Origin of the sequence: Nocardia alba NBRC 108234 (assembly GCF_001612665.1) — a bacterium.
In the GTDB taxonomy this organism is placed as follows: domain Bacteria; phylum Actinomycetota; class Actinomycetes; order Mycobacteriales; family Mycobacteriaceae; genus Nocardia; species Nocardia alba.
Genome location: NZ_BDAX01000009.1, coordinates 1 through 56,784, shown reverse-complemented (window position 1 = coordinate 56,784; position 56,784 = coordinate 1). Strand labels below are relative to the sequence as shown.

Here is a 56,784-nt window from a genome sequence, read left to right as displayed (position 1 = left end):
GGGGTAGGTAACGAAACCTCGGCACCCTGCGCCGTCTGTGGCACGGCCGTGCGGCGCCCGGCTACCGGTCGCCCGGCGCGCTACTGCTCCCCGGCCTGCCGTCAGAAGGCCCACCGTCTCCGCAGCGGGACGCGGCGCCTTACAACAGGTCGCTGACGTCGTCGGGAACGTCGACGGCGTATTTGCGCAGGATATCCACGGAGATGACCTCCAGTGCGTTCTCGTGGGTGGCGGCCAGCACCACGGGGGCGGCTACGCCGTCCTCGTGCGCGTGCAGCCAGCGGACGGCAACCACACACCAGCGGTCGCCCGGCTGCAGGCCGGGAAAATTGTTCTCTGGGCGAGGGGTGCTGAGGTCGTTGCCGATGGAGGCCTGATGCTCCAGGAATTCCGCTGTTACGACGGTGCACACGGTGTGGCTGCCGAGATCCTCCGGACCGGTGCTGCAGCAGCCGTCCCGGTAGAAGCCCGTGAGAGGATCGGCGCCGCACTCTTCCAGCGGCCCCCCAAGCACGTTTCGATCGGTCACTCCGCCGATCCTATGGGTCAACCGCCAGAAGTTCCGCAGGACAACGAATCTGTAGTGTTTCCGCCATCCGCGCGAAGGCCCGCGATCGGGCCGCCGACCCGCCGCGCAGACGCCGCCGACGTGCGGGGACTCCCCTCCCGAATAGACTCGCCGGGTGAGTTCGCAAGCGTGGATCCTGATCGCCGCGATCGCCGCCGTCCTGTTGGTGGCGCTCGTCGCGGGTTTCGTCCTGTACAAGCGACGCCAGATTTCACTGGCACCGCCCGAGCCGGACAAGGAGTTGACGGACCGCTCCGGTGGTTACACCGCGTCCGGTGGATTCAACTTCAGCCAGGGCGGCTCGACGGCGACCGAGCCGGAGCCTGTCGCTGAACGCACCGATACTGACGGTCAACCGCACGTCGGCGACGATGCCGCGATCCCGCGTGACGCCCCGCGCCGCGGCATCACCGATGTTCCGCTGCCCGAGGGCGATGTCGCCGTCGACGAGACCGTGGTCGTCCCCGACGACGCGTCGGCCCTCGACACCGTCATACCGGACACTGTCGCGCCCGAGACCGCGCCGGACATCGAGACCGCACCGCCCACGACCGAGACCACCCCGGCCGAGGTCGACGCCGCCCCCGCGATCGAAGAGATCGATCCCACCACCGGCCGCCTCGTGCGTCTGCGCGGTCGCCTAGCCCGCTCCCAGAACGCGGTCGGCAAGAGCCTGCTGGGCCTGCTCGGCGGCGGCGACCTCGACGAGGACTCCTGGGAGGAGATCGAAGACACTCTCGTACTGGCCGACATCGGCACCGCGAGTACCGCGAAGATCGTCGAACGCCTGCGCGAGGAGATGGCCTCGCGCAGCGTGCGCACTCCCGAACAGGCGCGCGCCGCCCTGCGTGACGTGCTCGTCGAGGCGCTGCGTCCCGAGCTCGACCGTTCCATCCACGCCCTGCCGCACGGCGACAAGCCCGCGATCCTGCTCGTCGTCGGGGTCAACGGCACCGGTAAGACCACCACCACCGGCAAACTGGCCCGGGTGCTCGTCGCCGACGGTCGTCGGGTGCTGCTCGGCGCCGCCGACACCTTCCGCGCCGCCGCCGCCGATCAGCTGCAGACCTGGGGCGAACGGGTGGGCGCCGAGACCGTGCGCGGCAAGGAAGCCGCCGACCCGGCCGCCGTCGCCTTCGACGCGGTCAGCGCGGGCATCGACCGGGGCGTCGACGCCGTCCTCATCGACACCGCGGGCCGCCTGCACACCAAGACCGGCCTGATGGACGAGCTGGGCAAGGTCAAGCGGGTCGTGGAGAAGAAGGGTGAGGTCGACGAGGTGCTGTTGGTCCTCGACGCGACCGTCGGCCAGAACGGTCTGATGCAGGCTCGGGTGTTCGCCGACGTCGTCGACATCAGCGGCGTGGTTCTCACCAAGCTCGACGGCACCGCCAAGGGCGGCATCGTGTTCCAGGTGCAGCACGAACTCGGGGTGCCCGTGAAACTCGTCGGTCTCGGCGAGGGCGCCGACGACTTGGCGCCGTTCGAGCCGGGCGCGTTCGTCGACGCGCTGCTCGGGGGCGCCGCGTAGCGGTTTCGTCGATGCCCGCCCGATCCAGCGATCGGGCGGGCATCGCTGTTTTTCCGGGCTGACATCGCTGTTCCCGAAGATCGGGGGTGCGGCGAATCGCCGTGCGAACTCGCGGCGAATCGCACATCCGCGCCGAGCTCACCGTGAGCTGACAGGCTCATGCCGACCACGCGAAACGTGGACGCAACACAACAGCGCTATCCGTTCACCCAGGTGAAACACCACAGCTCAACGGATGAAACACCGAGTGACGACCCTTCTGTACAGGTCCTTTTGCCGTCATCGGCGAGGCCCGAGATGAGGAGGAAGACAAGGTGGCATTTCCACTGATCGGTACACCGGATACCGGTGATACCGCTTGGATGCTGGCGTCGGCAGCGCTCGTGCTGTTGATGACGCCGGGTTTGGCGTTCTTCTACGGCGGCATGGTCCGTGGCAAGAACGTGCTGAACATGATCATGATGAGCATTTCCGCGATGGGTCTGGTCACCATCCTGTGGTGTCTATACGGCTTCTCGATGGCGTTCGGCGAGGACAAGGGCAACCTGGTCGGTGATCCGCTCCAGTACTTCGGTCTGAAGAGCATCTTCGGCGGCACCGCCGCCGATTCACCGGGCATCCCGCTGTTCACGGCGACCCCGGAGGACCCGACGGCCCCGATCACCGCGGGTATCCCGCTGACGGTCTTCGTCGCCTTCCAGCTCATGTTCGCGATCATCACGGTCGCTCTCATCTCGGGCGCGGTCGCCGACCGCCTGAAGTTCGGCTCGTGGCTCGTATTTGCCGGAATCTGGGCCACGGTCGTCTACTTCCCCGTCGCGCACTGGGTCTTCGCCTTCGACGGCTACACCGCCGAGTCGGGCGGCTGGATCGCCAACAACCTCAAGGCGATCGACTTCGCCGGTGGTACCGCGGTCCACATCAATGCCGGTGCGGCCGGTCTGGTCCTGTGCCTGATCCTCGGCAAGCGCAAGGGCTGGCCGAAGACGCCGTTCCGTCCGCACAACCTGCCCTTCGTGATGCTGGGCGCCGGTCTGCTGTGGTTCGGCTGGTACGGCTTCAACGCCGGTTCGGCGCTCGGCGCCAACGGCATCGCCGGCGCCACCTTCGTCACCACCACGCTCGCCACCGCGGCCGCGATGATGGCCTGGCTGCTCGTGGAGAAGATCCGCGACGGTCACCCGACCTCGCTCGGTGCCGCCTCGGGCATCGTCGCCGGTCTGGTCGCCATCACCCCGGCTTGTTCCTCGGTGAACGTGGTCGGTGCGCTGGCCATCGGCGTGGTCGCCGGCGCGCTGTGCGCCTTGGCGGTCGGCCTGAAGTTCCGCTTCGGTTTCGACGACTCGCTCGACGTGGTCGGCGTCCACCTGGTCGGTGGCCTGGTCGGCACGCTGATGGTCGGTCTGGTCGCTACGAGCGAAGCTCCGGCGGGCGTCACCGGCTTGTTCTACGGTGGTGGAGTTGAGCAGTTGAAGCTGCAGGCTGTCGGTGCTTTCGTCGTCTTGGCCTACTCGCTGGTCGCCACGGCCGTCATCGCGTACGCGATCAAGTTCACGATCGGCCTTCGCGCCAGTGAAGAGTCCGAGTCTGCGGGCCTGGACGAGTCCGAGCACGCGGAAACAGCTTACGATTTCGCTGCTGTGGGTGGCACGGCACGCACGCTCGTCAAGGAGGCATGACGAACATGAAACTGGTTACGGCAATCGTCAAACCGTTCACGCTCGAGGATGTGAAGTCCGGGCTGGAACAGGCAGGCGTGCTCGGCATGACCGTCAGCGAAGTCCAGGGCTACGGCAGGCAGAAGGGCCACACCGAGGTATACCGCGGTGCCGAGTACTCGGTGGACTTCGTTCCCAAGGTCCGGGTCGAGGTCGTCGTCGACGATGCGTCCGTCGAGAAGGTCGTCGAGGTGATCGTCGAGGCCTCGCGTACCGGCAAGATCGGTGACGGCAAGGTGTGGGTGACCCCCGTGGACACCATCATTCGCGTCCGTACCGGCGAACGTGGAAGCGACGCACTGTAATTCGTTAGGTACGCACGAGAATCGATCGAGCGCGGCCCCGCTCCCACCGGCGAGAGTTTCCGGTCGGGGCGGGGCCGCCCGCATGAAATGGTGGGTGGGCGATGGCACAGCGAAGCGGTGGTATTCAGAACAACGGAGCGGCGGATCTGGTCAAGGCCAGGGCGCAATTGCTCGACGGAGCCGGCACCCGCAATCCGCGGCTCGATCCGGAGTCGCTGCGCGAGGCCCTGGTCGACCTGTTCGAACTGTGGCTCACCAGCAAGGGCAATGAACTCGGCATCACCGCCGACAGCGGTCTCTCGGTCGTGGCGGTCGGTGGGCTCGGACGCCGTGAGATGCTGCCCTACTCCGATCTCGACCTCGTCCTGCTGCACGACGACGTCGACCCCGAAGTGGTCTCGAAGGTCGCCGATCAGCTCTGGTATCCGCTGTGGGACGCCCACATCAAGCTCGACCACAGCGTGCGCACGGTGCCGCAGGCGCTGCGGGTGGCCGCCGACGACATGATCGCGGCGCTCGGCCTGCTGGAGGCGCGCCACATCGTCGGCGACCGAGACCTCAGCAATCTGCTCATCGGCGGCGTGCGCCGGGAATGGCGCACCGGAATCCGGTCCCGCTTCGACGATCTGATCGCCCAGACCACCGCGCGCTGGCAGCGCAGCGGCGAGATCGCCCACCGCGCCGAACCCGATCTCAAGAACGGTCGTGGCGGGCTGCGCGATATCCAACTGCTCGACGCGCTCTCGATCGCCCAATTGACCGATGCCATGCCGGGACTGGGCCCCGAGGTCCCCGGCGGCGGCCTGAAACAGGCACACCGCAGGCTTCTCGACGTGCGTACCGAGCTGCACCGGGTCGCGGGCCGGGCCCGTGATCAACTGCGCGCGCAGGACGCCGACGAGATCGGCGCGGCGCTGCGCATCGGCGACCGCTTCGATCTCGCCCGGACATTGACCGATTCGGCGCGTACGGTGAGCTATTCGTGCGACGTCGGGTTGCGCACCGCCGCCAACGCGCTACCGCGGCGCGGCCTGGCCCGACTGCGCCGGATGCCGGTGCGCCGACCACTCGATGAGGGGGTGGTCGAGCACTCCGGTGAGGTAGTGCTCGCCCGAGACGCCCGCCCGCAACGCGATCCAGGGCTGATCCTGCGCGTCGCGGCGGCCTCGGCGCAGACCGGGCTGCCGATGTCGGCGACCACGCTCAACCGGCTGTCCGAGGATGCGCCCGAACTGCGCGAACCGTGGCCGAAGGACGCGCTCAACGATCTGCTCGTACTGCTCGGGGCGGGCCGCGGCAGCATCGACGCGGTCGAGGCCCTGGATCGAACCGGCTTGTGGGGCAGGCTCTTTCCCGAATGGGGCGCGGTGCGCGACCTGCCGCCGCGCGATGCGATGCACACCTGGACCGTCGATCGGCATCTGATGGAGACGGTCGCCTTCGCGAGCGGCCTGAGCACCAGGGTCGCCCGGCCCGACCTGCTCGCGCTCGGCGCGCTGCTGCACGACATCGGCAAAGGGCGCAACGGCGACCACAGCGTCGTCGGCGCGGAACTGGCCACCCATATCGGTCGCAGGCTCGGGATGTGGCCCTCGGACGTGCGCACCCTCAGTGCGATCGTGCGCCACCACCTGCTGCTGCCCGACACCGCGACCCGGCGCGATCTCGCCGACCCGGCGACCGTGCAGCACGTCGCCGACGCGCTCGGCGGTGACGTGGGCCTGCTCGAACTGTTGCACGCGCTGGCCGAGGCCGACTCGATGGCCACCGGCCCCGGCGTCTGGGGCGACTGGAAGGCCTCGCTGATCGGTGAGCTGGTGCGCCGCTGCCGACTGGTCATGGCGGGCGAGCCGCTGCCGCAGCCCGAGCCGATCGACCCGGAGCTGTTGGACAAGGCACGGGCGGGCGGCGTGCACGTCACCCTCGCGCCCGGCGACGGCAAGCACACCTTCGTGGTGACGGTGATCGCCCCCGACGAGCCCGGCCTGCTCTCCGACGCCGCGGGGGTGCTGGCGCTGCACGGGTTGCGCGTGCTCTCCGCCTCGCTGGGCAGTGCGGGAAATTCGGCGATCAACACCTTCGTGGTGATGCCGAAGTTCGGTGATCCGCCGGACGCGGGCCTGCTGCGGCAGGAACTCATCCGGGCCACCACCGGCGCGCTCGACCTGCCCGCGGTGCTGGCCAAACGCGAAGCCGACGCCGTCGGGACCGGTCCCGGTCGGTATGCCCGCGCGGCGCCGCGCCTGATCTGGTCGCCGATCAGTACTCCCGGACAGGTGATCCTCGAGTTGCGCGCCGACGATCGCGTCGGTTTGCTGAGCAGGCTGGCCGGTGCCTTCGCCGAGACGGGAGCCAATGTCCGGTGGGCCAAGGTGGTCACGATGGGCTCGGCCGTGGTCGACGCCTTCTGCCTCGAACTGGGCGACGCCGACAGCCCGGCCCTGCGCGATCGCATCGAGAAGGCCGTCCTCGACGTGGTTCCGCGGCCCGCGCCCGCCCCGCCGCCGACCGAAGCGACCGACACCGACTCGCCGCGCTAGGACACAGTTTACTCACTGATTGCTATCAGGTTGCTACACGGCGTCGTCGCGGCCCGATAAGTCGAGATAGGACCTATAGCATTCCCCTGGTCTGGCTGTCACTCGTGTGAGGGGAGCTGATCTGTGGCTATCGAAGTCGTTTCCGCGTCGATGATGACCAGCGACGCGACGGCGCATATCGCGCGTTGCGTCGGTGGTGACCTGTGGGTGGTTTCGTGGTTGCCGGGTCGCACTCTCAGCGGTGCGCAGGCGTTGGCGGCGATGACCATCGCCTCGACCCCCGCCCACCGCGCCGACAGCGCCGATTCCGAATGGCTTCGCATCGAGGCGCTGTCGCGGGAGCTCGGCCTCACCGGCAGAGAAGCGGTGTACCTGGTGGACATCGAATCCCACGAGTTGCGCCGCACGGCGCCACCGCACGTGCGGCATACCGAATAACCTCCATTACCCTGGGAGGGCAATAGACGTCCGACTTCGGTCAGACGATCTGAGACCCTTTCAGATCAGGAGCGCGATCGGTGTTCGAATCCCTGTCCGACCGGCTTACCGGTGCACTGCAGGATCTGCGCGGTAAGGGGCGTCTGTCACCGGCCGACATCGACGCCACCGCGCGCGAGATCCGCCTCGCCCTCCTCGAGGCCGACGTCGCGCTGCCCGTGGTGCGCGGCTTCATCGCCAACGTCAAGGAACGCGCCAAGGGCGCGGAGGTCTCCGGCGCGCTCAATCCCGCGCAGCAGGTCGTCAAGATCGTCAACGAGGAACTCGTCGCGATCCTGGGTGGGGAGACCCGCCGCCTCAACCTCGCCAAGAACCCGCCGACGGTCATCATGCTGGCCGGTCTGCAGGGTGCGGGTAAGACCACTCTCGCGGGCAAGCTGGCCAAATGGCTCAAGGGTCAGGGGCACCAGCCGTTGCTGGTGGCCTGTGACCTCCAGCGTCCCGGCGCGGTCACCCAGCTGCAGGTCGTCGGCGAGCGGGCCGGCGTGCCCGTGTTCGCCCCGCACGGTGGCACCTCCATCGGTGGCGGGGAGAACCCGCTCGGCATCACCGCGGCCGACCCGGTCGCCGTCGCCGCGGCCGGCATCGACGAGGCCAAGGCCAAGCAGTACGACGTGGTCATCGTCGATACCGCCGGTCGCCTCGGTATCGACGCCGAGCTGATGCGCCAGGCCGCGGGCATCCGCGATGCCGTGCAGCCCGACGAGACCCTGTTCGTGCTCGACGCGATGATCGGCCAGGACGCGGTCAGCACCGCCGAAGCCTTCCGCGACGGTGTCGGGTTCACCGGCGTCGTGCTCACCAAACTCGACGGTGACGCCCGCGGTGGTGCGGCGCTGTCGGTGCGCAACGTCACCGGCGCGCCGATCATGTTCGCCTCCACCGGCGAGAAGCTCGAGGACTTCGACGTCTTCCACCCCGACCGGATGGCCTCGCGCATCCTCGGCATGGGCGACGTGCTGACCCTCATCGAGCAGGCCGAACAGGTCTACGACGCGCAGCAGGCCGAGGAGACCGCTCGCAAGATCGGCAGCGGTGAACTCACCCTCGAGGACTTCCTCGAGCAGATGCTGGCCATCCGCAAGATGGGCCCGATCGGCAACTTGCTCGGCATGCTGCCGGGCGCGGGCCAGATGAAGGACGCGCTGGCCGCGGTCGACGACAAGCAGCTCGACCGGGTGCAGGCGATCATCCGTGGCATGACCCGCGCCGAGCGGGACAACCCGAAGATCATCAACGCCTCGCGCCGCCTGCGCATCGCCAACGGTTCCGGCGTGCAGGTGTCCGAGGTCAACCAGCTCGTCGACCGGTTCTTCGAAGCCAAGAAGATGATGGCGATGATGGGTCGGCAGATGGGGATGCCGGGCGCTCGTCGCGGCAACAACAAAAAGGGTGGCAAGAAGGGGAAGAAGGGTGGGCGTGGGCCTACTCCGCCGAAGGTGCGTGGTGGGTTCCCGGGGATGCCGGCTGGGATGCCGGGGCTACCGGCGGGGATGGATCTGTCGAATATGCCGCCTGGGCTCGATCAGTTGCCGCCGGGGTTGGAGGGGATCGATTTGTCCCAGCTGAAGTTCCCGAAGAATTGAGTTCGGCGCCCTGAAAAGCCGTGGCGGGTGGTCGATATCGACCACCCGCCACGGCTTTCTCGTGTTCGCTCAGATCACGCCGGGGATCAGTGCTTTGCGGGTGGTGGGGTAGTCGGCGAATTTCTCCTGGTACCAGCGGTGGGTGGCGAAGGCTCGGGGGACCAGGTTGCCCGCGGTGATCAGGAAGATGACTACGCCGGCCAGGGACCAGGTGAGCAGGGCGAAGCCTGCCCAGGCGATCAGCTCGCCGAGGTAGGCGGGGCTGCTGACGAAGCGGAAGCCTGCGCCGTGCGGGATGCGGTATTCGGTGGCGCCGGGGTTGTCCTTGTCGCGCAGATTGCGCACGATCGCCTCGGATCGCACTAGCAGTCCGAAGCCGCACAGGTACACGAGAAGTCCGATCAGGAAACGCGGATCGGTGAGCCAAGCGGTGCCGTACTGGTTCTTGTAGTCGTTGCTGAAGAACGCGCCGTTGAGATAGCCGTGCAGGGCCGTCACGAACACCCCCGCCGCGACCACCGAGACATTGAAACTGCTGGTCTTGCCGGGCACCTGCCGGATGGAGAGCGGGAAGAACCAGCCGCGATTGCCGTAGTGCAGCAGCCAGAGGGCGGCCAGCACCAGCGGCACCGGCTCGAATCGGTCGGGGCCGCTGAGATAGAACACCGCGAACACGACGGTCGCGGGCAGCTCCATCAGCCACCAGCCCAGCTTGGGATTGAGATTGAAACCGACCTTGTTCGACGCGAAGCGGCCGTAGGGGCTCTGCGCGAACAATCCGCCGACGATCACGAACGCGGCGAAGGCGAAGGCGATGGTCAGCACGGTGTCGTAGGTGGTGTTCCCGGTGTACCAGTCCATCGAGATCCTCTTGTCCAACAGGCGCCGGGCACGATCGCCGACGCAAAACTAGAACACGTTCTATCATGGATCGCACAGGGGAGCATGAGTATGGAGGACGTACATGCCGTTGGAGCGGACCGACGAAGACCTGTTGGCGGCGGTGCGTGCGTCGCCGCGTGCCGTGGCGGCGCACGACAAGGACGCCTGGGTCGGCCTGTTCGCCGAGCAGGCCGCGGTGCACGACCCGTACGGCTCGCGCGAGCACATCGGCCCGGACGCGATCGCGCGTTTCTACAACGTCTTCATCGCGCCGAACGCCATCGCCTTCCGCGTCGACCGCGATCTCGTCGCCGGTTACACCGTGGTGCGTGACCTGCACATCGAGACCACGATGTCGACCGGCGCCACCGTCACCGTGCCGATGCATCTGCGCTACGACCTGGTCGGCACCGATGGCGGCTGGCGAATCGCGCGGCTCGCCGCGCACTGGGAGCTGGGGGTGATGATCGCGCGACTACTGCGCACGGGGCCGTCGGGACTACTCGCGGGCGCGAAACTCGGGCCCCAACTCGTCGCCGAACTCGGCATCGGCGGTGCGCTGGGGATGATGCGGGCCCTGCGCGGGGTGGGCGGGTCGGGCAAGCGCCGCGTCCGCCGATTGTTCGCCGCGGCCGCGTCCGGCGACTCGGGTGGCGTGCGAGCACTGCTCGACGAGCGGACGGTGATCGAACTACCCGCCGGGCACACCGTCTCGGTGGCGGAGTTCGCCGATCGTGCGCGAGATATGAAGTGGGACAAGATGATCGCCGCAGGTCGCACCGTCAGTGTGAGCGTGCGGGTGGCGGCGTCGAACGGTGTGGCGTTCGTCGAGTTCGCCCCGGATCGGCCACGTATCACCGCGGTGCGGGTCTTTCTCGACGCTGAGCCTTCGGACGACTGACCACTCGTCCGAAGGGTGCCAGTCGGTGCCCGCACTCGGTGCCGCGCGCGGGTGCGTGCGCTGATCACGCGCGGTAGGTTCGGTTCAAGGCCGAGGACTGGAGGTTCGAGTGCATCTGCGTGGTGTGATTCTCCCCGACGACCGCGAGCGCGACCTCTGGGTCGTCGACGGCGTCGTGACCTTCGAACCGATGCGCGGCGCCGAAACCCTGTGCGGCACCGGCTGGATCGTGCCCGGCCTGGTCGACGCCCACTGCCATGTCGGCATCCGCTACGGCGGCGGGGACGAGACCCACGACGGCGCGATCGAGCAGGCCGAGACCGAACGCGACGCGGGTGCGCTGCTCCTGCGCGACGCGGGCTCGCCGATCGACACCCGCTTCATCGATGAGCACGCCGAGTTGCCGCGCATCATCCGCGCGGGCCGTCACATCGCCCGGCCCAAGCGCTATATCCGCGAACTCGGCATCGAACTCGACGACGAACGCGACCTGCCCGAGATCGTCGCCGAGCAGGCCCGCTTCGGCGACGGCTGGGTCAAGATCGTGGGGGATTGGATCGACCGCTCTGTGGGCGACCTACGGCCACTGTGGAGCGACGACATCCTGAAACAGGCCATCGACGCGGCCCACGCGAACGGAGCACGGGTCACCGCGCACGTGTTCGGTGAGGACGCGCTGCCCGGCCTGATCAACGCGGGAATCGACTGCCTCGAACACGGCACCGGCATCACCGACGACACCATCGAGTTGATGGTGGCCAACGGCACCGCCCTGGTCCCCACCCTGATCAATATCGACACCTTCCCCGGCATCGCCGACAGCGCCACGAAGTTCCCGGTCTACGCCGCCCACATGCGGGACCTGCACCGCCGCGTCCGCGATACCGTCGGCAAAGCCCACGAGGCGGGCATCGCGATCTACGCGGGCACCGACGCGGGCGGCTCCATCCGCCACGGCCGCATCGCCGACGAGATCACCGCCCTGTCCGGCGCGGGTCTGTCACCCCACGACGCCCTCGGCGCCGCCTCCTGGAACGCCCGCACCTGGCTCGGCCGCGAGAGCATCACCGAAGGTGCCCCCGCCGATTTCGTCGTCTACTCCGAAGACCCACGCACCGATCCCGCCACCCTCACCGATCCACAATGGGTGGTACTACGCGGCACGGTAGTCAAGACCCCGAATCCCGTCACCGGGCACCGCTGAAATCGGTGTGCGGAGATCGCAGTCGTAGCTTGGTTGCAGACTTCGCTTTTGGCGTTCCACCAGGTCTGCGGCGCATTCGGTTGTGTAATGTCAACTGAAGACAGGAATTCGGTTCGAGCTGTCCATTGCCGGTGAGACCAGGGGAGACCGGACGGAGATGACCATGAGCGCCGAGGTTTCGATGATTCACCCGCTGGGCCCGAAGACCGTGGAAGACTGGCTCGCCGAAGAGCAGCCGGTGGATGGATCTCGACTCGAACTCATCTGGGGGTACCTGCACATGACGCCGCCGCCGGGTGGTCCGCATCAGTTCGCCTCGCTCGAGCTGGCGATAGTGTTGCGCGACGCGCTACGCACGGCTGGTCGATCGGACCTCTGTGTTCTTCCCGCCGTAGGTGTCCGTATCAGTACTCCGTTCCGGATCGGTGTCATCCCGGATATCGCGGTGGTGACCGGGGGCATCAACCATAAGACTTTCGCCGCGGACGTGGTAGCGCTCGCGGTCGAGATATGGTCGCCGGGAAACACCAGGGCGGAACGGGACACCAAGATCGCGGCGTACGCGTCGGCGCGGGTGCCGTACCTGTGGGTTATCGAGCTCCCCGAAGGTAAGCCCGCTCGATTTTGGGGTTACACGCTGGGTGAGTCCGGCTACCGACAGGAAGTGTTCGCCACCGACGGTGAATCGGTGAAGGCGCCCGGCCCGGTGCCCGTGGTGGTCGACACAGCGCAGTTGCGGTGAGGACACAGCGCAGTTGCGGTGAGATAGCGCGCGAACGACGGAGGCGATTTCCGGCCGTCGTGGGTCGTCTGGCAGAATGAACCCTCGTCCTTCCTGGACAGTGTCAGCCCGTCTCCGGTTCCGTACCGCGCGGCGGTCACGCACACATGCGCGAAACCGGACCCGCAGACCATGCGGGTCGCTGAATCGCGTGGTGACCAAACTATCGAAAGAGGCAAGCCAGCATGGCTGTTCGCATCAAGCTCACCCGCCTGGGCAAGATCCGCAACCCGCAGTACCGCGTCGTCGTCGCCGACGCCCGCACCCGTCGTGACGGCCGGGCCATCGAGTCCATCGGCCTGTACCACCCGAAGGAAGAGCCTTCGCTGATCGAGATCGACGCCGACCGCGTCGCGTACTGGCTGTCCGTGGGCGCGCAGCCCACCGAGTCGGTGCAGCGTCTGCTGGAGATCACCGGCGACTGGCAGAAGTTCAAGGGCCTGCCGGGCACCGAGGGCACCCTGAAGGTGAAGGCCCCGAAGACCTCCAAGCTGGACCTGTTCAACGCCGCGCTGGCCGCCGCCGACAACGAGCCCGTCGCCGAGGCCGTCACCCCGAAGAAGAAGGCCGCCAAGAAGGACGAGGCTGCCGCTGAGGAAGCCGCCACCGAGGCTGCCGAGTAATGACTGCTGTTGTTGCCGATGCCGTCGAACATCTGGTTCGCGGCATCGTCGCCAACCCTGACGACGTCCGTGTCGAGCTGCTCACCGGACGTCGCGGACGCACCGTCGAGGTACACGTCCATCCTGAGGACCTGGGCAAGGTGATCGGGCGCGGTGGTCGTACCGCGACCGCGCTGCGCACCCTGGTCGCCGGCATCGGCGGCCGTGGGATCCGGGTCGACGTGGTCGATACCGACGCGTAGATGGAACTCGTCGTAGGTCGGGTCGCCAAGTCGCACGGCGTGCGCGGCGAACTCGTCGTCGATGTTCGCACCGACGAGCCGGACGTCCGGTTCGCGCCGGGTGCGACATTGCACGCCAGGATGCCGAAGTCCTCGGCGACCCGTGACTACACCGTGAAGTCGGCCCGGGAGCACTCGGGCCGACTTCTGGTGTTCGTCGACGGTATCGACGATCGCACCGCCGCCGACGCCCTGCGCGGCACGTTGTTCGTCGTCGACAGCGATTCGTTGCCGCCGTCGCAGGACGACGACGCCTTCTACGACCACGAACTCGAAGGCCTGCGGGTCGAGTTCACCGACGGCACCGTCGTGGGCACGGTCACCGAGGTGCTGCATTCGGCCGCGGGTGAACTGCTCTCGGTGCGTGCCGCCGACGATGGTCGCGAGCTTCTCATTCCCTTTGTCACCGCCATCGTGCCGACGGTTTCCCTCGCCGATGGACTGGTGGTCATCACCCCGCCCGAGGGCCTGCTCGATCCGGAGTAATTCGTGCAACTCGACGTCGTCACGATCTTCCCGGAATACCTGGAGCCGTTGCGTACCGCGCTGCTCGGCAAGGCCGTCGACAAGGGCCTGCTCTCGATCGGCGTGCACGATCTGCGCGACTGGACTCACGACGTGCACAAATCGGTCGACGACTCGCCCTACGGCGGTGGTCCCGGCATGGTCATGAAACCCACCGTCTGGGGTGATGCTCTGGACCAGGTGTGCCCCGACGACGCGCTGCTCGTCGTCCCCACTCCGGCGGGTGTGCCGTTCACCCAGGCCACCGCGCAGCGCTGGGCCACCGAGGAGCACCTGGTGTTCGCGTGTGGGCGCTACGAGGGCATCGATCAGCGCGTGTTCGACGACGCCGCCCGCCGCGTCCGTGTCGAGGAGGTGAGCATCGGCGACTACGTTCTCATCGGCGGGGAGGCCGCGGTGCTCGTGATGACCGAGGCCGTGGTGCGCCTGATCCCCGGCGTGCTCGGTAATCAGCAGTCCCACCAGGAGGATTCGTTCTCCGACGGTCTCCTCGAAGGTCCCAGCTACACCCGGCCGGTGTCGTGGCGTGGCCTCGAGGTGCCCGCGGTCCTGCTTTCGGGTGACCATGCCAAGGTCGCCGCGTGGCGCCACGAACAATCGCTGGAGCGAACGGCGCAACGCCGTCCCGATCTGCTGCCCTGAGCTATCCCGGGATCACCCGGGTGGTGATACAGAACGGATGCCCGGCCGGGTCGAGCAAGACACGCCAGCGCGGATCCGGTTGTACCGGTGCGGGTTTCGCGCCGATCGCGAGGGCGTGCTGCTCGCAGAGGTCGAGGTCGGCGTCGGCGGCGAGATCCAGGTGCACAGCGGCGGTTCCGGGCCACCGCGGCGGAGAATAGTCCTCCACCCGTTGCGCGGCGACCGTCAGTCCCGACGGGATGCGGATGCCCACGCTGTGCGCGTCGTTCCACAGGACACGGCCACCGAGCAGCCCGAGATAGAAGCGGGCGAGGGACTCGGGGTTGTCACAGTCCAGTGAGAGGCCGGCCAGTTGAAAAGGCTCCGTCATCGAAGCGACGCTACCGGGCCGGACGGGCACCGAGATTGTTTTGCGCTAAAGACATTTGGGTATCCATCTAGGTCATTCTTTGTGTGATCGTCCAGAGTGGGGGTTGCTGGTTCCATCCGGAACGGGTTCGGTTTCGGGGTCCGTCGCTGTGGTCGAGTCGGATGCGACGAGTCCGAACGGGCTGTGCGCCGATGTTCCCAGTACAGACGCTGCGTCACGGGGCGATCAGGCGCTGCCCGGGTACGCGCGCGGTGTGGTGGTTGCGCGTCGCGGCGGGAGACCTTGCCGGTCCACTCAACCGGCTCAGCGGTGGCGAGGCGGCTCCGTCAGTCGAATTGCCGTGATATATCCCACATTTGATGGAGGGGTTGTGGCAGTCAGGGCAGCAGGCCGTGTCGACGTGCCCGCGCCACCGCCTCGTATCTCGTCCCCGCATCGAGCTTGCTCATCGCCTGCCGCAGGTAACTCTTGACGGTCTCGGCACCGAGTGAGAGTCGCAGCGCCGCTTCCTGATTCGAGCAGCCGAGGGCGACCTGCGCGAGCACGTCGAGTTCACGCCGCGACAATCGTGGCGCCGCGCCGGCCGGTTCGCCGGTCAGGACCCCCGTCAGTCGTTCGCATACCCCGGAAAGCCGCTCGCGCAGTGCGGGATCGCCCGTGACCGTCGCCAAGGCGCGCAATTCGGCGTGGATCTCGCGCAACTCCTCGGTCGCCGCGGGTGCGGTCGTCGTCGGCGTCGCGAGTTCCAGCAGCCGGACCCGCCGGTCCACCTCGTCGCGAACGGCGATCTCCGTGGCCAGTCGCCTGCCTGCCTGCAGGATCACCTCGGCGGTGCGGTCACCGAGCGGGGCGGTGCCACGAGTGGCGGCGTAGAGGACGGCGCGCGGTCGGTCGGCGACCAGCACGGGCACGGCCAGCACCGACCGCAGGCCTTCGCCGACGACCGCGGCGTCGTAGTGGTGGGTGATGGTGGACGAACCCCGATAGTCGGCCACCGACGCGGGCCTGCGGTGCTCCATGGCCTGCCCACCCAGCCCGGAGGTGCGCAGCACCGACAGGCCGCGCAGACCCGTGGTGACGGTGCCGACGAACTCGGTGAGCAGCAGGGTGTCCTCATCCACCGCGCCGCCGAACACCACCGGGACGCTCGCCCGGCCCGCCACCCATCGGATCTCGGCGCGCAGCGCGTCACCGTCGCGCGGGCGCAACAGGGAAGTCATGGATCACCCCTTTTCGGGGGTAGTGGGTCACGTGAGCTATGCCACATTCTAGGACAGGCCCGGCGGACGACAGCCGGTGATGAGGAGAAGCTGCGATGACTACCGATCTGGACGTGCGGGTGCGCGACCTGCTCGAGCACTACGACCGACCAGCGGCCTGTGCGGCCGATCTGCTCTGCGACCGGCATCCGGCCGAGCAGATCGCGTTCACGGTGATCGAGTCCGACCTGCGCGCCTACGAGTTGACCTACGGCGAGTTGCGGGAGCGCTCGGCCCGATTCGCCGCCGCGCTGGCCGACCTGGGCGTGCAACCCGGCGACCGGGTGGCCACGTTGATGGGCAAGTCCGTCGAGCTCGTGGTGGCGCTGTTGGGTATCTGGCGCCGCGGCGCGGTGCACGTGCCGTTGTTCACCGCGTTCGCGCCACCGGCCATCGAGTTCAGGCTGACGGCGAGCCACGCGAAAGTCGTTGTCGCCGACGCGGACCAGGCGCCGAAACTCACGGCGACCGACTACCGAACGATCGTCGCGGGCGACGCCGGGACCCCCGGCGCCCTGCGTTTCGACGATCTCCTCGACGGATACCGATCCGACGACCCCCGCGCGCGATCGGTGGCGGTAGGTGGCGACGGCTTGCTGGTCCAGCTGTTCACCAGCGGCACCACCGGCACTCCCAAAGGCGTGCCGATCCCGGTCCGCGCGCTGGCGTCGTTTCACGCCTACCAGGAGTTCGCCCTGGACGTGCGTGCCGGGGATGTCTACTGGAACGCGGCCGACCCGGGCTGGGCGTACGGCCTCTACTACGCGATCCTCGCGCCGCTGGCCACCGGAGTGCGCAGCCTGCTGCTGCACGCGGGCTTCTCCGCGCCACTCACCTGGGAGGTGTTGCGGCGTTTCGGCGTCACCAACTTCGCCGCCGCGCCGACCGTTTACCGGGCGTTGCGCGCGGACACCGCCGCGATCGCGGACGGATTCGCGCTGCGGCGGGCGTCGTCGGCGGGTGAGCCGTTGACCCCGGATGTGGTGTCGTGGTCGCAGCGGGCACTCGGGGTGCCGGTGCGCGACCACTACGGTCAGACCGAACACGGCATGGTGATCTGCCACGCGTGGCACCCCGCCCTCGATGTGGCCGTTCCGCTCGGTTCGATGGGCAGGCAACTCCCGGGGTGGTCGTGTGTGGTGCTGGCCGAGGACGCCGACATCGAGGCGGCGCCCGGCGAGGTCGGCCGCGTGGCCATCGATACTCACCACAGCCCACTGCTCTGGTTTCTCGGTTACCTCGACGACCCCGAACGCACCGCGAGCCGATTCACCGCCGACGGACGCTGGTATCTGACCGGTGACGTGGGCTCTCGCGACGCCGACGGCAGTTTCCGCTTCAGCTCCCGCGACGACGACGTGATCATCATGGCGGGCTATCGGATCGGCCCTTTCGAGGTCGAGAGCGTGCTGGTCCTCCACGATCAGGTCGCCGAGGCCGCGGTGGTCGGAATGCCCGACGAACTGCGCGGCGAGGTGCTGGAGGCCTTCGTGGTGTTGCGCACCGGCATCGAGGGCAGTGCCGAGCTGGCCGCCGAACTGCAGCAGCTGGTCAAGGACAAGTTCGCTGCCCATGCCTATCCGAGAAGGGTCCATTTCGTGGCCGGTCTGCCCAAGACGCCGAGCGGCAAGGTGCAGCGATTCGTGCTGCGCGGCAAGGAGATCCGGTGATGTCCGAACTCAGCTACAGCTGCGGCCCCGCCGACGTCGCACTGCTCGGCGACACCATCGGCGCGAATCTGGACCGTGCCGTCGCGGCCTATCCGGCGCGCGACGCGCTCATCGACTGCCCGACGGGGCGCCGCTGGACCTACCGCGAACTGGGCGTCGCCGTCGACGCCGTCGCGACCGGGCTGGCGGCGCACGGCATCGAACCCGGTGACCGGGTGGGCATCTGGGCGCCCAACTGCGCGGAGTGGTTTCTCGTGCAGTACGCCACCGCGAAGATCGGCGCGATCCTGGTCACGATCAACCCCGCCTACCGCACCAGCGAACTCGAATACGTCCTCGTCCAAGCCGGGGTGCGCACGCTGATCGCCGCGCCGGAGTTCAAGTCCTCGGACTATGTCGCGATGATCGAGCAGGTCCGGCCGAACTGTCCCACGCTGGAGCACGTGCTCATCCTGGGCACCGAGCCGTGGCGGCAGGTGGCCGCGACCGTCGCGGACAGCGAAAGACTGAACGCGATCGCCGCGACACTGTCGGCCGACGACCCGATCAACATCCAATACACCTCGGGAACAACGGGTTTCCCGAAGGGTGCGACATTGAGCCACCACAACATCCTCAACAACGGGTTCTTCGTCGGCGAGTTGTGCGGATACACCGAGACCGACCGGGTCTGCATCCCGGTTCCGTACTACCACTGCTTCGGCATGGTGATGGGCAACCTCGCGGTCACCTCCCATGGCGCGGCCGCGGTGATTCCGGCGCCGTCGTTCGATCCGGCCGCGGCGCTGGCCGCCGTCGCCGCACAGCGCTGCACCTCGCTCTACGGCGTGCCGACGATGTTCATCGCGATGCTGGCCGAACTCGACTCCGGCGCCGAGTACGACCTGTCGAGCCTGCGCACCGGCATCATGGCGGGCTCGCCGTGTCCGGTCGAGGTGATGAAACGGGTGATCGATCGGCTGGGCATGGGTGAGGTCTCGATCTGTTACGGCATGACCGAGACCAGCCCCGTCTCCACCCAGACCCGTCGCGACGACAGCATCGATCGGCGCACCGCCACCGTCGGCCGGGTCGGCCCGCACCTCGAGGTGAAAGTGATCGATCCGGAGACCGGGCGCACCGTGGCGCGCGGCGAACCGGGCGAGCTGTGTACCCGCGGTTATTCGGTGATGCTCGGTTACTGGGATCAACCCGACAAGACCGCCGAGGCGATCGACGCCGCCCGCTGGATGCACACCGGCGATATCGGTGTCATGGACGCCGACGGTTACCTCGCGGTCACCGGCCGGATCAAGGACATGGTCATCCGCGGCGGCGAGAACATCTACCCCCGCGAGATCGAGGAGTTCCTCTACACCCACCCCGACATCGTCGACGCCCAGGTCATCGGCGTCCCCGACGACAAATACGGTGAGGAACTCATGGTCTGGCTCCGCCTGCGCGAGGGCGCGACACCATTGGACGCCGCCGCCGTCCGTACCTACTGCGCGGGCCGCCTGGCCCACTACAAGATCCCGCGCTATGTACACGTGGTCGAGGAGTTCCCGATGACGGTCACCGGCAAGGTCCGCAAGGCCGAGATGCGTGATCTCGCCCGGGGAATCCTCGGCTGACACTCGGGTGCCGCCTGACCTGGGCGCCAGCGAGGTGTCGGTCATGAGCTGTAGTCTCTGCGGCTGTGACGACAGCGCCCGAGATCGCCGACAGCTCGACCACCATCGCCAGCGTAGGCAGGCGGATCGCCGATGAACTGGGGGTACGCGAGGCCCAGGTCCGCGCCGCCGTCGAACTGCTCGACGGTGGTTCGACGGTTCCGTTCATCGCGCGCTACCGCAAAGAGGCCACCGACGGCCTCGACGATGCCCAGTTGCGTCAGCTCGAGGAACGACTCGGCTATCTGCGTGAGCTCGACGAGCGCCGCGGCGCGATCATCGAATCCATCCGCGGCCAGGGCAAACTCGATCCCGCCCTGCACACCCAGCTCATGCTCGCCGAGACCAAGGCGCGTCTGGAAGACATCTACCTGCCGTACAAGCCCAAGCGTCGCACCAAGGCGCAGATAGCGCGCGAGGCCGGACACGAGCCGGTGGCCGACGCGTTGATCGGCGACCCGAGCACGGATCCGGCCGCCTACACCGCCGAACAGCTCGACGGCGCCCGTTCGATCCTGGTCGAACGTTTCGCCGAAGACGCCGACCTGGTCGGTGAGCTGCGCGAGCTGATGTGGAACCGCGGCCAGGTCACCTCGACGGTGCGCGCGGGCAAAGAAGAGGCCGGGGCCAAGTTCGCCGACTACTTCGAGTTCAGCGAGCCCTTCCACAAACTGCCCTCGCACCGGATCCTCGCGCTGCTGCGCGGGGAGAAGGAGGAGATGCTCACGCTGCATCTGGAGGCCGACACCGAGGAACCCGCGCCCGGCGAACGCACGATCTACGAGGGCCGCATCGCGGTGGCCTTCGGTATCGCCGACAAGGGCCGTCCGGCCGATTCGTGGCTGCTCGACACCGTGCGCTGGGCCTGGCGCACCAAGTTGGCGGTGAGTCTGGGCATCGACACCAGGATGCGGTTGCGTCAGGCGGCGGAGAAGGACGCGGTCGATGTGTTCGCCGCGAACCTGCGCGATCTGCTGCTCGCCGCGCCCGCGGGCACCCGCACCACCATGGGCCTCGACCCCGGGTACCGCACCGGCGTGAAGGTCGCCGTCGTCGACGCCACCGGTAAGGCCGTCGCGACCGAGGTGATCTACCCGCACAAGCCACAGGGGCAGACCGAGAAGTCCCTCGCCGTGCTGGCCGCGCTCGTCGCCCGCTTCGGCGTCGAACTCATCGCCATCGGCAACGGCACTGCCTCGCGTGAGACCGATGCGCTTGCGGTGGAACTGATCTCGCGGATTCCGGAGAACAAGCCGACCAAGATCGTGGTGTCGGAGGCGGGCGCCTCGGTGTACTCCGCGTCGGCCTACGCGTCGGCCGAACTGCCCGACATGGACGTGTCGCTGCGCGGCGCTGTCTCCATCGCCCGGCGTCTGCAGGACCCGCTCGCCGAACTGGTGAAGATCGATCCCAAGTCGATCGGCGTCGGTCAGTACCAGCACGACATCTCCGAGACGCTGCTCGCGCGCTCGCTGGGCGCGGTCGTCGAGGACGCGGTGAACGCGGTCGGCGTCGACGTGAACACCGCTTCGGTGCCGCTGCTCTCGCGCGTGTCGGGTGTCTCGTCGTCGGTCGCGGAAAGCATTGTGGCCCACCGTGATCAGAACGGTCCCTTCAACAGTCGCAAGGCCCTGCTCGAGGTCGCGCGCCTGGGGCCGAAGGCTTTCGAACAGTGCGCGGGCTTCCTGCGCATCCGCGGCGGCGTCGACCCGCTCGACACCTCCGCTGTGCACCCCGAGGCCTACCCGGTGGTGCGCCGCATTCTCGAGCACACCGGCCGGGAGATGGCCGAGGTCATCGGCAACACCAGCACCCTGCGCGCGCTGAAGCCCGGCGACTTCACCGACGAGAAGTTCGGTGTGCCCACCGTCAGCGACATCATCGCCGAGTTGGAGAAGCCGGGCCGCGACCCCCGTCCGGAGTTCAAGACCGCCGAGTTCGCCGCGGGCATCGAGAAGGTCGCCGATCTGAAACCGGGGATGGTGCTCGAAGGCGTCGTCACGAATGTGGCCGCGTTCGGCGCGTTCGTCGATGTCGGCGTCCACCAGGACGGTCTGGTCCACGTGTCGGCGCTGTCGCACACCTTCGTCAAGGACCCGCGCGACGTGGTGAAGTCCGGTGATGTGGTGAAGGTGAAGGTTCTCGAGGTCGACGTCGCCCGCCAGCGGATCGGGCTCACTTTGCGCCTCGATGACGAGCCGGGCAAGCCCGCACCGGGGGACAATCGTGGAAGTGGTGCGCAACAGGGTCGAGGTCGTGGACAGCAAGGCGGTCGTGGCCAGGCACCGGCCCGTAATCAGGGACAGGGGCGTCAGGGCAACAGCGGCGGCAACCAGCGCAAACAGGCTGGGGCACCGAGCGGTTCGATGGCAGACGCCCTGCGCGCGGCTGGTTTCGGCAACAAGTAGGTAGCGACTCGACGACAGGGCGGGCGGCATGCGACGGTGGCTCGAGGAAGGGGTGATCGAGCACGGCCGCCTGCCGCTGCTCTGTTTCCTCCTGGGTTTCATTCTCGGCTTCGTGGTGATCCGGGTCAGCGTGCGGATGATCCGCGCCAACGTCCGCTGGTGGCCGGGCAATGTGAAAGCCGGCGACACGCACATCCACCACATGGTGTTCGGCGTGATCACGGTGCTGCTGTCGGGCATCGGGCTGATCGCCACCGCAGAGGACTCCACCCAGGTCACCTCGAGCGTGCTGGCCGCGGTCTTCGGGATCGGCGCTGCGCTGGTACTCGACGAATTCGCGCTGATCTTCTATCTGCGTGACGTCTATTGGTCCGAGCAGGGCCGCACATCAGTGGACGCTGTCTTCGTCGCCTTCGCGGTCACCGGCCTGCTTCTGCTCGGCGTGCAGCCCGCGACCTTTCTGGACTACGACGACTTCCGGGCATCGCGCGGCGTCGGGGTGCGGGTCGGGGTTGCGGTCACGATCGCGGTGAACCTCGTATTGGCGGCGATCGTGATCGCCAAGGGCAAGATCTGGACCGGACTGTTCGGCATGTTCTTCACGCCACTGCTGCTGGTCGGCGCGGTGCGATTGAGCAGGCCCGGAGCCCCGTGGGCGCGCTGGCGCTACGGTCACCGGCCCAAGACCATGAACCGGGCGGTCGCGCGGGAGCGGCGCTATCGTCGGCCGGTCATCCGCGCGAAGATCTTCATCCAGGACCTGATCGCGGGCAAGCCCGACGTCGAGCACGCGCGCACGGCCGCCGAGGCGGAGTTGGCCCGCACCGTTGTGCCCGCCCCCTCGGCACCGGCGCCGCATCCGCACCTGCTGCCGCGCCGGCGAGCCGACCAGACCGACGAGCAGTGACGGCCCGATTTCGATCAGGGCAACCCGGTCTGGCACAATGAACCGGTTGCCTTGGACGAGTCATGTCCGAGAGCACTCCTGTTCTGAGCATGAACCGGTCGAGCGCGCGAGTGCCGCCAGGTTCCTCTGTTCACGCAAAGAATCCGAAAAGGTGGAAAATGAACACCCTTGATTTCGTAGACGAGAAGTCGCTGCGTAGCGATGTCCCCAACTTCCGTCCGGGCGACACCCTGAACGTGCACGTGAAGGTCATCGAAGGCTCGAAGGAGCGCGTGCAGGTCTTCAAGGGCGTCGTGATCCGGCGCCACGGCGGCGGCATCGGCGAGACCTTCACGGTCCGCAAGGTGTCCTTCGGCGTCGGTGTCGAGCGCACCTTCCCCGTGCACAGCCCCAACATCGACCACATCGATGTCGTGACCCGTGGTGACGTGCGTCGCGCCAAGCTGTACTACCTGCGCGATCTGCGCGGCAAGGCTGCCAAGATCAAGGAAAAGCGCTGATCTCGCAGTAGCACTTCGCAGTACCAGATTTTTTCAGGTAGCCCGGCACCCGACTCAGGTCAGGGTGCCGGGCTACTCTGTTCGGCGTGGCAGACGAAAGTGAGTCGGTGTCCGATTCGGGTGACGAAGGTGGGCGGCGCAAAAAGAAGCGCGGCGACAGGAAGCAGCGCCCGTTCTGGCAGGAGCTGCCGATACTCATCGTGATCGCGGCCGTGATCGCCGCGCTGATGGTGACATTCGTCGGTCGGCCGTATGTGATCCCCTCGCAGTCGATGGAGAACACGCTGCTGATCGGTGATCGCATCTACGTCCAGAAGATCAGCTACTACGGCTCCGAACCAGGGCCGGGCGATGTCGTGGTCTTCGTCGGACCTCCGTCGTGGAACGGGCACTACAAGTCGGTGCGTTCGGACAACACCGTCGTGCGCGGTATGCAGAACTTCCTGTCCTACTTCGGGTTGGTCCCGCCGGATGAGAACGATCTGGTCAAGCGCGTCATCGCGGTCGGCGGACAGACCGTGCAGTGTTGCGATCCACAGGGCCGCGTGATGGTCGACGGCAAACCGCTGGACGAGCCGTACATCAAGAAGGACTACCCCTGGTACACCGATCGTCCCAATGCTGTGTACCCCGCGGGTCGGGTGTTCGGTCCGGTGAAGGTGCCGGAGGGCAATCTGTGGGTGATGGGCGACAACCGCAACGAGTCGGCCGATTCGCGCGCCCACGTCAGCGACGATCTGCAGGGCACGGTCCCGGTGGACAACGTTCGCGGTAAAACCGTCTTCAAGATCTGGCCGCCTAATCGAATGGGCCCGGTGAAGACCGAGAACGCGCAAGAGAACTGACGCGATGAGGACGAGTGTTCCCGGTCCGGTGAAGACCGAGAACGCGCAAGAGAGCTGACACGTTGAGGCGGGGCGGTCCGGGTGAGTGCGTACCCGGGACGCCCGGCGGAACTGACGCGACGGGACAATCGAACTGTGGGGCACGATCGGACCAGCTGGCCGCCGCGGATGGTGATGCGCCGGGCGGGGGGACTACGCACGCTCGAAGCCGCGCTCGTGCGCGGTGGCCTCGCGCCGGTGGCCGGTGTCGACGAGGCGGGACGCGGACCCTGCGCGGGACCGCTGGTGGTCGCCGCGTGCCTGCTGGCGCCCAAGGCCTACGACCGGCTCGCCGGGCTCGACGACTCCAAGAAACTCACGGAGGCGGCTCGTGAGGAGCTGTTCCCGGTGGTTCAGCGGTTGGCGCTGGCGTGGAGTGTCGTCGTGGTGCCCGCGTGGGAGATCGACTCGATCGGTATCCACGTCGCCAATATCGAGGGGATGCGCCGCGCCGTCGTCGGCCTCGAACGCACCCCCGGCTACATCCTGACCGACGGATTCAAGGTTCCCGGTCTGCCCGCGCCGTCACTGCCCGTCATCGGTGGCGACGGCACCGCGGCCTGTATCGCGGCCGCCAGCATCCTGGCCAAGGTGACCAGGGACAGAATGATGGTCGAGCTCGACGCGCAGCTACCCGGCTATGGTTTCGCCGCGCACAAGGGCTACAACACGCCCGAGCACACCGCCGCCCTGCGGCAGCTCGGACCGAGCACCGAACACCGCCGTTCCTGGCGGAATGTGCGGGAACTAGAGGTGCCCGGCGGTAGCCGAGTGGCTACCCGCGCGGCACATGCGCGATGATGTGATCAATGAACGCGGCGCTGCTAGCAGGAGGACGTCCCACCCGTGAGTGCTGAGGACCTCGAGAAGTACGAAACAGAGATGGAACTGTCGTTGTACCGCGAGTACAAGGACATCGTCGGCCAGTTCTCGTACGTGGTGGAGACCGAACGGCGCTTCTACCTGGCCAATTCTGTCGAACTGCGTCCGCAGAACGCCGACGGCGAGGTGTATTTCGAAGTGCGGATGAGCGATGCGTGGGTGTGGGATATGTACCGCCCGGCACGCTTCGTGAAGCATGTTCGGGTGATCACGTTCAAGGACGTGAACATCGAGGAGCTGGAGAAGCCGGACCTGCGCCTGCCGGAGTAGTTGTCCACAGGGCCACGGTTATCCACAGGTTTTCTGTGTGCCCAGGTCGCGGGGACAGTCGGGTCAGGGTCTGTGGCCATGCTTTCGCTCATGGCACACAAACAGGCGCTCGGGGCGTATGGGGAGAAGCTGGCCGCGCAGTATCTGTGCGAGTCGGGGATGGAGATCGTCGCCCGCAATTGGCGGTGTCGCTACGGTGAGCTGGACCTGATCGCTCAGGATCCGTCGATCACCGCGTTCGTCGAGGTGAAGACGCGGTCGGGGCTGGGGTTCGGCACTCCGGCCGAGTCGGTCACCTTCACCAAGCAGCAGCGGATCCGCCGGTTGGCGCTGCTGTGGCTGGCCGAACAGGACGGGCCATGGCGGCGCATCCGCTTCGATGTCGTGTCGGTGCTGGTGCCACGGGGACGCGGTCCGGTCATCGATCACCTGACCGGCGCGTTCTGATGGCGCTCGGGCGGGCGTTGTCGGTAGCGGTGACCGGGGTGGACGGTCAGCTGGTGGAGATCGAGGCCGATATCGGTCAGGGTCTGCCCTCGGTGAATCTGGTCGGGCTGCCCGACACCGCGCTGCAGGAATCGCGCAATCGGGTGCGATCGGCGGTGGCGAATACGGGGGAGCGATGGCCCGACGGTCGAGTGATCCTGGCACTCTCGCCCGCGACGTTGCCGAAGATAGGCAGCGTCTACGACCTCGCCCTGGCGGTTTCGGTGCTCGACGCCTCCGGGGCGGTGCCCGGTGAGCGGCTGGCGAAAACGGTGCTGCTGGGGGAGCTGGCGCTGGACGGTCGGGTGCGGCGGGTGCGCGGGGTGCTGCCCGCGGTGATCGCGGCCCGTCGAGCCGGGCTGCCCACGGTGGTCGTGCCCGCCGAGACGGTGGCCGAAGCGGGACTGGTCGAGGGGATCGAGGTGCTCGGGGCGACGAGCCTGCGGGCCGTGGTGGCATGGCTGCGCGGGGAGGGCGCGCTGCTCGAACCCGACGGTGTGGTGCCGGGAACACAGACGCCGTGCGGTGACCTCAGCGATGTCGTCGGACAGGACGAGGCGCGCTGGGCACTGGAGGTCGCTGCCGCCGGCGGGCACCACCTGCTGCTCACGGGGCCGCCCGGGATCGGCAAAACGATGTTGGCGCAACGCCTTCCGGGGCTGTTGCCACCGCTGTCGGAAGCCGAGTCCCTGGAGGTGACCGCGATCCATTCGATGGCGGGATCGCTGTCGGCCGAACAGCCGTTGCTCACGCTGGCGCCCTTTGTCGCGCCGCATCATTCGACATCGGTGACCGCCATGATCGGCGGTGGTTCCGGCATGGCCCGTCCGGGCGCGGTCAGCCGGGCCCATCGCGGGGTGCTGTTCCTCGACGAATGCGCCGAGATCGGCACCAAAGTGCTGGAGGCACTACGGACCCCGCTAGAAGAGGGGGAGGTGCGCATCGCCCGGCGCGACGGCGTTGCTCGCTACCCTGCCCGCTTCCAGCTCGTATTGGCGGCCAATCCCTGTCCGTGTGCGCCGGCCCGCGACGTGGACTGCATCTGCGCGCCCCTGGCGCGACGTCGGTACCTGGGAAAACTGTCCGGGCCGCTGCTGGACCGCATCGATATCTGGGTTCAGATGCACGGGCAGGCCGGTACGACGTTCGGCGACGATCAGGCCGAGGGCAGCAGCACGGTGGCCGAACGCGTCGCGCGGGCAAGAGCCCGCGCGGCGCAGCGGTGGAGCGAGGACGGGTGGGCTACCAATGCCGAAGTGCCGGGTCATGTTCTGCGCAAGCGATTCACCTTGCCGCGGGAATCGATCGCGCCGATCGAGACGGCCTTGCGGCTGGGACGCATGTCGGCCCGCGGCGCCGATCGCGCGATCCGGGTCGCGTGGACGGTCTGCGATCTGCGCGAAGGGGAACTGCCCACGGTGCGGGATGTGATGTCGGCGTTGAACTTCCGGCAGCGAGGTGCGCAATGAGCGAGGTGCGTGCGGTCGGCGCGGCGGTGGACCCCGACGGTGATCCGGACGAACGCAGACTCGCCTGGGTATATCTGTCGCGGGTGGTGCAGGGGCCGTGTGCGCCACTGTCGGCATTGATCGCGTCGGTCGGGGTGTGCGAGGCCGCGCGGGCGGTCCGTGAGCGCGAGCTGCCCACGGCATTGCGCGGTCCCACCGCCGCACGACGCGAGATGGACTCGGCGGCAGCGGATGTGGACGCCATCGAACGTCTGGGCGGGCGGGTGATCACGCCCGACGACGACGAATGGCCCAGCTGGCGGATGCTCGGACTCGATCAACTCGACACCGAGCGCGATCGCGAGGCGGCGGTCCCGCTGGTGCTGTGGGCGCGTGGTCCCCTCTCCCTGCACACCGCGTCCGAACGCGCCGTCGCGGTGGTCGGTTCGCGGTGTAGCAGCGGATACGGGTTGCAGGTGGCGAGCGAGATCGCGTGCGACCTGGCAGGCCGGGGCTGGACAATCGTCTCCGGTGCGGCTTTCGGCATCGACGCGGCGGCACACCGGGCGGCCCTCGCCGTCGGCGGAGCCACGGTCGCGGTCCTTGCCTGCGGTGTCGACCGCCCCTATCCGGCGCAGCACGACCGCCTTCTCGCCGCCATCGCCGACAGCGGTCTGGTCGTGAGCGAATACCCGCCGGGCATCTCGGCGCAGAAACACCAGTTCCTGGCCAGGAATCGATTGATCGCGACCCTCGGGGACGGCGTGCTGGTGGTCGAAGCGGGTCTGCGCAGCGGCGCTCGCAACACTGTGAAGTGGGCCCGCAGGCTGGGTCGGCCCGCCATGGCTGTGCCCGGGCCCGTGGGGTCGGCTTCCTCGGCGGGCTGTCATCGAATGATCAGAGACGGGGAGGCTGTGCTGGTCACCCGCGCCGACGACGTCGTCGACGAGGCAGGGCCACTGCGGCTCCCGGTCACCGACGGCAACCCGGCGGAGCCGGGTGCCGATCTGCGCGGGGCCGAAGCCGAGATCTATGCGGCGCTCCCCGTCATCGGTTCGCGCCTACCTCGCGAACTGTCTCAACAATCCGGACTGGACCTGGCGACCGTCCGGGCGGTCCTGCCGAGCCTGGAACTCGCCCAACTGGTCGGCTGCGACTCGGACGGATGGTTTCGGACATCGCGCCGACAGGCGAGCTGATGGCGGCGCGCTCGGCGGATGACGGACATCGACCTGGGGCGGTTCAGCTGCGTCATGTCCTTTCGCGCTAGGTCGCGACGGAGCAGTCCGCCGGATGCGCGCCACCCTGGCATCGCTGTTCGATGCCACTGTCTCCCGGACCCCGGACCCCGGACCCCGGACCCCGGACCCCGGACCCCGGACCCCGGACCCCGGACCCCGGACCCCGGATGCCTTCGTCCAGACCCCGATGGCAGGCGAGCCTGATGGTCGGCACGGCGGCGATGAAGGCGGAAACGAACAGACCCGCGCAATACGTGGGGTGCAGGGCTCGCCGTCGAACGGCGGCGTGGTGGGTTGCGCGGGGGGCGGGTAAGGGTGACGGTGGGGTTATGGATGTGCTTCCTGATGACCTGACCGCACTGCTCACCGAGTTCGGGCGGCATCTGCGGTTGGGGCGGAATCGGTCGGCGCATACCGTGCGGGCTTATCTCGGGGATGTGCGCTCGCTGCTCGAGCATCTGTACGCGCGGTCGGCGGATTCGGCGGTGCGAGAACTGGATCTGCCGTTGCTGAGGTCGTGGCTGGCGGAGCTCGCGGCGGCCGGGGTGGCGCGGACGACTTTGGCTCGGCGAGCTTCGGCGGCAAGGACTTTCACGGCGTGGTTGACCGAGACCGGGCGGCTCGGCGTCGACCCGGGGCTGCGCCTGCAGGCGCCGACAGCCCATCGTGTGCTGCCCGCGGTGCTCGGCCGCAAGCAAGCCGAGCAGGCGATGGACGCGGCGGAATCCGGGGCGGCACAGCAGGATCCGATGGCGCTGCGCGATCGTCTGGTTGTGGAGTTGTTGTACGCCACCGGAATTCGGGTCAGTGAGCTGTGCGGGCTCGATCTCGACGATATCGATCGGGAGCGTCGCCTGGTGCGGGTGCTCGGCAAGGGCAACAGGGAGCGCTCGGTGCCGTTCGGTGGTCCCGCCGACACCGCGCTGGACGCCTGGCTCAGGGCCGGTCGCCCCGCACTGGTCAACAGCGATTCGGGCCGCGCCTTGCTCATCGGCCAACGTGGCCGTCGCCTCGACCAGCGACAGGCCCGCGCCGTCGTTCACGAGGTCATCGCCGCGATCCCCGGCGCTCCCGATATGGGCCCGCACGGCCTACGCCACACCGCCGCCACCCATCTCCTCGAAGGGGGCGCCGACCTGCGCGTTGTCCAGGAACTCCTCGGTCACGCCAGCATGGCGACCACCCAGCTGTACACCCATGTCTCGGTAGAACGACTCAAACGAGTTCACGACCAGGCCCACCCCCGCGCCTGACCCGCCCGCAACCCTGCCGGTTCCCGCTGTCGCGGGCGAGCATCGTCGTCGATACCCCTGTCGAGAGCCTCCCGCCACGCGTGCTCGGCCGCGGTGCGATCCCGGCGCGTGAGCCGATCGAGGTAGCCGCGCAACGGTGCACCACGCAACGGTGCCTTCGCCACCGCACCTTTCCGCCAGTCGGTGGTGGTTGTGCGTGGGCGGAGAGCCGTGGCGTCGGGTACATGCGACGGCGATCGCCTGTACGTCGCTCGCACCACCGTCGACCGACAGGGTCGACGCCACGCTCGCGGTGATCCTGAGCGGGCGGATCGGGGTAGCGCATGATGGGGGCAGGAGGTGGTGGTTGTGACGTTGCCCGGGGTCGGGGCCGAGTCGGAGGACGGCGAGGAGGAGGTGGACTATCGGTTCACCCTGGCCAACGAGCGCACGTTTCTGGCGTGGATCAGGACCGCGATCGGCCTGCTCGCGGGCGGTGTCGCGGTACATACTCTCGTTCAGCCGACCCGGCTGGCCGGATTCGCGGGCGCCATCTCGATCATCTGCCTGATCATGGCGCTGGCCGTCGCGGTCGTCGCCTTCCGGCACTGGCGTCGGGTGGATCTCGCGATGCGGGCGGGCCGTTCGTTGCCGGGGACAGTTCTCGTCCCTGTGTTGTCGGCCGGTGTCGCGGTTGTCGCCGTGCTCGCCTGCGTGGCGGTCATGCTGTCGTGACCGCACCGACCTTGGCGATGGAGCGCACCGCCCTGGCCTGGCGGCGTACCGCACTCGGGGCGGCCGCCTGCGCGATGCTCCTGGCCCACGAGGCAACCGTCGACGGTCGGCCGAGGTGGTCGATTCCGCTCGCCGCCGCCACAGTCGCCCTGCTCCTGGCCGTAGTCGGCTGGGCGCGCGGGCGCGCACTCGATCGCGGACATGTGGGCGGCTCTGCCCGATTCGTCGCGACCACCACCCTCGCCGTCGCGACCGTCTCCGTCATCGCGGTGCTCACTGTGCTGCTCAACGGATAGCGCGGCCGCTCCGCGACACATCGCGGGACCGCACCGTCGCGCGGAGGCTGTTCAGCAAGCGACACCGCGACCCGCGCATCTCGGTACGCCGCGACCTATCACTTGTGCGCCGGATCGATCATTGGCGCGGTGGTGGCCCGATGGTCGGAGGAAATCGGTCGACGCCCGCCGGGCCGGAAAATAGTGTGGTGGACGTGACTTCCCTGCGTGAGCGGTTGCGTGCCGCATTGAAACCCGCGATGAAGGCCCGTGACGCCGGTGCGGTCTCGGCGTTACGTTCAGCGCTCGCCGCTATCGATAACGCGGAGGCGGTCGATGCCGGTGACGTGCGGGCCGGCGCCGTAGAGGAGAGCCCGGTCGGTCTCGGTGCGGCCGAGGCGGCTCGCCGCGACCTCACCGAGGTCGAGATCGAGGCGATCGTTCGCCGTGAGATCGATGAGAGACGTTCCGCGGCAACCGAGTACGACCGGCTCGGTGCGATCGACCGTCGCGATCGGTTGACTGCGGAAGCCGACGCGCTGGCCGTACTGTTCTGACATCCGCACCCCGTCCGGGCCCGGCGCTACGTCAGCTGTTGGTGGGCAGGGTATTCAGGTACCGGTGGGCGAACCAGCGCTGGATCAACCGGACCACAGGTCCGCCGAGGCGGACGTACCAGGCGCCCGGCCGGGAGAAGGCGGCGACCAGGCCGTAGACGGTGTCGTCGGCCGGGTCGTATTCGACGGCGAACAGCTCCTCGCCGACTTCTGGATGTCCCGGCAGCGTTCCGTAGGCGAAACCCCGGCGGTCGGGTTCGTCCAGGACGTAGACGACGCGGCACGGCGCGCTGATGTCGAGTGGCCAGATGCGCAGAACTACCGTCAATTCGGTTCCGGGCTGTGCGGTTTCGGTGTCGGCGCTTCGAAAAGCGCCAACGCCCTTCTGTATTCCGAAGTCGAGGATGTGGGTGGCCGCGCGCTCGAACAGATCGCGGCCGTGGCCGATCGGCCGCCGATTTCGGAACCGGTGGTACCCCTCGGGCATCACGGCGCGAGTGGCACCCACTTCGGGGTAGGTGAAAGGTGCTGATTTCTCGGACACGTCTCGATTCTCGTCCGCTGCGCGCCGCCGCGGTCTCGGGGTGGCGGAGCGTTTCGTCACATCACGGTTCCCACGGTTTCAAGCGGACCGGTACCTCGTGCAGGAGTCCGAGCGGGTCGAGGTATTCGCGCCGGCTGTGGGCACCGGACTCACGGCGGGCTCCCCAGTGCAGGCAGGCCGCGGCCGGACACCCCTCGTGCCCGGCCACCAGCTTGCCGACGGGTGTGCCCCTGGCCACCCGGCTTCCTACCGCGACCTGCGCCGTCACCGGTTCATAGGTGGTGCGCAAGCCGCCCGGATGATCGATGGACACCACCGGTTTGCCCGCCACTTCCCCCGCGAACACCACGATGCCCTCGCCTGCCGCCAGCACGGCCTGTCCGGCTATCCCCGCCAGATCCACCCCTCGGTGCCCCGGCAGCCAATTCCGCTCCGGCTTGTCGAATGGGCGCTCCACCGTCGGGCGCGGTCGCAAGGGCCAGCCGAACGGCCCCGCTTCGGCCGCATCGGCAGGCACCGCACCACCGAGCACGATCGCCACGGAGCAGGCGATCCCCAGTACTCGCGCGAGCACCGACCGCCTCCGTGTCACTGTCGGTCGCAGGTTTCCGAGGAGGAGAACGCGCTCGTGACGGTTCGCCACCGCCGACCACGCGCCGCGGTCGAGCTGCCAGCGATCGACTCGCCGAGGGCGCGGCGTCACCCGCAGCGCGCCGTCGTGGCTGCCGGACAACCGCGGTCTCAGCGGTGCGGTCGCGGTGTCGGTACACGGTGCTGCGGCGCCAACGATCGAAGCATCTCCCGCACGACCGCGGGCAACTCCGTCGCCGACCCGCTCCCGTCGCCGACCCGGACCAGGACCTCGATCTCCGACCGAGCCCCCGCGCTCTGGTCGATCCCCTGCGGCCGCGCCGGCGCGGAACCGAGATCGTGGATCGTCACCTGAACCGGAACCGGCGCGGGAACGAGTTCGCGTCGAGGCACGATCACGGGAACCACGGTCGGCTCCCGACCACAAGGGACGGTGATGGAGGGCTGCTGCGGCATTTGTCCCGGCACGCTGGCGCCGCGCATGCCGTTCGGCGAGGGCCTCGGCGGGAGTTCGACGGCTACCGCCGCTCCGAGGACGACCGCGACAGGAATGTCCCCCGCCGGTCGACCTGCCGCCGGAGTGCCCGGCGAGTTCGACGGCGGTTTCGACCCGTGCGGCGCGATCGGCACCGTGCCGGGCGCGCCCGCCTGCTGTGCCGGGCGAATCGCTTGGCCCACCCGCTCGGAGGGGTGGGTCGCGACGACGGCTGTCCACGTTCCTCCCTCAGCGCATTTCGGCGATGGGTCACGGTGGTGGGGGACCGACGGTGCAACCTCCGCGGTGGGCGGTCGACGTGCCGGTTGAGTGCCGCCGTCGGGGTGCGCCGCCGCCGGTGCGGCAGCGACTCCCGCCGCGCAGAGCAACGGAAAAGTGGTGATCAGGGTGCGTGTCAACATGTGCATGCCCCAACTCTGGGTGCAGGACAACCGCGCCGGGACGACGATTTCGGGATTGTGGACAACTTTCCTCCTTGTGGATATCGCGTGCTTCATTCGCGATCCGGGCGGTCGTCGCGCAGGGCCGATTTCGGACCTGGCCCGGCTCCGCGTAGACTGAACAAGCGGTTTGTGCTCAGCAGCCATTGCGTGTGCACAGCACGGACCGACTTCGCGCGCCACCCGTGCTCGTCCATCCGGTCGTCGCTCGCAATGCAGACGGTCCGCAAGGGCAGGTCAGCGCGAGTTCTCCAGCGGATGAACAGGAAATCGTCGGCTGGTCCCGGATTCTTCGAATCGGGTCCGGCGGTTTCGGTGGCGCCAGGGCAGTCGATCACCGATCGACAGCGACAACCGGCAACGAAAGAGAGATACGAGGGCTATGCCTGTCGTAACTATGAAGCAGCTGCTCGACAGCGGCGCGCACTTCGGCCACCAGACTCGTCGGTGGAACCCGAAGATGAAGCGGTTCATCTTCACCGACCGCAACGGCATCTACATCATCGACCTGCAGCAGACGCTGACCTTCATCGACAAGGCCTACGAGTTCGTCAAGGAGACTGTCGCCCACGGTGGCACCGTCCTCTTCGTCGGGACCAAGAAGCAGGCCCAGGAGTCGATCGCTTCCGAGGCGCTGCGCGTCGGAATGCCCTACGTCAACCAGCGTTGGCTGGGTGGCATGCTCACCAACTTCTCCACCGTGCACAAGCGCCTGCAGCGCCTCAAAGAACTCGAGGCGATGGAGCAGACCGGTGGCTTCGAGGGTCGCACCAAGAAGGAAATCCTCATGCTCACGCGTGAGATGACCAAGCTGGACCGCACCCTCGGCGGTATCCGTGACATGGCCAAGGTTCCCTCGGCCATCTGGATCGTCGATACCAACAAGGAGCACATCGCCGTCGGCGAGGCGCGCAAGCTGAACATCCCGGTCATCGCGATCCTGGATACCAACTGCGACCCCGACCTGGTCGATTACCCGATCCCGGGTAACGACGACGCGATCCGTTCCGCCGCACTGCTCACCAAGGTCGTCGCTTCCGCGGTGGCCGAGGGCGTGCAGGCCCGCGCGGGCCAGGCTTCCGGCGACGCGAAGCCCGAAGCCGGCGCAGGCGAGCCGCTGGCCGAGTGGGAGCAGGAGCTCCTGTCCTCGGCGACCCCGGCCGCTGAGGTAGCCGAAGCCGTCGAGACCCCGGCCGAGGCCGAGGCCGACCCGGCGCAGCACACCCCGGCTGACTTCTGAGCTGACCGGTAGCTTTACGTTCACCTTGCCGGCCCTTCTGAATTCAGAAGCGGTCGGCAAGGTGGTGTTAACACTCAAGCACCCCACACACGAGGAGGCTCGCCGCATATGGCGAACTACACCGCTGCTGATGTGAAGCGGCTCCGGGAGCTCACCGGCTCCGGCATGATGGACTGCAAGAACGCGCTGGCCGACTCCGACGGCGATTTCGACAAGGCCGTCGAGGTGCTGCGCATCAAGGGCGCCAAGGACGTCGGCAAGCGCGCCGAGCGCGCGACCGCCGAGGGTCTGGTCATCGCCAAGGACGGCGTCATGGTCGAGATCAACTGCGAGACCGACTTCGTCGCCAAGAACGCTGAGTTCCAGCAGCTGGCCGACGCCATCGTCACTGCGGCCGCCGCTGCCAAGCCCGCCGACCTGGACGGTCTGAAGGCGCTCAAGCTGACCGACGGCACCGTTGACGACGCCGTGCAGGCGCTGTCGGCCAAGATCGGCGAGAAGCTGGAACTGCGTCGCGTCGTGTCCTTCGACGGCACCGTCGCCACCTACCTGCACAAGCGTGCTTCGGACCTGCCGCCCGCCGTCGGCGTGCTGGTGGAGTACGAGGGCACCGGCGACGGCGCCGCCGATGCCGCGCGTGCCGCCGGCATGCAGGTGGCCGCGCTCAAGGCCAAGTACCTGACCCGCGAGGAGGTGCCCGCCGATATCGTCGACGCCGAGCGTCGCATCGCCGAGGAGACCGCGCGCGAAGAGGGCAAGCCCGAGGCCGCGCTGGCGAAGATCACCGAAGGCCGCGTCAACGGCTTCTTCAAGGACGTCGTGCTGCTCGAGCAGTCCGCCGTCACCGACTCCAAGAAGACCGTCAAGGCGCTTCTGGAAGACGCGGGCGTGAACGTGAAGCGTTTCGCTCGTTTCGAGGTCGGCCAGGCCTGATCCGCCTGAACTCCACGAAAAGCCTCTTCGGCGCGGTGTGATGCCGCGTCGGAGGGGCTTTCCTCATGGATCGACCGACCCCACTTCCGGGTGGCCGCAACCTGATAGGGCAGGATGGATGCCGCCTGCTCGCCCCGCTCTCGACCTCGCCGAAGGAGACGAACACCCATGACCGACCCGGGTAACGACCGCCCTGGATACCACCGGGTGCTGCTCAAGCTGGGTGGGGAGATGTTCGGTGGTGGCGGGGTAGGCCTCGATCCCGACGTCGTGCAGACCGTGGCCGAGCAGATCGCCGAGATCGTCGAGACCGGCGTGCAGGTGGCCGTGGTGATCGGCGGCGGCAACTTCTTCCGCGGCGCCGAGTTGGAGGAGCGCGGTATGGAGCGGGCCCGTTCCGACTATATGGGCATGCTCGGCACCGTGATGAACAGCCTCGCCCTCCAGGATTTCCTCCAGCAGCAGGGCGTGGACACCCGCGTGCAGACCGCCATCACGATGGGCCAGGTCGCCGAGCCCTACCTGCCGCTACGCGCCAAGCGCCACCTCGAGAAGGGGCGCGTCGTGATCTTCGGCGCGGGAATGGGCATGCCCTACTTCTCCACCGATACCACCGCCGCCCAGCGCGCGCTGGAAATCGGCGCCGAGGTGGTGCTGATGGCCAAAGCGGTCGACGGTGTCTTCGACGCCGACCCGCGCGTCGAGCCGAACGCGAGCATGTTCACCGAGATCACTCACAAGGAAGTGATCGAGAAGGGTCTGAAGGTGGCCGATGCCACTGCCTTCAGTCTCTGCATGGACAACCAGATGCCGATGCTGGTGTTCAATTTGTTGATCGAGGGCAATATTGCCCGCGCAGTCGCCGGTGAACCCATCGGCACCCTGGTTCGGTCGTGACCCCGCACCCGCGGACGATGACGATGACGACGCTGTGGAGGATTCGGTCGTGATTGATGAAGCGCTCTTCGATGCCGAAGAGAAGATGGAAAAAGCCGTAACGGTGGCCAAGGACGACCTGGGCAGCATCCGTACCGGTCGCGCCAACCCGGGCATGTTCACCCGCGTGCTGATCGAGTACTACGGCTCGCTCACCCCGATCACCCAGGTTTCGAGCATCACCGTGCCCGAGCCGCGCATGGTCGTGATCAAGCCCTACGAGCAGAGCTCGCTCGGCCTGATCGAGAACGCCATTCGCAACTCCGACCTGGGCGTTAACCCGACCAACAACGGCGACATCCTGCGCATCTCGGTGCCACAGCTCACCGAGGAACGTCGCCGCGAGATGGTCAAGATGGCCAAGAGCAAGGGCGAGGACGCCAAGGTCTCGATTCGCAACGTGCGTCGCAAGGCGATGGACGAACTGGGTCGCATCCAGAAGGATGGCGAAGCGGGTGAGGATGAGGTCGGGCGCGCCGAGAAGGAGCTCGACAAGACCACCGCCAAGTACGTGGCGCAGGTCGACGAGCTGGTCAAGCACAAGGAAGCCGAACTGCTCGAGGTCTGAGCGCCAGATCTCGCCAGTCCCGCTCGTGCGGGGGATGAACGGAACGACGAGTTGAGCGACGGGACAATCGTGGCCGAAGACGCCGCCGCCACCGGGGCGGCACCGGATCCCATGCCGGACAGGGTCGAGCAGACCGCTGCCGCGCCGCAGGACGAGCAGCCGCCCGCGCCGACCTCGCGGGCCGGGCGGAATCTGCCGGCGGCACTGGCCGTGGGGCTGACGCTCGGGCTGTCGTTGATCGCGATCCTGCTGTTCGTCCCGAAGGTGTTCATCGCGGTCGCGGGAGTCGGCGTCGGTGTGGCGAGCTGGGAGGTCACCAAGCGGCTGCGCGAAGCCGATGTGCTGGTGCCGCGGATTCCGCTGCTGGTGGGCGGACAGGCGGTCTTCTGGCTGGGCTGGCCGTGGGGGGCCGGTGGGGTGCTCGGCGCGTTCGCCGCCACCACGCTGGTGTGCATGGTGTGGCGGCTGTTCGACCACGGCCTCAGCACCGCGCCGAAGAACTTCCTTCGTGACACCGCGATCGCCGTGTTCACCCTCGCCTGGATTCCGCTGCTGGCCTCGTTCTCGACGCTGCTGCTGCTCGAACCCGACGGCAACCTGCGGGTGCTCACCTTCATGATCCTGGTGGTGTGCTCCGATGTCGGCGGTTATGTCGCCGGTGTGCTGTTCGGCAGGCATCCGATGGTGCCCGCGATCAGCCCGAAGAAGTCGTGGGAGGGATTCTGCGGTTCGCTGGTGTTCAGCGTGATCGGTGGTCTGCTGACCGTCACGTTGCTGCTCGAGGCGAATTCGATGATCGGTGTGGTGCTCGGTGTCGGCCTGGTGGCCGTGGCGACCATCGGTGACCTCATCGAGTCGCAGATCAAGCGCGAACTCGGCATCAAGGATATGGGGACGCTACTGCCGGGACACGGCGGAATCATGGACCGCCTCGACTCGATGCTGCCCTCGGCGTTCGTCTCCTGGCTGGTACTCAGCGCACTGCTCTGATCGGCGCCCCGTCACAACGATTTCTTGGCGGCGTGACGCAGTTGCAAGATGCGCACCCCGCCTACCAGGCCCATCACCAGCGCACCCGCGATCACCGACAGCAACACGGTGATGCCGAGCGGCAGTTCGAAATCCCAGAACAGCAGGTTGGTGCGGACCTTGTCGAGATTCTGGATGATGAAGATCAGCAGCACGATGCCGAGTAGGGCGGCGGCCAGCAGGGCGATCCAGGTGTAGCCGGTGCGAGATCGGTGCACGGCGTCGCGCGGGACCCGTACCGGCTTGGCAGCGGGTTTCACCGGTTCGGTCGGCTTGCTGTGTTTGCCGGTGGACTCGGTCGGCGGCGGGTCGTGCTCGGCCGGTGACGCACCGGATTCCGCGTGTGTACTCATAGTTCGATCATGGCCGACCGCTATTGCTCACGCACGCATCTTCTCGATAACGTCGCCCGGCGTGGCGGGTCCGACGTGGCGTTTGGGACAATGGTGGCACTATGGCCATCTCCCTGCCCCTTGTGTTCGATGCCCCGCGCCGCGGCATGCCGCCGCGCCACCTCGCCGATCTCGATTCGGACGAACGCAAGGCCGCGGTGCAGGAGCTGGGTTTGCCGAAGTTCCGGGCCGACCAGTTGGCCCGTCAGTACTACGGCCGCCTGCAGTCCGATCCGGCGCTGATGACCGACCTGCCCGCCGATGTGCGCGCGAAGGTCGGCGAGACGCTGTTCCCGCCGCTGCTGTCGGTGGTACGCAATATCGCCTGCGATGAGGGCGATACCCGCAAGACCCTGTGGAAGGCGCACGACGGCACGCTGTTGGAGAGCGTGCTCATGCGCTACCCCGACCGCAATACGCTGTGCATTTCCAGCCAGGCCGGCTGCGGGATGGCGTGTCCGTTCTGCGCGACCGGGCAGGCGGGGCTCACCCGCAACCTGTCGACCGCGGAGATCGTCGACCAGGTGCGCGCCGCCGCGGCCGATCTGCGCGACGGTGCGGTGCACGGTGGTCCGGGCCGACTGTCCAACATCGTGTTCATGGGGATGGGCGAGCCGCTGGCCAACTACAAGCGGGTGGTGAACGCGGTGCGCCGGATCACCTCGCCCGCGCCCGACGGGCTCGGTATCTCACAGCGGTCGGTGACGGTGTCGACCGTCGGGCTCGCGCCCGCGATCCGCAAGCTGGCCGACGAGGACATGTCGGTGCGCCTCGCGGTGTCGCTGCACACCCCCGACGACGAATTGCGCGACACCCTGGTGCCGGTGAACAATCGCTGGTCCATCGCCGAAGTGCTCGACGCCGCACGGTATTACGCCGATAAGTCCGGCCGCCGCGTCTCGATCGAGTACGCGTTGATCCGCGATATCAACGACCAGCCGTGGCGGGCGGACATGCTCGGCAAGAAACTGCACAAGGCGCTCGGTCCGCTCGTGCACGTGAATCTGATTCCGCTCAACCCGACTCCGGGCAGCGAGTGGGACGCCAGCCCCAAGCCGGTGGAGAAGGAGTTCGTGCGCCGGGTGATCGCCCAGGGTGTGTCGTGCACGGTGCGCGATACGCGTGGTCAGGAGATCGCCGCGGCCTGTGGTCAGCTCGCCGCCGAGGGCTAGGGCCCTCGGCGCCGTCAGACGATGCTGATCGGAGTGATGAAGTCGTCGTAGGGCAGTGGGCCGGCGACGAAGGCCTTGACCGACATGAGGTTCAGCGTGATGTCGCCGCCGTGGTTGTCCAGGAAGGCGATGTCGGAGGCGTCGCGCCCGGTGGCGATGCGTACCAGACTCGAGCGTGGCGCGAGGCCGGTCGGGTCGTAGGTGCGCCACCGACCGTCGATGTAGGCCTCGCAGACGGCGTGGAAGTCCATCGGCACGCAGCCCGGCGCGTAGACCGCGGCGACCCGGGCGGGGACGCCGACGGCGCGCAGCAGCGCGACCATCAGATGGGAGAAGTCGCGGCAGACGCCGGTGCCCGAGAGCAGCGTCTCCACCGCGCCGTCGATGGGTGTGCTGCTGCCCGAGACGTAGGTGATCCGTCTGCCGATCCACGACGAAACCCGGTTGGCCACCTCGGGATCGGCTATGCCGTAACCGAATTCGGCCGCCGCGAAGCCGAGCAACTTGTCCGATTCCGCGTAGCGGCTCGGTCGTCGGTACAGCGCGAGGTCGTAGTCGGAGGGCGGTGCGAGCACCGCGGTGCCGACGACGGTCGCTTGATAGTCGATCCGGAGGGTGCCCGCGCGAACGTCGAGCACGTGGATCCGGGAACCGTGTGCGCCGATCACTTCGCGTGGTGTGAGGAACTCGCCGTCGAGCGAGCATGTCATGGACTCGATCAGGTCGAGTCCTGGCTGGCGGGCGACAGCGATCTGACACTGCAGCACCGAATCGGCATGGACCGCGACCTCCAAACGCGCGGAAACGTCCCGTTTCACGCCCACAGATTGACAGGCGAATCGGAATCAAGCCAACCGAACCGCTCGAGCGGGTTGCGGCCCAGGCGTTATCGTCGTGGGACCGCAACGATGCGCGCGTCCGAGATCGTTGACTATGTCGCGCGAAACAGCCTCTGTCACAGTCACTCTCGAGCTCGAAGCGGGCAATGCCTCGCTGATGATCCTCGGCAAGATGCTCGGTCCGACGGGCGTCGCGCCCTTCGAGGTCAAACGACGATACGACGCCGCCACGGCCGATCGGCGTGGCGAGATCATTCCGGCCGTCATCACGATCGACGCCCGCAAGCGGTGGACCATGCGGCTGAAGACCCCACCGACCGCGTCCTTGATTCGTCAGGCTCTCGGCCACCCCGGCTCCCCGCAGGCCGGGCACAAACCGGTCGGGGCGATCAGCCGGGACCAACTGCGCCGCATCGCGATCCGCAAACTTCCCGACCTGAACACCACCGATGTGGAGGCGGCGATGCGCATCGTCGCCGGCACGGCGCGGTCGATGGGTGTGCGCGTGGAGCAGTGATCCCCGCCGGGTGCGCGATCGGACGGCAGCGGTGGGGTGGTGGTTTCCCGGACCCGGCATCCACACCTCGCGAGGTACACCGTGGTCAGTCGGCCCGTTCGCTGGTCCACGCCGTTTGGTAGTGTCCAGGCCGTCGGACGAAGAGCGAGATTCGGGGGTCAGAGTGGTTTCTGACGGGACGGTGTTCGCCGGATACACGATCGATCGGCAGCTGGGTCAGGGCGGGATGGGGTCGGTGTATCTGGCCAGGCATCCGCGGCTGCCCCGATGGACGGCGCTCAAACTGCTGAATCGGGAGTTGTTCTCCGACAAGGAGATCCGGGCCAGGTTCGAACGGGAAGCCGACCTGGTCGCCCAGCTCGATCACCCCAATATCGTGACCGTGTTCGATCGCGGCGTCGAGGGCGATCAACTGTGGATCAGCATGCAGTACATCGACGGGATCGATGCCTCCTCGCTGGATCCACACTCGCTGCCGCCGGACCGGGCGCTACAGATCATCGGTGAGACCGCCGCCGCGCTCGACTACGCGCATCGGGCCGGCGTGCTGCACCGCGACGTCAAGCCCGCCAATATCCTGCTGGCCCGGTCCAGCAGCCAGGAGCGGGTGTATCTCACCGACTTCGGCATCGCGCGCCTTCGCGACGATTCCGGTCATCTGACCGAGACCGGGTCGTTCACCGCCACGCTGGCCTACGCCGCGCCCGAGCAGCTCACCGGCGCCGCACTCGATCACCGCGCGGACCAGTACTCCCTCGCGTGCACCCTGTTCACGCTGCTGACGGGCAGCGCACCCTACGAGTCGACCAGCCCGGCCGCGGTCATCACCGGTCACCTGCAGGCGCCGCCGCCCCCGATCAGCCCACGTCGCGCGGGCCTGCCGCCGGTGCTCGATGCCGTGATGGCGCGTGCGCTGGCCAAGCGGCCTGCCGACAGGTTCACCTCGTGCGAGGAGTTCGTCGAGGCCGCCCAGCGCGCGGTGCGCACCGGAACCACCGGCGCCCGCCCGATCGCCCGGCCGACCTCGGGGGCGCACGCGCAGCCGTTCGTCGGCATGCAGCCCATGCGCCCGGTGAGCTCGACGGGCACTCCCATTCCGCAGTACAACCCCGCGCTGATGCCCCCACGGATGCCGCAGCCGCAGTACGCGCCGACCCCGCAGTACTGGCAGCAACGACCGGCCCCGATACCGACTCCGCCGCCGCAACGGGGTGGCTGGGGTTCGGCGTTGGGCGTCTACGCGGTCCTGCTCGTCGTCGTCATCGTGATCGCCGGCGTGATCGCGCTGCTGGCCAACCTCTGATCGGCTCGTCGTCCCGATCGGCGGGTGCCATATTCTGGTCAGAATGAGCGACTTCGACGTCACCGCCGCCGACTCCATCGACCTCGACCGGTTGCGTCGTTTCGTCGCTGTCGCCGAGGAGTTGCACTTCGCGCGCGCCGCCAAGGCGCTGCGAATCCCGCGGCAGGCGCTGAGCGCCACCGTGATCGAGCTGGAGGAAGAACTGGGCACCCGGGTGTTCGTTCCCGGTGCCTCGCCCACTCAGCTCAGCGACGACGGCGCCGCGCTGCTCGCGCGGGCCAGGGACCTGATCCGCGCCCGGGAACAGGCCGAACGAGAGCACAAGCCCGACGCGCCCGCGAGCCTGCGGGTGGGGTTCGTGCCGGGGGTGACGGTGTCGAAGTGGGCACGAATCTGGGGCGAGCGGCTACCGGAGCACCCACTCGAGATCGTCGGCGTCGCGCAGGGCGAGCAGGAGTCGGTGCTGCGGGAGGGGCGCGTCGACCTGTGCTTCGTCCGACTTCCGATCGACCGGACCACGACCAGCGCGATCCCGCTGTGGCAGGAGACGCCGGTCGCGGTCGTGCAGAAGGACGACGCGCTGTCACTGCTCGCGACGATCAGCCCGGCGGATCTGGCCGACGAGACGATCCAGGATGCCGCCGATCTCGATCAGGCCGTCGACACGCTCGCCCTGGTCGCCGCCGTCGGCGGCGCGGCGATCATGCCGCAGTCGATCGCGCGCCTGCATCACCGCCGCGATCTGGTCTACCGCCCGGTCAGCGACACCGAGTTCACCGAGATCGCGCTGGCGTGGCCCGCCGGGACCGACAGCGAGCTGCTCGAGGAGTTCGTCGGCATCGTGCGCGGCCGTTCGGCCAACAGCTCGCGCGGCGGCGCGGAACCGCAACAGCGGGGCGAGGCGCCCGCGCGCAAACCCGCGGCGAAGAAGCCCGCGGTGAAGAAACCGGCACCGAAGAAGCCGGTCGCGCGCGGCCGCAAACCGGCCCGGCGCGGCCGCTGAGACACGAAAACGCCTGCGGCGCGTGGTGATTGCCGCAGGCGTGGACGTAGTTGTCGTCGAGGGACTACTTCGGCATCCGCCGGGTGAGCGAGTCGACGATCAGGATTAGCGCCATCAGCGCGGCCAGGCCGACGAGGAAGATGTCCTCGACGTGACCCTTGTGGTTGCCGATGGTCATCGCGAGCAGGGCCACGATGACGAACCACGCCGCGATGCGGAAGGTCTTACGCGACTCACCGCTCCAGCCCCATTCCGCCGAGGGCACCTCGGCGGGGTCGACGCTGGTGGCGACGGCACGCTCGGTGCTGGCTTTGTCGAGGTCCGTGGCTGCCACGATCGCTCCTTAGGGCTCGAGTTCAGGTTGGGCGAGTGAGCATATCGTGGCATACGACCGTCCGTCGTAGCCAGCAGCCCTGCCACAATGGGCCCGTGTCCCACCCCGCAACGCGTGCCGCGCACGACAGTTCCCCGTCCACCGATCGGGTAAAGGTGCTGCTTCTCGGCAGTACCGGTTCGATCGGTACCCAGGCGCTAGAGGTGATCGCCGCCAACCCCGATCGCTTCGAGGTGGTCGGACTGGCGGCTCGCGGCGGCAATCCCGCCCTGCTCGCCGCGCAGATGACGGCCACCGGCACTCGCAATGTCGCCGTCGCCGACCCCGCCGCCGCACAGGCGCTCGGGTTGGCGCTCGGCGGCCCTTCCGCCGTGACCGAATTGGTCCGCCGCACCGATGCCGATGTCGTGCTCAATGCCCTGGTGGGTTCGCTGGGGCTCGAACCCACCCTGGCCACCCTGCAGGCGGGCACCCGGCTGGCACTGGCGAACAAGGAATCCTTGGTCGCGGGCGGCTCCCTGGTGACCCGCGCCGCCGCGCCCGGCCAGATCGTGCCCGTCGATTCCGAGCACTCGGCGCTGGCGCAATGCCTGCGTGGCGGTCGCGCCGAGGAGGTCGATCGTCTCGTTCTCACCGCGTCCGGCGGCCCGTTCCGCGGCTGGACGACCGCGATGCTCGAATCGGTGAATCCCGCGGAAGCCAAGACCCACCCGACCTGGTCGATGGGTCCGATGAACACCCTGAACTCGGCCTCACTGGTGAACAAGGGCCTGGAACTGATCGAGACCCACCTGCTCTTCGGGGTGCCCTACGACCGCATCGACGTCACCGTCCACCCCCAGTCGATCGTCCACTCGATGGTCACCTTCACCGACGGCTCGACCCTGGCCCAGGCCAGCCCCCCTGACATGAAACTCCCCATCGCCCTGGCGCTGGGCTGGCCCGACCGCATTCCCGGCGCGGCCGCCGCCTGCGATTTCGGCACCGCCGCCACCTGGACCTTCGAACCGGTCGACGACGAGGTCTTCCCCGCGGTCCGGCTGGCCCGCCAGGCAGGCGAAGCGGGCGGCAGCGTCACCGCGGTCTACAACGCCGCCAACGAGGTCGCGGTGCAGGCGTTCCTCGACGGCAAAATCACCTTCCCGACCATCGTGCGCACCGTCACCCAGGCGGTAGACGCCGCCGACCGCTGGCACGCCGAACCCGATACCCTGGACGACGTCCTCGCGGCCGACCGCTGGGCAAGGGAGTACGCCGCGAAAACCATCGAGGGCGAAACAAAGCCCTGACCTGACGACCACAACGACACCACCACCGTTTTCGGCCGCCCCGGATCCGAGGGGCGAGACGTAACGCCGAAGGCGCAGTATCGCCCCTCGGATTCGGGGTGACGAGGCCGAAAACACGCGGCGCCAGCCGCCAAGAACACAGGAGTCACATGGTTTTCGCGTTGGGGTTCGCCCTGTTCGCCCTCGGTATCACGATTTCGATCGCGCTGCACGAGTGCGGGCACATGTGGACCGCGCAGGCCACCGGCATGAAGGTGCGCCGCTACTTCATCGGCTTCGGGCCGAAGGTGTTCTCGTTCCGTCGCGGCGAGACCGAGTACGGGCTCAAGGCGCTGCCGCTGGGCGGCTTCTGCGATATCGCGGGCATGACGGCGCTCGACGAACTCGAACCGGAGGAGGTCGACCGGGCGATGTATCGCCAGTCGACCTGGAAGCGTCTGGTCGTGATGTTCGGCGGCATCGGCATGAACTTCCTGCTCGGGTTCATCCTGCTGGTGATCCTGGCGGTCGGCTGGGGTCTGCCCCAGCTCGAGCAGCCGCCGGCCACCGAGTTGGGTGCGATGAGCTGCGTCGCCCAGGAGACCCCGGACAAGAAGTTGGCGCCGTGTACCGGAACAGGACCCGCGCAGCGTGCGGGATTGCAGCCCGGCGATGTGGTCAAGGCCGTGAACGGCGTCGAGGTGGAGACCTGGGCGCAATTCCAGGCCGAAACCCAGAAGCAGACCGGCACCTTCACGTACACGATCGAACGCGCTGGTCGGACGCTGACCGTGTCGGTGACTCCCGAGCGAGTGATGCGGTCGCCGAAGGAGGGCGCGAGCCGCGAGGTGAGTGCGGTCGGTGTCGGTCCCGCCGCCTTCGCGCCGCCGAAGCAGTACGGCCCGCTCGCGGCGATTCCCGCCACCATCTCGTTCACCGGCGACTTCTTCGTCGAGACGGTGAAGTCGCTGGCGAAGATGCCGCAGAAGGTGTCGGCGCTGTGGGAGGCCGTCACCGGCGGTGAGCGTGACCCGGAGACCCCGGTGAGCGTCTACGGCGCCAGTCGTATCGGTGGCGAGACCGCCGAGCGTGGCCTGTGGGGCATGTTCATCCTGGTGCTGGCCAGTCTGAACTTCTTCCTCGGAGCGTTCAATCTGCTGCCATTGCTGCCGCTGGACGGCGGCCATATCGCGGTGGTGCTCTACGAGAAGGTCCGCGACACGATCCGTGGCTGGCGCGGCAAGGCGCCCGCGGGCCCCGTCGACTACCTCAAACTCCTGCCGATCACCTATGTGGCGGTGGTGCTCGGTGGCGCGTTCATGCTGCTGACCTTGGCCGCCGATATCGTCAACCCGATCACGCTCGGTCCGTGAACGCACTGCGATCCATCAGATATCGATTCCAGCCGGTGAGGTGGCCCTCACAGGGCGCCCGGTTGCCCTGCGCGACTAAACTCGGCTTCAACAACCCAGGTCGATCCGCGAAACGTACGAAAGAAGGCAGCCGAACGTGACCAGCACAATCGGATTGGGGATGCCCGCCGCCCCCGCTGCTGTTCTCGCACCCCGGCGCAAGACCCGCCAGCTGACGGTCGGCAATGTCGGCGTCGGTAGCGATTCGCCGATCTCGGTGCAGTCGATGACCACCACCAAGACCCACGACATCAACGCCACGTTGCAGCAGATCGCCGAGCTCACCGCCTCGGGATGCGACATCGTGCGGGTGGCCTGTCCGCGGCAGGAAGACGCCGACGCGCTCGCCACGATCGCGAAGAAGTCGCAGATCCCGGTGATCGCCGATATCCACTTCCAGCCGCGCTACATCTTCGCCGCCATCGACGCGGGCTGCGCCGCGGTCCGTGTCAACCCGGGCAACATCAAGGAATTCGACGGCCGGGTCGGCGAGGTCGCCAAGGCCGCGGGCGCCGCGGGCATCCCGATCCGCATCGGTGTCAACGCCGGTTCGCTGGACAAGCGGATGCTGGAGAAGTACGGCAAGGCCACCCCGGAAGCGCTGGTCGAGTCGGCGCTGTGGGAGGCGAGTCTGTTCGAGGAGCACGGCTTCGGCGACATCAAGATCTCGGTCAAGCACAACGACCCGGTGATCATGGTCGAGGCCTACCGCCAGCTCGCCGCGCGCAGCGACTACCCGCTGCACCTCGGCGTCACCGAGGCGGGCCCGGCGTTCCAGGGCACGATCAAGTCCGCGGTCGCCTTCGGCGCGCTGCTCAGCGAGGGCATCGGCGACACGATCCGGGTGTCGCTCTCGGCTCCGCCCGCCGAGGAGATCAAGGTCGGCGGCCAGATCCTGCAGTCGCTGAACCTGCGTCCGCGCAAGCTCGAGATCGTGTCGTGCCCGTCGTGTGGCCGCGCCCAGGTGGACGTGTACACCCTGGCCGACGCGGTCGCCGCCGGTCTGGACGGCCTGGAAGTGCCGCTGCGCGTCGCGGTGATGGGCTGCGTCGTGAACGGGCCCGGCGAGGCACGCGAGGCCGACCTCGGGGTCGCGTCCGGCAACGGCAAGGGGCAGATCTTCGTCAAGGGTGAGGTCATCAAGACCGTGCCCGAGCATTTGATCGTGGAGACCCTGATCGAAGAGGCGATGCGCATCGCCGAGCAGATGGACGAGCAGCCGGGCGCGGAGCCCGTCGTCACCGTGAGCTGAACCGGGATCCTCACGGTCCTACGTCGGATTCGGCGGACCCGTACCGCTCGGCGTGCTTTCGTGGCAGGCTGGTGCCGTGCGGAGTCTGCTGGAGCCGACGCGACGGTCCAAAACCGCTCCCGCGCGCCCGGTGGCCGTGCGAGATCTCGGTGAGGTGCTGCGCGTCCTCGATACCGACCCGGTGGCGTCGTGCATGATCGCCGCCCGGGTCCAGGAATTCGGGATCGACTCCCGGACCGGTGCCGGCGAGCTGTGGAGCCGCGGCGGACCGGCCGATTCGCTGTGTTTCTCCGGCGCCAATCTGGTGCCGCTGCGCGGTGATCGGCAGGCATTGCGCGCGTTCGCCGATCGGGCCGGCCGTTGGCCGCGGGTGTGTTCCTCGGTGGTCGGAAGGCGCGAACTAGCCCTCCCGCTGTGGGAGATGCTGCTGCCGACCTGGGGTCCGGCCAGAGAGCTACGTGCTGATCAGCCGCTGCTGGCGCTGGCCAAGCCCGCCGCCGCGCGCGCGGATGGGGGAGTGCGCCGCGTGCGCCCCGACGAGATCGACCGCTACCTGACCGCCGCGATCGCCATGTTCATCGAGGAGGTCGGCATCGACCCGCGCGCGGGCGACGGTGGGCGCGGCTATCGACGGCGGATCACCAGTCTCATCGAATCCGGTAGGGCCTGGGCACGTTTCGAGGACGGTGAGGTCGTGTACAAAGCCGAGATCGGTGCCCTGTCGCGGCGAACCGGCCAGATCCAGGGCGTGTGGGTGCATCCCGAATTCCGGGGTGCCGGGGTGGGCACCGCCGGGACCGCCTCGGTCGCCAATGCTGTTGTGGCAACCGGTCGTACGGCGAGCCTCTACGTCAACGACTACAACCGGGTCGCCCGCAGCGCCTACAGCCGGGTGGGGTTCCGCCAGATCGCTACCTTCGCAACCGTCCTGGTGGACTGAAACTTTGGCGCGTGGCGTCGAGGTGAGGCGGCTTTTCGCCGCTACCATCGGTGCCGATGAGGACACGGATGCTCACCACGTGCGCGGTGGCCGCCCTCGCTGTCGCGGCGACCGCCTGTTCTGCCGGTGCCCAGGGACCGGTGCCCGCCGCCGACGCCTTCGCCGCGGCGTTCGCCGAACGTGATCTCGCCGCGGCCGCGGCGCTGACCACCGCCCCTGAGAAGGCCACGGCGGCACTGACTTCGACGTGGCAGGCCTTGCAGGCGGAGAAGTTGTCGATCCGCACCGGCGACGCACGCGTCACCGGCGACACCGCGACGGTCGACTACACCTACGAGTGGACCCTGCCCAAGGGGCGTCAGTGGACCTACTCCGGTGAATTGCAGATGGGCCGCAGCGATGGGCGCTGGCTGGTTCGCTGGAGCTCCGCCGACATCCACCCCCAACTCGGTGACACCCAGAGTATGGAGTTGCGCACCCGGCCCGCCCCACGCGCCAGGGTCAACGAGGCGGCGGGCAGCGATGTGCTGGTCCCGGGCAAGGTCTCACGAGTGAAGTTCACCGTGGCGGACGCCCCCGACCCGACCCGCGTCGCCGGTACGCTCGCCGCGGCGCTGAGCCGCATCGACCCGGTCGCCTATACCCCGCAGTCCATCCTCGCCGTGGCGCGCAAGACCGACGGCGCGCACACCGTGATCCTGCTCAACGAGTACGAGGCCGAGACCATCGGCGGCGAGCTGATCGGGCTGCCGGGCGTGACGCTGACCCAGGAGTGGGACATGGTGCCCACCGACCGCAAATTCGCGCCCGACCTGCTCACCCAGGTCCGCAAGACGGTGATCGCCGAGGTCGACGGGAAGGCGGGCTGGAGCGTGGTCACCCGCAATGCCGACGGCGCCGATCTCGATGTGTTGCACGAGGAGGCGGCCGAACCCGCGCCGTCGTTCGCGCTGAGCATCGACCGGTTCGTGCAGAATTCCGCCCAGCAGGCGGTGGACCTGCGCACCGAGCGGGCCATGATGGTGGTGCTCCGCCCGTCGACCGGTGCGATCCTCGCGGTGGCGCAGAACAAGTACGCCGACCGCGACGGCCCGGTCGCCACCAGCGGACAGTATCCGCCGGGCTCGATCTTCAAGACGGTCACCGCGTCGGCGGCGATGGCTTCCGGGCTGGCCACGCCGGAGACCGTGCTGCCCTGTCCGAGCAGCACCATCATCGGCGAACGCACCATTCCCAACTACAACATGTTCTCCGTCGGTGACGTACCGATGGCCACCGCCTACGAGCGGTCGTGCAACACCACCTTCGCCAGACTGGCCAGCAAGCTCGAACCCGACGCGCTCACGCAGGCCGCGGCGCGCCTGGGCGTCGGGCAGGACTACCGGGTCGAAGGCCTGCCGACGATGTCGGGGTCGGTGCCGAAGGCCGACGCGCTGGTGCAGCGCGCAGAGGACGGCATCGGGCAGGGCCGCGTGGTGGTGAGCCCGTTCGGGATGGCGGTGATGGCCGCGACGGTAGCCAACGGCGCCGCACCGGTGCCGTATCTGATCGCGGGCAGGCCGACGGAGGTCACCGGGGATCGGCCCGCGATCGCGCCGGACGTGGTCGAGGGCCTGCGTTCGATGATGCGCATGGTGGTCACCGGCGGTACGGCCGAACGCATCAGAGATCAGGGCGAGGTCTATGGCAAGACCGGCGAGGCCGAGGTCGACGGTGGATCGCATTCGTGGTTCGTCGGCTATCGCGGGGATATCGCGTTTGCGACATTGCTGGTGAAGGGCGGCAGTTCCGACAACGCGGTGGCCGTTACCCGGGATATGTTCGCCGCGCTGCCCCCCGGCTATTGACACGCCGATCGGACGGGCGAGGCAGTGACAGACTTCGATTCGTGATGGTGTCGGGTCAGTTGGCGTTCTCGGTCGCCAGCAGACCCCGCACCACCGCGAGCGATGTGCTGTCGGTGTGGGATGACGCGGTGTCGTGCAGCACGTTGTAGCTGGCAACGGGTTCCGGCGCGGCGGTGGCCGCGCTGTCGAGGACGTCGATGGCGGCCGCGCCGCCGAGGATCATCCCCGCAGTGGTCAAGATCAAGGTAGAGCGCCTCATGGTTCGTCTCCCTCATTCAGGGTTTCGACGTGTTCGCGGGGCAACCTGTTCGATTTCTGAGGATTTGCTGATACGCAACCGTAGAACGGCGGTTACTGCGGCAACAGGCGGCGTCAGCAAGCGAAACGCAATTGTTGCCCTATGTGCGGGCGTGTTCGAACACAACCGCTATTCGGTCGTGATGAAAAGATGAATTATCGGTTCCGATCCGATAAAGGTGCTGATCACAGCCTATCCGGCGATGTAAACGAATCGCCGATGACTCATCCGCGTTGCAGTGTCGCCGCCAGATGATGCTGCAAAGATTCGCCGACCGCCGCCATACGCAACGTGTACTCGATGGTGTCGCCGGTGACATGGAATGAGCGGCCTACCGCGGTAACCGGCTTTGCCGATTCGCTCAGGCCGATATTCGTGGAGTTCAATTCCAGGCGAATTCCGTCCACGGTTTCGGTGATCGTGCCCTCGCAGATCTCGGTGATTCCGGTCGGGTGGGCGAGGATCAGTTCCACCCGTCCGGGCGCCGGACTGCGCAGGTAGCCGGTCTCGGCGTGCAGCGGCCTGCCGTCGGAGCCGGCCCTGGTCCGCTGCGTGTAGGCGAGGAACGGTTTGCCCACGTGTCCGAAGGCGATCTCCTCGAGGTAGTCGAAGGATTCGATGGTCGGGTATTCGCCCGTGCCCCGGCCGCGCCAGGTGCCGAGTAGTGGTGCCAGGGCGGCGATGTCGGGGTGCGGGGCGATGTTGGGGGAAGGTTCGACCACGGCCGACAGCGTAGCCCCGAGGTTCCTGTGACGGTCGCGGCACACCGCCACATCAGCCGCGATAAGGTCAGCGTCGCCTGAACGCCGTCCGGCGGAAGGTCGCGAAAGGACAAGAACGTGAACGGACATGTGAGGGGCGCTCGCCGGATGCGGTCCGGGCTGGTGCGCGGCGCGGTACTCGGCGCGGCAGTGCTGCTCGCCGTGGCGTGCTCGAACACCGAGCCTTCGACCGACGACGTCACCGCGCTGGACGGCAATCGCTACGGCCAGACCAACCTCGCCGCGGACAAAGACTCCTATCACGCCCAGTTCACGTTGCCCGGCATGGTCGATGCGTGGGGGCTGGCCGCGGGGCCGAAGGGCGCGGGTGGGCATTTCTGGGTCGGTGCGGGCGGTAAGTCGTTCCAGTTCCTCGGCGATGTGCAGTCGTCCTCGGATCCCAAGCTGGGGAAGCTGACCCAGGACCAGCTCAAGCTCGTCGGGATTCCCGGTGCCGACGCCGACACCTCCGATAAGAGCATCGGCAAGGTCACCGGCGTCGTGTTCAACCCGGCGCCGATCACCTCGGACCTGTTCGCGGTGCGCGACCAGTGGGTCGATGTGGACGGTATGCCGATCCCGCTCGGCGGTTCCTCGCGCGTCATCTTCGCCACCGATTCGGGCAAGCTGTCGGCCTGGACCGAGCAGGCGCCCGACGGTGCGATCGTGCGGCGCGACGGTGGCGCGAACCAGGTGTTCGACGGCTCGGCGCAGGGCATGGCCTTCTTCGGAATCGCGCTGGCCCCAACGGGTGACAAGCTGCTGGCCGCCGATTTCGGCGCCGACCCGCAGGTCCGCACCTTCGACAAGTTCTGGCAGCCGGTCGCGACCACCGGGTTCGCCAACCCGTTCGCCACCGGCGAGGTGATCGACGCGTCCTCGCCCGAGAAGGGCAAGAAGGCAAGGCCCGGCGATCCGGCGCCGTTCAACATCACCACCCTCGGTAGCCGAGTGTTCGTGTCCTACGCCGTCACCGGGCCCGACGACAAGGATCCGAAGGCCTTCGACAAGGCCGAGGAAGTCGCCCTCGACGCCGACAAGGACCGCGATTCGCACGGTAAGCCGGACCGGGGCAAGGTCGCCGAGTTCGACGGCGCGGGCAAACTGGTTCGCATCATCGACGACGGCGGCAGGCTCAACGCGCCGTGGGGCGTGGCGATCGCACCGTCGAACTTCGGTGCGCTGTCGGGCAAACTGCTGATCGGCAACTTCGCCGGCCTCGGCCGGGTCCTGGCCTACGACGACACCACCGGTACCTTCGTCGACTACCTGCGCGACAGTCAGGCGAAGCCGGTCGAGATCGAGGGCCTGCGGGCATTGATGTTCGGCAACGGCGAAAGTCTCGGCGACGCGAACGCCCTCTACTTCACGGCGGGTCCCGAAGACGAGAAGGACGGTCTCTTCGGCAGTCTGCGCGTGCAGTAGGGCGGCGAGGGCGCGGCGGACACGGGGCGGCGAAGCGGACAATTTCGATGTCCGGTGTCCATTCGCTTCCGTCGACGGGCAGTTGTAGGGGACAGTGGGTGGCGCGATGGTTGCCGGGTGGACACGGATCGGTATCCACCCGACGTGTTGCGTGCGCACGCGACGGTGCCTCCACCGGGGTGCCGTACCCGAGCCGGAGGTGTGCCAGATGAGAATTTCGCGCGTTGACGTGGTCGGTTCGGCGGGGGAGCGGTGAATGCGCCCTGCGCCACGAGAGTCGATGCTGCCCGGTCGGGACGTCCTGCTTGCGGCGTTCCATGGTTTGCCACACGATGACCACCCCATCCTGCACGCCGCCGGGGAGCTGGCGCTGCTGCACCAGTTGCGGGCAGGCACCGCGCGGAGTGAGTCCGAGCGCATCGACCGGCGCCGCGCCCAGTTGATGCGTTCGATCGATCGCTGGGTCATTCTCGCCGCGCCCATTCCGCACGCCGCGGCCGACGAACACTGCGAAACCCTCGGTGGCTTGGTCGATCGCCTCGCCGAGCACAGTTCGCAGGCTTTCATCGCCCCGGCAGGCATCCCCGAGTCGCTCCGCGACGACGAATGGGTCCGCCTCGATCACCTCGCCGACAGTTACGAGCGCCTGATCGACGATCTGTGGTCGGGTTCGCGCAGTCTGCCCGCGCACATGTATTGACACCTTGGGTGTATTCGCCGCCCCCTTGGTGGGCGAGACCGGTCCCCGGGGTTGGTGGGGGATCGGGGCCTTCCCGCGCGACAGTGGAACGCACACCATCTGTGGTCGGGTCGGCGAAGGAGTTCGGATGCGCGGTCGGTCTACGGCGAAAGCCCCCGAAAGTACTGGGCTGCTGAGGGTTTCGCGCGATCTATCATTTGTTGTGAACAGTCGTGATGATCCGTCCGCCTGCGGGTGGACCGCTGATCAGCCCGATTCCTGTTCCGCGGACTCGGTCGAGGCCGAGCGCGCCGAGTCCGCGGCGACAGCCGTCGTGCTGCCGATCCGCCCGCACTCCACCTACGTCGACGGCGCGCCCCTGTTCTGCCTGGCCGGGGAGGCGATCCTGGCCTGGAACTACGCGGGCCTGGTCGCTCACCTCGACCCACGGGTCCCGATCTACGGACTGCAGGCGAGCGCGCGACCGCGCACGATCCGCGACTACGCCGCCGGCTATCTCGCCGAGATCCGCCGCCTCGCCCCGCACGGCCCATATCAGCTGCTGGGGTGGTCCGCGGGCGGCTTCGTCGCCCATGAGGTCGCGGTCCGGCTCCGCGCGGCAGGCGAGCAGGTTCGCGTCGTCCTTCTCGCTGCCGACCCCGAGGCACCTGCCCCCGCGCCGCTGGCGGCCGACCGTGTCGCCACGTTGCTCGGTGTCGACACCGCGGCCGACGCGACCGCGATCAACGCCGCCATGGCGGGAACGCTCGACGTCACCGGCGAGGATCTCGACCACCTCGCCGCCCTGAGCGCCACCGCCGCCCGCATGGTGTCCGGCCACCGCCCCTCGTGGCTGCCCGGCGACCTCACCGTGTGTATCCCGGGTCGTGCGCCCGGCGGCGCCGATCGCCTCGACCCCGGCGCCACGGTGCGCGGTTGGCGTCCCTATGTCGAGGGCGCGGTCACCGGCTTCGTCCTCGACGCCACTCCGGACGAACTCACCGCACCCGACGTCCTTCCCGAGATCGCTCGAATCCTGGCCACCACCCCACTCTCGGCGCGCACGACATGCTGACCGGGTTCCCCGGCGCCACACGGCCCATCGACCACGATGGGGACGTGCAGACCGCCGACGAGTTCGCTACAGATCGCGCGCCGACGGTCGTGTTCGCCCAGTGGTGGGTGCTCGCGCGACGGCTGATCCGCCCGGCCTGGCGCACCGGTGAGATCTTCACCGCCCTGCTCGCCCCCGCGGTGTTCACTCTCGGCTTCTATGTCCCGCTCGATCTGGTGATGACCGTCTACGGCCACGGCCTGAGCAGCTACGCCCAGTTCCTGATGCCGATGATCGTCATGCAGGCGGTGGCGTTCTGCGCCATCACGGCCGCTTTCCGCGCCGCCACCGATGCCCGCGACGGACTCGATGCCCGGTTCGCGACCCTGCCGATGCCACGGTGGGTTCCGTTCGCGGCCAGAATCACCATGGCCGCCCACCGTGCGGTGATCTCGGTCGCCGCCGCGCTCGTGTGCGGTGCCGTCATCGGTTTCCGCTTCTACGGAAGCTGGTGGCACACTGTCGGTTTCCTCGCGTTCTCCCTGCTGATCGCGACCGCCCTGTGCTGCGGCGCCGATCTGCTCGGCAGTATGTCGGCCAGTCCCGAGGCCACCACCCAGATCCTGGTGCTGCCCCAGTTGATCTTCGGCATGGTGTCGACGGGCTTCGCGCCCGCGAGCCAATTCCCCGGCTGGATCCAGGGTTTCGCCCGCAACCAGCCCGTCTCCCAGTTCGTCGACGGCCTGCGCGCGCTGGCGGGCGATTCCACCGGCGACGCGGGCGCGGTCGATCTCGCGACGCTGGGCCCCGGGCTGGCCTGGGCGCTCGGCATTCTGGTGGTCTGCGGCGGCCTGTCCTGGCGCCACGCCGCCCGGAGGTCGGCATGACAACCATCCCACTGCCTGCCCTCGCCCGGCACACCGAGTCGCTGCGCATGCTGGCGCCGCAGACGCTGATCCAGACCCGGCGGCTGCTGACCCGCTGGGGTCGAGACCCCTTGACGATGATGCAGGCGCTGTTCTTCCCCGCCCTGCTGCTGGTGATGCTCAACGCGGTACTGGGCAAACAGGTGTCGTCGTTCGCGGGCGCCGACGCCCTCTACGGTTCGGTGCCGATGGTCTCGCTGGTCGGGGTGATGTCGGGTTCGCTGGCCGGTGCCGTCACCCTCGGCCGCGAGCGCGATGCGGGACTGCTCGCCCGGTTCTGGGTACTGCCGGTCCATCGCGCCTCGGGGCTGCTCTCGCGCGTCGTTGCCGAAGGCGTCCGGATCCTGGTGTGCACGCTGGTGATCTTCGCGGTCGGCGTCGTACTCGGATTCCGCTTCACCCAGGGTCTGTTCGCCGCGATCGCCCTGTTCGCCATCCCGGTGCTGTACGGACTCGGCTTCGCGACGATGGTCACCGCACTGGCGGTGTACACCGCGAAAGCCGCTCTGGTGGAGTTCGTTTCGCTGGGATCGTCGTTGTTGATGTTCTTCAGTACCGGGTTCGTCCCGCTCGCCGCCTACCCCGGTTGGGCGCGCCCGATCGTGGAGCACAACCCACTCACACACGCCATCGACACCATGCGCGGACTCTCGCTCGGCGGGCCGGTGCGCGGGCCGCTGCTGGCCACCCTGGCATGGTCGCTCGGCGCTATCGCGGTCTTCGCCGTTCCCGCCGCGATCGGCTTCCGCCGCGCCAGCCGCTACTGACCGGACGCGGACCGGGTGATCGCGTCCCTGGCCTCGGTGATCAGCTTCGCCGAATCGCGTGGACTCAACGCCATGGCCCGGAGCTGGTCGAAGATCACGCCGAATCGGCGGATCTCGGAGTGCCCCTCGACCAGGTCGTGCACGGACATGCTCTCCACGTACACCAGTTCGGGGTCGACGGGATTGCGGAAGTCGAGCAGCGTGAACGAGCCGGCCATGCCGGGGTGCGCGCCCGCGTCGAACGGAAGCACCTGCAGGATCACGTTCTTGCGCTTGGTCTCGTCGAGGAGCCGGTCGAGCTGGCCCGCCATCGTGGCCGCTCCGCCGACCACCCTGCGGATCGCCGCCTCGTCCATCACGACCCACAGTTCCAGCGGGTCGTCCTTGGTCAGGTTGATGGCGCGATCCATGCGCGCCTGCGCCCTGCTCTCCATCACCGAGGCGTCCAGACGTGGCA

The 56,784-nt window shown here is 68.0% G+C and carries 61 protein-coding genes (1 of these 61 only partly in view); 48 read left to right on the top strand and 13 right to left on the bottom strand.

What is annotated here, in order from left to right; translation table 11 throughout:
* On the top strand, window positions 1-156 hold the end of the coding sequence (locus tag NA12_RS10925; protein WP_067448996.1) for a TetR/AcrR family transcriptional regulator. Its footprint begins 618 nt before the window's first position; only the last 156 of its 774 coding nucleotides appear in the window; the start codon falls outside the window, past its left edge; it ends in the stop codon at window positions 154-156.
* Here the strand turns inward: NA12_RS10925 and NA12_RS10920 are convergent.
* The gene (locus tag NA12_RS10920; RefSeq protein ID WP_067448994.1) at window positions 140-529 is read right to left on the bottom strand and encodes a DUF2237 family protein; all 390 of its coding nucleotides are present in this window, start codon (window positions 527-529) and stop codon (window positions 140-142) included. The two genes, NA12_RS10925 and NA12_RS10920, sit on opposite strands and share 17 nt — an antisense overlap.
* A 154-nt stretch (window positions 530-683) precedes the next feature.
* On the opposite strand from NA12_RS10920, the gene ftsY reads away from it, so the two are divergent.
* The 6 genes from ftsY to ffh all read left to right on the top strand — a co-directional run bounded on the left by ftsY (window position 684) and on the right by ffh (window position 8,746).
* Complete coding sequence (gene ftsY, locus NA12_RS10915; protein WP_067448991.1) at window positions 684-2,099, top strand: signal recognition particle-docking protein FtsY; 1,416 nt, start codon at window positions 684-686, stop codon at window positions 2,097-2,099.
* Between the two features lie 314 nt (window positions 2,100-2,413).
* A complete protein-coding gene (locus NA12_RS10910) occupies window positions 2,414-3,778 on the top strand; it encodes an ammonium transporter (RefSeq protein WP_067448989.1) in 1,365 nt (454 codons plus the stop codon).
* Between the two features lie 5 nt (window positions 3,779-3,783).
* Complete coding sequence (locus NA12_RS10905; RefSeq protein WP_067449485.1) at window positions 3,784-4,122, top strand: P-II family nitrogen regulator; 339 nt, start codon at window positions 3,784-3,786, stop codon at window positions 4,120-4,122.
* Between the two features lie 101 nt (window positions 4,123-4,223).
* Window positions 4,224-6,662: a [protein-PII] uridylyltransferase gene (locus tag NA12_RS10900; RefSeq protein ID WP_067448987.1), complete on the top strand. Its 2,439-nt coding sequence runs from the start codon at window positions 4,224-4,226 to the stop codon at window positions 6,660-6,662.
* A gap of 123 nt (window positions 6,663-6,785) precedes the next feature.
* Entirely contained in the window at window positions 6,786-7,100 is a 315-nt protein-coding gene (locus tag NA12_RS10895) for a hypothetical protein (RefSeq protein WP_243654687.1), read from the top strand.
* Between the two features lie 80 nt (window positions 7,101-7,180).
* Window positions 7,181-8,746: a signal recognition particle protein gene (gene ffh, locus NA12_RS10890; protein ID WP_067448984.1), complete on the top strand. Its 1,566-nt coding sequence runs from the start codon at window positions 7,181-7,183 to the stop codon at window positions 8,744-8,746.
* A gap of 69 nt (window positions 8,747-8,815) precedes the next feature.
* Here the strand turns inward: ffh and NA12_RS10885 are convergent, their stop codons facing one another.
* Window positions 8,816-9,607 carry a phosphatidylethanolamine N-methyltransferase family domain-containing protein gene (locus tag NA12_RS10885; RefSeq protein ID WP_067449484.1) on the bottom strand — a complete coding sequence of 264 codons (792 nt, stop codon included), beginning with the start codon at window positions 9,605-9,607 and terminating at the stop codon, window positions 8,816-8,818.
* A gap of 103 nt (window positions 9,608-9,710) precedes the next feature.
* Between NA12_RS10885 and NA12_RS10880 the strand changes: the two genes are divergently transcribed.
* From NA12_RS10880 to trmD, 7 genes are all read left to right on the top strand, one after another.
* Window positions 9,711-10,529, top strand: a complete 819-nt coding sequence (locus NA12_RS10880) for a nuclear transport factor 2 family protein (RefSeq protein WP_067448982.1) — start codon at window positions 9,711-9,713, stop codon at window positions 10,527-10,529.
* 109 nt (window positions 10,530-10,638) lie between these two features.
* Window positions 10,639-11,733: a metal-dependent hydrolase family protein gene (locus NA12_RS10875; protein WP_067448980.1), complete on the top strand. Its 1,095-nt coding sequence runs from the start codon at window positions 10,639-10,641 to the stop codon at window positions 11,731-11,733.
* Window positions 11,734-11,896: 163 nt separating this feature from the next.
* Window positions 11,897-12,475, top strand: coding sequence for a Uma2 family endonuclease (locus NA12_RS10870; protein ID WP_165914746.1), 579 nt, complete (start codon window positions 11,897-11,899; stop codon window positions 12,473-12,475).
* A 224-nt stretch (window positions 12,476-12,699) separates the two neighbouring features.
* Window positions 12,700-13,137, top strand: coding sequence for a 30S ribosomal protein S16 (rpsP, locus tag NA12_RS10865; RefSeq protein ID WP_067448976.1), 438 nt, complete (start codon window positions 12,700-12,702; stop codon window positions 13,135-13,137).
* The gene (locus NA12_RS10860; RefSeq protein WP_056811833.1) at window positions 13,137-13,379 is read left to right on the top strand and encodes an RNA-binding protein; all 243 of its coding nucleotides are present in this window, start codon (window positions 13,137-13,139) and stop codon (window positions 13,377-13,379) included. Before rpsP ends, NA12_RS10860 begins: the two co-directional genes overlap by 1 nt.
* Window positions 13,380-13,904, top strand: coding sequence for a ribosome maturation factor RimM (rimM, locus tag NA12_RS10855; protein WP_067448974.1), 525 nt, complete (start codon window positions 13,380-13,382; stop codon window positions 13,902-13,904).
* Between the two features lie 3 nt (window positions 13,905-13,907).
* Entirely contained in the window at window positions 13,908-14,585 is a 678-nt protein-coding gene (gene trmD, locus NA12_RS10850; RefSeq protein WP_067448972.1) for a tRNA (guanosine(37)-N1)-methyltransferase TrmD, read from the top strand.
* Window position 14,586: 1 nt separating this feature from the next.
* Here trmD and NA12_RS10845 read toward each other — a convergent pair whose 3' ends face one another.
* Both NA12_RS10845 and NA12_RS10840 read right to left on the bottom strand, forming a co-directional pair.
* Window positions 14,587-14,955 carry a VOC family protein gene (locus NA12_RS10845; RefSeq protein ID WP_067448970.1) on the bottom strand — a complete coding sequence of 123 codons (369 nt, stop codon included), beginning with the start codon at window positions 14,953-14,955 and terminating at the stop codon, window positions 14,587-14,589.
* A 377-nt stretch (window positions 14,956-15,332) separates the two neighbouring features.
* Window positions 15,333-16,175 (bottom strand): helix-turn-helix transcriptional regulator, encoded by an 843-nt coding sequence (locus NA12_RS10840; protein ID WP_067448968.1) that lies wholly within the window; start codon window positions 16,173-16,175, stop codon window positions 15,333-15,335.
* A 95-nt stretch (window positions 16,176-16,270) separates the two neighbouring features.
* Here NA12_RS10840 and NA12_RS10835 point away from each other — a divergent pair, with 95 nt between their 5' ends.
* The 15 genes from NA12_RS10835 to NA12_RS10765 all read left to right on the top strand — a co-directional run bounded on the left by NA12_RS10835 (window position 16,271) and on the right by NA12_RS10765 (window position 31,361).
* Window positions 16,271-17,884, top strand: a complete 1,614-nt coding sequence (locus NA12_RS10835; protein WP_067448966.1) for an AMP-binding protein — start codon at window positions 16,271-16,273, stop codon at window positions 17,882-17,884.
* Complete coding sequence (locus NA12_RS10830; protein ID WP_067448964.1) at window positions 17,884-19,497, top strand: AMP-binding protein; 1,614 nt, start codon at window positions 17,884-17,886, stop codon at window positions 19,495-19,497. Before NA12_RS10835 ends, NA12_RS10830 begins: the two co-directional genes overlap by 1 nt.
* 65 nt (window positions 19,498-19,562) lie before the next feature.
* Window positions 19,563-21,944 carry a Tex family protein gene (locus NA12_RS10825; RefSeq protein WP_084472664.1) on the top strand — a complete coding sequence of 794 codons (2,382 nt, stop codon included), beginning with the start codon at window positions 19,563-19,565 and terminating at the stop codon, window positions 21,942-21,944.
* A 28-nt stretch (window positions 21,945-21,972) separates the two neighbouring features.
* Complete coding sequence (locus NA12_RS10820) at window positions 21,973-22,851, top strand: hypothetical protein (protein ID WP_067448962.1); 879 nt, start codon at window positions 21,973-21,975, stop codon at window positions 22,849-22,851.
* Window positions 22,852-23,009: 158 nt separating this feature from the next.
* Window positions 23,010-23,351: a 50S ribosomal protein L19 gene (gene rplS, locus NA12_RS10815; protein WP_067448960.1), complete on the top strand. Its 342-nt coding sequence runs from the start codon at window positions 23,010-23,012 to the stop codon at window positions 23,349-23,351.
* A gap of 86 nt (window positions 23,352-23,437) precedes the next feature.
* Window positions 23,438-24,196 (top strand): signal peptidase I, encoded by a 759-nt coding sequence (gene lepB, locus NA12_RS10810; protein ID WP_084472662.1) that lies wholly within the window; start codon window positions 23,438-23,440, stop codon window positions 24,194-24,196.
* Window positions 24,197-24,331: 135 nt separating this feature from the next.
* On the top strand, window positions 24,332-25,036 hold the full coding sequence (locus NA12_RS10805; RefSeq protein ID WP_084472661.1) for a ribonuclease HII: 705 nt from the start codon (window positions 24,332-24,334) through the stop codon (window positions 25,034-25,036).
* 45 nt (window positions 25,037-25,081) lie between these two features.
* Window positions 25,082-25,387 (top strand): DUF2469 domain-containing protein, encoded by a 306-nt coding sequence (locus tag NA12_RS10800; protein WP_011210678.1) that lies wholly within the window; start codon window positions 25,082-25,084, stop codon window positions 25,385-25,387.
* Between the two features lie 90 nt (window positions 25,388-25,477).
* Entirely contained in the window at window positions 25,478-25,834 is a 357-nt protein-coding gene (locus NA12_RS10795) for a YraN family protein (RefSeq protein WP_067448956.1), read from the top strand.
* A complete protein-coding gene (locus NA12_RS10790) occupies window positions 25,834-27,342 on the top strand; it encodes a YifB family Mg chelatase-like AAA ATPase (RefSeq protein WP_067448954.1) in 1,509 nt (502 codons plus the stop codon). The genes NA12_RS10795 and NA12_RS10790 overlap by 1 nt, the downstream gene beginning before the upstream one ends.
* Window positions 27,339-28,520, top strand: coding sequence for a DNA-processing protein DprA (gene dprA / locus NA12_RS10785; RefSeq protein WP_067448952.1), 1,182 nt, complete (start codon window positions 27,339-27,341; stop codon window positions 28,518-28,520). The genes NA12_RS10790 and dprA overlap by 4 nt, the downstream gene beginning before the upstream one ends.
* Window positions 28,521-28,891: 371 nt before the next feature.
* Entirely contained in the window at window positions 28,892-29,815 is a 924-nt protein-coding gene (locus NA12_RS10780; RefSeq protein WP_067448950.1) for a tyrosine recombinase XerC, read from the top strand.
* Window positions 29,816-30,163: 348 nt separating this feature from the next.
* Entirely contained in the window at window positions 30,164-30,529 is a 366-nt protein-coding gene (locus tag NA12_RS10775; protein WP_067449480.1) for a YidH family protein, read from the top strand.
* A complete protein-coding gene (locus tag NA12_RS10770) occupies window positions 30,526-30,825 on the top strand; it encodes a DUF202 domain-containing protein (protein ID WP_084472657.1) in 300 nt (99 codons plus the stop codon). Before NA12_RS10775 ends, NA12_RS10770 begins: the two co-directional genes overlap by 4 nt.
* Before the next feature lie 194 nt (window positions 30,826-31,019).
* Complete coding sequence (locus NA12_RS10765; protein WP_243654686.1) at window positions 31,020-31,361, top strand: GatB/YqeY domain-containing protein; 342 nt, start codon at window positions 31,020-31,022, stop codon at window positions 31,359-31,361.
* 31 nt (window positions 31,362-31,392) lie between these two features.
* Here NA12_RS10765 and NA12_RS10760 read toward each other — a convergent pair whose 3' ends face one another.
* The 3 genes from NA12_RS10760 to NA12_RS10750 form a co-directional block, all read right to left on the bottom strand.
* Window positions 31,393-31,905, bottom strand: coding sequence for a DUF1990 domain-containing protein (locus tag NA12_RS10760; RefSeq protein WP_067448946.1), 513 nt, complete (start codon window positions 31,903-31,905; stop codon window positions 31,393-31,395).
* A 61-nt stretch (window positions 31,906-31,966) separates the two neighbouring features.
* Entirely contained in the window at window positions 31,967-32,446 is a 480-nt protein-coding gene (locus NA12_RS10755) for a M23 family metallopeptidase (protein WP_371855989.1), read from the bottom strand.
* Window positions 32,447-32,646: 200 nt separating this feature from the next.
* Window positions 32,647-33,399 carry a hypothetical protein gene (locus NA12_RS10750; RefSeq protein WP_132369659.1) on the bottom strand — a complete coding sequence of 251 codons (753 nt, stop codon included), beginning with the start codon at window positions 33,397-33,399 and terminating at the stop codon, window positions 32,647-32,649.
* Window positions 33,400-33,814: 415 nt separating this feature from the next.
* On the opposite strand from NA12_RS10750, the gene rpsB reads away from it, so the two are divergent.
* The 5 genes from rpsB to NA12_RS10720 all read left to right on the top strand — a co-directional run bounded on the left by rpsB (window position 33,815) and on the right by NA12_RS10720 (window position 38,099).
* Window positions 33,815-34,672, top strand: coding sequence for a 30S ribosomal protein S2 (gene rpsB, locus NA12_RS10740; RefSeq protein WP_067448940.1), 858 nt, complete (start codon window positions 33,815-33,817; stop codon window positions 34,670-34,672).
* 108 nt (window positions 34,673-34,780) lie between these two features.
* Entirely contained in the window at window positions 34,781-35,605 is an 825-nt protein-coding gene (tsf, locus tag NA12_RS10735) for a translation elongation factor Ts (RefSeq protein ID WP_067448938.1), read from the top strand.
* A gap of 168 nt (window positions 35,606-35,773) precedes the next feature.
* Window positions 35,774-36,502 (top strand): UMP kinase, encoded by a 729-nt coding sequence (gene pyrH, locus NA12_RS10730; RefSeq protein WP_067448936.1) that lies wholly within the window; start codon window positions 35,774-35,776, stop codon window positions 36,500-36,502.
* Between the two features lie 49 nt (window positions 36,503-36,551).
* Window positions 36,552-37,109 (top strand): ribosome recycling factor, encoded by a 558-nt coding sequence (frr, locus tag NA12_RS10725; protein WP_067449478.1) that lies wholly within the window; start codon window positions 36,552-36,554, stop codon window positions 37,107-37,109.
* A 111-nt stretch (window positions 37,110-37,220) separates the two neighbouring features.
* Window positions 37,221-38,099, top strand: coding sequence for a phosphatidate cytidylyltransferase (locus NA12_RS10720; protein ID WP_067449477.1), 879 nt, complete (start codon window positions 37,221-37,223; stop codon window positions 38,097-38,099).
* Between the two features lie 11 nt (window positions 38,100-38,110).
* Here the strand turns inward: NA12_RS10720 and NA12_RS10715 are convergent, their stop codons facing one another.
* On the bottom strand, window positions 38,111-38,491 hold the full coding sequence (locus NA12_RS10715; protein ID WP_084472655.1) for a LapA family protein: 381 nt from the start codon (window positions 38,489-38,491) through the stop codon (window positions 38,111-38,113).
* Window positions 38,492-38,592: 101 nt separating this feature from the next.
* Here NA12_RS10715 and rlmN point away from each other — a divergent pair, with 101 nt between their 5' ends.
* On the top strand, window positions 38,593-39,702 hold the full coding sequence (gene rlmN, locus NA12_RS10710) for a dual-specificity RNA methyltransferase RlmN (protein WP_067448934.1): 1,110 nt from the start codon (window positions 38,593-38,595) through the stop codon (window positions 39,700-39,702).
* A gap of 14 nt (window positions 39,703-39,716) precedes the next feature.
* Here the strand turns inward: rlmN and NA12_RS10705 are convergent, their stop codons facing one another.
* Entirely contained in the window at window positions 39,717-40,520 is an 804-nt protein-coding gene (locus tag NA12_RS10705; protein ID WP_067448932.1) for a transglutaminase-like domain-containing protein, read from the bottom strand.
* A gap of 115 nt (window positions 40,521-40,635) precedes the next feature.
* Between NA12_RS10705 and NA12_RS10700 the strand changes: the two genes are divergently transcribed.
* The 3 genes from NA12_RS10700 (at window position 40,636) to NA12_RS10690 (ending at window position 43,364) form a co-directional block, all read left to right on the top strand.
* A complete protein-coding gene (locus NA12_RS10700; protein WP_067448930.1) occupies window positions 40,636-41,058 on the top strand; it encodes an uL11 family ribosomal protein in 423 nt (140 codons plus the stop codon).
* Window positions 41,059-41,221: 163 nt separating this feature from the next.
* Window positions 41,222-42,361 (top strand): serine/threonine-protein kinase, encoded by a 1,140-nt coding sequence (locus tag NA12_RS10695; protein WP_084472653.1) that lies wholly within the window; start codon window positions 41,222-41,224, stop codon window positions 42,359-42,361.
* A gap of 43 nt (window positions 42,362-42,404) precedes the next feature.
* Window positions 42,405-43,364: a LysR family transcriptional regulator gene (locus tag NA12_RS10690; RefSeq protein ID WP_067448928.1), complete on the top strand. Its 960-nt coding sequence runs from the start codon at window positions 42,405-42,407 to the stop codon at window positions 43,362-43,364.
* A 64-nt stretch (window positions 43,365-43,428) separates the two neighbouring features.
* Here the strand turns inward: NA12_RS10690 and NA12_RS10685 are convergent, their stop codons facing one another.
* Window positions 43,429-43,698 (bottom strand): DUF2631 domain-containing protein, encoded by a 270-nt coding sequence (locus NA12_RS10685; RefSeq protein ID WP_067448926.1) that lies wholly within the window; start codon window positions 43,696-43,698, stop codon window positions 43,429-43,431.
* Window positions 43,699-43,793: 95 nt separating this feature from the next.
* Here NA12_RS10685 and dxr point away from each other — a divergent pair, with 95 nt between their 5' ends.
* The 5 genes from dxr to NA12_RS10660 all read left to right on the top strand — a co-directional run bounded on the left by dxr (window position 43,794) and on the right by NA12_RS10660 (window position 50,417).
* Window positions 43,794-44,987 carry a 1-deoxy-D-xylulose-5-phosphate reductoisomerase gene (dxr, locus tag NA12_RS10680; protein ID WP_067448924.1) on the top strand — a complete coding sequence of 398 codons (1,194 nt, stop codon included), beginning with the start codon at window positions 43,794-43,796 and terminating at the stop codon, window positions 44,985-44,987.
* A gap of 149 nt (window positions 44,988-45,136) precedes the next feature.
* Window positions 45,137-46,339 (top strand): M50 family metallopeptidase, encoded by a 1,203-nt coding sequence (locus NA12_RS10675; protein WP_067448922.1) that lies wholly within the window; start codon window positions 45,137-45,139, stop codon window positions 46,337-46,339.
* 136 nt (window positions 46,340-46,475) lie between these two features.
* Entirely contained in the window at window positions 46,476-47,630 is a 1,155-nt protein-coding gene (gene ispG, locus NA12_RS10670; protein WP_067448920.1) for a flavodoxin-dependent (E)-4-hydroxy-3-methylbut-2-enyl-diphosphate synthase, read from the top strand.
* Between the two features lie 85 nt (window positions 47,631-47,715).
* Window positions 47,716-48,570 carry a GNAT family N-acetyltransferase gene (locus NA12_RS10665; RefSeq protein ID WP_371855988.1) on the top strand — a complete coding sequence of 285 codons (855 nt, stop codon included), beginning with the start codon at window positions 47,716-47,718 and terminating at the stop codon, window positions 48,568-48,570.
* A 56-nt stretch (window positions 48,571-48,626) separates the two neighbouring features.
* Complete coding sequence (locus NA12_RS10660) at window positions 48,627-50,417, top strand: penicillin-binding transpeptidase domain-containing protein (RefSeq protein WP_067448918.1); 1,791 nt, start codon at window positions 48,627-48,629, stop codon at window positions 50,415-50,417.
* A 55-nt stretch (window positions 50,418-50,472) separates the two neighbouring features.
* Here NA12_RS10660 and NA12_RS33605 read toward each other — a convergent pair whose 3' ends face one another.
* Window positions 50,473-50,676 (bottom strand): hypothetical protein, encoded by a 204-nt coding sequence (locus tag NA12_RS33605; RefSeq protein WP_132369657.1) that lies wholly within the window; start codon window positions 50,674-50,676, stop codon window positions 50,473-50,475.
* Window positions 50,677-50,939: 263 nt separating this feature from the next.
* Entirely contained in the window at window positions 50,940-51,437 is a 498-nt protein-coding gene (locus NA12_RS10655) for a peroxynitrite isomerase (RefSeq protein ID WP_067448916.1), read from the bottom strand.
* A 147-nt stretch (window positions 51,438-51,584) separates the two neighbouring features.
* Here NA12_RS10655 and NA12_RS10650 point away from each other — a divergent pair, with 147 nt between their 5' ends.
* From NA12_RS10650 to NA12_RS10630, 5 genes are all read left to right on the top strand, one after another.
* Entirely contained in the window at window positions 51,585-52,901 is a 1,317-nt protein-coding gene (locus tag NA12_RS10650; RefSeq protein ID WP_067448914.1) for a TIGR03118 family protein, read from the top strand.
* A 256-nt stretch (window positions 52,902-53,157) separates the two neighbouring features.
* Entirely contained in the window at window positions 53,158-53,601 is a 444-nt protein-coding gene (locus NA12_RS10645) for a hypothetical protein (RefSeq protein ID WP_067448912.1), read from the top strand.
* Window positions 53,602-53,803: 202 nt separating this feature from the next.
* Window positions 53,804-54,655, top strand: a complete 852-nt coding sequence (locus NA12_RS10640) for a thioesterase domain-containing protein (protein ID WP_067448910.1) — start codon at window positions 53,804-53,806, stop codon at window positions 54,653-54,655.
* Between the two features lie 44 nt (window positions 54,656-54,699).
* Window positions 54,700-55,521, top strand: coding sequence for an ABC transporter permease (locus tag NA12_RS10635; RefSeq protein WP_067449474.1), 822 nt, complete (start codon window positions 54,700-54,702; stop codon window positions 55,519-55,521).
* Window positions 55,518-56,327, top strand: coding sequence for an ABC transporter permease (locus tag NA12_RS10630; protein WP_067448908.1), 810 nt, complete (start codon window positions 55,518-55,520; stop codon window positions 56,325-56,327). The genes NA12_RS10635 and NA12_RS10630 overlap by 4 nt, the downstream gene beginning before the upstream one ends.
* On the opposite strand, the gene NA12_RS34130 is transcribed toward NA12_RS10630, so the two are convergent.
* The coding region (locus NA12_RS34130; protein ID WP_218017144.1) for a DUF5753 domain-containing protein at window positions 56,321-56,784 on the bottom strand (464 nt) is incomplete at its 5' end. The two genes, NA12_RS10630 and NA12_RS34130, sit on opposite strands and share 7 nt — an antisense overlap.

Excerpts from the sequence above, each read along its gene's own strand:
- NA12_RS10690 (WP_067448928.1), top strand. The coding sequence starts at position 42,405 with ATGAGCGACTTCGACGTCACCGCCGCCGACTCCATCGACCTCGACCGG.
- NA12_RS10715 (WP_084472655.1), bottom strand. The coding sequence starts at position 38,491 with ATGAGTACACACGCGGAATCCGGTGCGTCACCGGCCGAGCACGACCCG.
- rpsB (WP_067448940.1), top strand. The coding sequence starts at position 33,815 with ATGCCTGTCGTAACTATGAAGCAGCTGCTCGACAGCGGCGCGCACTTC.
- rlmN (WP_067448934.1), top strand. The coding sequence starts at position 38,593 with ATGGCCATCTCCCTGCCCCTTGTGTTCGATGCCCCGCGCCGCGGCATG.
- tsf (WP_067448938.1), top strand. The coding sequence starts at position 34,781 with ATGGCGAACTACACCGCTGCTGATGTGAAGCGGCTCCGGGAGCTCACC.
- rplS (WP_067448960.1), top strand. The coding sequence starts at position 23,010 with ATGAACACCCTTGATTTCGTAGACGAGAAGTCGCTGCGTAGCGATGTC.
- NA12_RS10870 (WP_165914746.1), top strand. The coding sequence starts at position 11,897 with ATGAGCGCCGAGGTTTCGATGATTCACCCGCTGGGCCCGAAGACCGTG.
- NA12_RS10790 (WP_067448954.1), top strand. The coding sequence starts at position 25,834 with ATGGCGCTCGGGCGGGCGTTGTCGGTAGCGGTGACCGGGGTGGACGGT.
- NA12_RS10645 (WP_067448912.1), top strand. The coding sequence starts at position 53,158 with ATGCGCCCTGCGCCACGAGAGTCGATGCTGCCCGGTCGGGACGTCCTG.
- NA12_RS10840 (WP_067448968.1), bottom strand. The coding sequence starts at position 16,175 with ATGACTTCCCTGTTGCGCCCGCGCGACGGTGACGCGCTGCGCGCCGAG.
- NA12_RS10880 (WP_067448982.1), top strand. The coding sequence starts at position 9,711 with ATGCCGTTGGAGCGGACCGACGAAGACCTGTTGGCGGCGGTGCGTGCG.
- dprA (WP_067448952.1), top strand. The coding sequence starts at position 27,339 with ATGAGCGAGGTGCGTGCGGTCGGCGCGGCGGTGGACCCCGACGGTGAT.
- NA12_RS10845 (WP_067448970.1), bottom strand. The coding sequence starts at position 14,955 with ATGACGGAGCCTTTTCAACTGGCCGGCCTCTCACTGGACTGTGACAAC.
- rpsP (WP_067448976.1), top strand. The coding sequence starts at position 12,700 with ATGGCTGTTCGCATCAAGCTCACCCGCCTGGGCAAGATCCGCAACCCG.
- NA12_RS10660 (WP_067448918.1), top strand. The coding sequence starts at position 48,627 with ATGAGGACACGGATGCTCACCACGTGCGCGGTGGCCGCCCTCGCTGTC.
- NA12_RS10630 (WP_067448908.1), top strand. The coding sequence starts at position 55,518 with ATGACAACCATCCCACTGCCTGCCCTCGCCCGGCACACCGAGTCGCTG.
- NA12_RS10675 (WP_067448922.1), top strand. The coding sequence starts at position 45,137 with ATGGTTTTCGCGTTGGGGTTCGCCCTGTTCGCCCTCGGTATCACGATT.
- NA12_RS10700 (WP_067448930.1), top strand. The coding sequence starts at position 40,636 with ATGTCGCGCGAAACAGCCTCTGTCACAGTCACTCTCGAGCTCGAAGCG.
- NA12_RS10650 (WP_067448914.1), top strand. The coding sequence starts at position 51,585 with ATGCGGTCCGGGCTGGTGCGCGGCGCGGTACTCGGCGCGGCAGTGCTG.
- rimM (WP_067448974.1), top strand. The coding sequence starts at position 13,380 with ATGGAACTCGTCGTAGGTCGGGTCGCCAAGTCGCACGGCGTGCGCGGC.
- NA12_RS10720 (WP_067449477.1), top strand. The coding sequence starts at position 37,221 with ATGCCGGACAGGGTCGAGCAGACCGCTGCCGCGCCGCAGGACGAGCAG.
- NA12_RS10905 (WP_067449485.1), top strand. The coding sequence starts at position 3,784 with ATGAAACTGGTTACGGCAATCGTCAAACCGTTCACGCTCGAGGATGTG.
- NA12_RS10900 (WP_067448987.1), top strand. The coding sequence starts at position 4,224 with ATGGCACAGCGAAGCGGTGGTATTCAGAACAACGGAGCGGCGGATCTG.
- NA12_RS10885 (WP_067449484.1), bottom strand. The coding sequence starts at position 9,607 with ATGGACTGGTACACCGGGAACACCACCTACGACACCGTGCTGACCATC.
- NA12_RS10795 (WP_067448956.1), top strand. The coding sequence starts at position 25,478 with ATGGCACACAAACAGGCGCTCGGGGCGTATGGGGAGAAGCTGGCCGCG.
- NA12_RS10830 (WP_067448964.1), top strand. The coding sequence starts at position 17,884 with ATGTCCGAACTCAGCTACAGCTGCGGCCCCGCCGACGTCGCACTGCTC.
- NA12_RS10835 (WP_067448966.1), top strand. The coding sequence starts at position 16,271 with ATGACTACCGATCTGGACGTGCGGGTGCGCGACCTGCTCGAGCACTAC.
- NA12_RS10780 (WP_067448950.1), top strand. The coding sequence starts at position 28,892 with ATGGATGTGCTTCCTGATGACCTGACCGCACTGCTCACCGAGTTCGGG.
- pyrH (WP_067448936.1), top strand. The coding sequence starts at position 35,774 with ATGACCGACCCGGGTAACGACCGCCCTGGATACCACCGGGTGCTGCTC.
- NA12_RS10820 (WP_067448962.1), top strand. The coding sequence starts at position 21,973 with ATGCGACGGTGGCTCGAGGAAGGGGTGATCGAGCACGGCCGCCTGCCG.
- NA12_RS10750 (WP_132369659.1), bottom strand. The coding sequence starts at position 33,399 with ATGCACATGTTGACACGCACCCTGATCACCACTTTTCCGTTGCTCTGC.
- NA12_RS33605 (WP_132369657.1), bottom strand. The coding sequence starts at position 50,676 with ATGAGGCGCTCTACCTTGATCTTGACCACTGCGGGGATGATCCTCGGC.
- NA12_RS10860 (WP_056811833.1), top strand. The coding sequence starts at position 13,137 with ATGACTGCTGTTGTTGCCGATGCCGTCGAACATCTGGTTCGCGGCATC.